The organism is Nocardia otitidiscaviarum NBRC 14405 (assembly GCF_000308635.1).
In the GTDB taxonomy this organism is placed as follows: Bacteria; Actinomycetota; Actinomycetes; order Mycobacteriales; family Mycobacteriaceae; genus Nocardia; species Nocardia otitidiscaviarum.
The window spans coordinates 1-55,762 of sequence record NZ_BAGD01000046.1; the positions used below are offsets into that span (position 1 = coordinate 1).

General features: G+C 69.2%; 52 protein-coding genes, 2 tRNA genes and 1 pseudogene. 30 read left to right on the plus strand and 25 right to left on the minus strand.

The window, feature by feature from the left end:
• From ON31_RS08175 to ON31_RS08185, 3 genes are all read left to right on the plus strand, one after another.
• Positions 1 to 2,377: NAD-glutamate dehydrogenase domain-containing protein (locus ON31_RS08175; protein ID WP_039811115.1), on the plus strand; the 2,377-nt coding region annotated here is incomplete at its 5' end.
• A 32-nt stretch (positions 2,378 to 2,409) separates the two neighbouring features.
• Positions 2,410 to 2,841 carry an acyl-CoA thioesterase gene (locus tag ON31_RS08180; RefSeq protein WP_255222021.1) on the plus strand — a complete coding sequence of 144 codons (432 nt, stop codon included), beginning with the start codon at positions 2,410 to 2,412 and terminating at the stop codon, positions 2,839 to 2,841.
• Between the two features lie 29 nt (positions 2,842 to 2,870).
• Positions 2,871 to 3,545, plus strand: a complete 675-nt coding sequence (locus tag ON31_RS08185) for a DUF8185 domain-containing protein (RefSeq protein ID WP_039811118.1) — start codon at positions 2,871 to 2,873, stop codon at positions 3,543 to 3,545.
• Between the two features lie 130 nt (positions 3,546 to 3,675).
• Here the strand turns inward: ON31_RS08185 and ON31_RS08190 are convergent, their stop codons facing one another.
• A complete protein-coding gene (locus ON31_RS08190; RefSeq protein WP_029927016.1) occupies positions 3,676 to 3,996 on the minus strand; it encodes an AzlD domain-containing protein in 321 nt (106 codons plus the stop codon).
• Positions 3,993 to 4,703 carry an AzlC family ABC transporter permease gene (locus tag ON31_RS08195; protein ID WP_039811121.1) on the minus strand — a complete coding sequence of 237 codons (711 nt, stop codon included), beginning with the start codon at positions 4,701 to 4,703 and terminating at the stop codon, positions 3,993 to 3,995. Before ON31_RS08195 ends, ON31_RS08190 begins: the two co-directional genes overlap by 4 nt.
• Before the next feature lie 76 nt (positions 4,704 to 4,779).
• Between ON31_RS08195 and ON31_RS08200 the strand changes: the two genes are divergently transcribed.
• Positions 4,780 to 5,355: a helix-turn-helix domain-containing protein gene (locus ON31_RS08200; RefSeq protein ID WP_029927018.1), complete on the plus strand. Its 576-nt coding sequence runs from the start codon at positions 4,780 to 4,782 to the stop codon at positions 5,353 to 5,355.
• A 21-nt stretch (positions 5,356 to 5,376) separates the two neighbouring features.
• Here ON31_RS08200 and ON31_RS08205 read toward each other — a convergent pair whose 3' ends face one another.
• Positions 5,377 to 6,072 (minus strand): HNH endonuclease, encoded by a 696-nt coding sequence (locus tag ON31_RS08205; protein ID WP_172544796.1) that lies wholly within the window; start codon positions 6,070 to 6,072, stop codon positions 5,377 to 5,379.
• 186 nt (positions 6,073 to 6,258) lie between these two features.
• Between ON31_RS08205 and ON31_RS08210 the strand changes: the two genes are divergently transcribed.
• From ON31_RS08210 to ON31_RS08230, 5 genes are all read left to right on the plus strand, one after another.
• Complete coding sequence (locus ON31_RS08210; protein ID WP_029927020.1) at positions 6,259 to 6,672, plus strand: globin; 414 nt, start codon at positions 6,259 to 6,261, stop codon at positions 6,670 to 6,672.
• 143 nt (positions 6,673 to 6,815) lie between these two features.
• Positions 6,816 to 8,408 (plus strand): glycoside hydrolase family 13 protein, encoded by a 1,593-nt coding sequence (locus ON31_RS08215; RefSeq protein WP_255222023.1) that lies wholly within the window; start codon positions 6,816 to 6,818, stop codon positions 8,406 to 8,408.
• A gap of 77 nt (positions 8,409 to 8,485) precedes the next feature.
• Positions 8,486 to 8,764, plus strand: a complete 279-nt coding sequence (ctaJ, locus tag ON31_RS08220) for an aa3-type cytochrome oxidase subunit CtaJ (RefSeq protein ID WP_029927022.1) — start codon at positions 8,486 to 8,488, stop codon at positions 8,762 to 8,764.
• Positions 8,751 to 9,218 carry a DUF5130 domain-containing protein gene (locus ON31_RS08225; RefSeq protein ID WP_039811126.1) on the plus strand — a complete coding sequence of 156 codons (468 nt, stop codon included), beginning with the start codon at positions 8,751 to 8,753 and terminating at the stop codon, positions 9,216 to 9,218. The genes ctaJ and ON31_RS08225 overlap by 14 nt, the downstream gene beginning before the upstream one ends.
• Before the next feature lie 165 nt (positions 9,219 to 9,383).
• Positions 9,384 to 9,869 carry a helix-turn-helix domain-containing protein gene (locus tag ON31_RS08230; protein WP_039811129.1) on the plus strand — a complete coding sequence of 162 codons (486 nt, stop codon included), beginning with the start codon at positions 9,384 to 9,386 and terminating at the stop codon, positions 9,867 to 9,869.
• A 27-nt stretch (positions 9,870 to 9,896) separates the two neighbouring features.
• On the opposite strand, the gene ON31_RS08235 is transcribed toward ON31_RS08230, so the two are convergent.
• The gene (locus ON31_RS08235; RefSeq protein WP_039811131.1) at positions 9,897 to 10,484 is read right to left on the minus strand and encodes a ClpP family protease; all 588 of its coding nucleotides are present in this window, start codon (positions 10,482 to 10,484) and stop codon (positions 9,897 to 9,899) included.
• Positions 10,481 to 11,083 (minus strand): ClpP family protease, encoded by a 603-nt coding sequence (locus ON31_RS08240; protein WP_039811134.1) that lies wholly within the window; start codon positions 11,081 to 11,083, stop codon positions 10,481 to 10,483. Before ON31_RS08240 ends, ON31_RS08235 begins: the two co-directional genes overlap by 4 nt.
• A 228-nt stretch (positions 11,084 to 11,311) precedes the next feature.
• On the opposite strand from ON31_RS08240, the gene ON31_RS08245 reads away from it, so the two are divergent.
• A complete protein-coding gene (locus ON31_RS08245; RefSeq protein WP_039811137.1) occupies positions 11,312 to 11,857 on the plus strand; it encodes a carboxymuconolactone decarboxylase family protein in 546 nt (181 codons plus the stop codon).
• 79 nt (positions 11,858 to 11,936) lie between these two features.
• Positions 11,937 to 12,554, plus strand: a complete 618-nt coding sequence (locus ON31_RS08250; RefSeq protein WP_039811140.1) for a pyridoxamine 5'-phosphate oxidase family protein — start codon at positions 11,937 to 11,939, stop codon at positions 12,552 to 12,554.
• Between the two features lie 261 nt (positions 12,555 to 12,815).
• Here the strand turns inward: ON31_RS08250 and pepN are convergent, their stop codons facing one another.
• Positions 12,816 to 15,404: an aminopeptidase N gene (gene pepN, locus ON31_RS08255; RefSeq protein WP_039811143.1), complete on the minus strand. Its 2,589-nt coding sequence runs from the start codon at positions 15,402 to 15,404 to the stop codon at positions 12,816 to 12,818.
• An 87-nt stretch (positions 15,405 to 15,491) separates the two neighbouring features.
• On the opposite strand from pepN, the gene ON31_RS08260 reads away from it, so the two are divergent.
• Positions 15,492 to 16,358: a phosphoribosylaminoimidazolesuccinocarboxamide synthase gene (locus ON31_RS08260; RefSeq protein ID WP_081592297.1), complete on the plus strand. Its 867-nt coding sequence runs from the start codon at positions 15,492 to 15,494 to the stop codon at positions 16,356 to 16,358.
• A gap of 88 nt (positions 16,359 to 16,446) precedes the next feature.
• On the opposite strand, the gene ON31_RS08265 is transcribed toward ON31_RS08260, so the two are convergent.
• A complete protein-coding gene (locus ON31_RS08265) occupies positions 16,447 to 17,130 on the minus strand; it encodes an NAD(P)H oxidoreductase (protein WP_039811148.1) in 684 nt (227 codons plus the stop codon).
• A 120-nt stretch (positions 17,131 to 17,250) separates the two neighbouring features.
• Here ON31_RS08265 and ON31_RS08270 point away from each other — a divergent pair, with 120 nt between their 5' ends.
• Entirely contained in the window at positions 17,251 to 18,180 is a 930-nt protein-coding gene (locus tag ON31_RS08270) for an AraC family transcriptional regulator (protein ID WP_218007296.1), read from the plus strand.
• Positions 18,181 to 18,350: 170 nt separating this feature from the next.
• Here the strand turns inward: ON31_RS08270 and ON31_RS08275 are convergent, their stop codons facing one another.
• Positions 18,351 to 19,571, minus strand: a complete 1,221-nt coding sequence (locus tag ON31_RS08275) for an NAD(P)/FAD-dependent oxidoreductase (RefSeq protein WP_039811151.1) — start codon at positions 19,569 to 19,571, stop codon at positions 18,351 to 18,353.
• A gap of 125 nt (positions 19,572 to 19,696) precedes the next feature.
• On the opposite strand from ON31_RS08275, the gene ON31_RS08280 reads away from it, so the two are divergent.
• Positions 19,697 to 20,365 carry a mycothiol-dependent nitroreductase Rv2466c family protein gene (locus tag ON31_RS08280; protein WP_039811153.1) on the plus strand — a complete coding sequence of 223 codons (669 nt, stop codon included), beginning with the start codon at positions 19,697 to 19,699 and terminating at the stop codon, positions 20,363 to 20,365.
• Between the two features lie 520 nt (positions 20,366 to 20,885).
• Here the strand turns inward: ON31_RS08280 and ON31_RS08285 are convergent.
• Positions 20,886 to 21,770, minus strand: a pseudogene (locus tag ON31_RS08285) (M48 family metallopeptidase); the annotation flags it as partial.
• A 203-nt stretch (positions 21,771 to 21,973) separates the two neighbouring features.
• On the opposite strand from ON31_RS08285, the gene ON31_RS08290 reads away from it, so the two are divergent.
• Positions 21,974 to 22,447, plus strand: coding sequence for a ribose-5-phosphate isomerase (locus ON31_RS08290; protein ID WP_029927041.1), 474 nt, complete (start codon positions 21,974 to 21,976; stop codon positions 22,445 to 22,447).
• Positions 22,448 to 22,546: 99 nt separating this feature from the next.
• On the plus strand, positions 22,547 to 23,359 hold the full coding sequence (locus ON31_RS08295; protein WP_039811155.1) for an Fpg/Nei family DNA glycosylase: 813 nt from the start codon (positions 22,547 to 22,549) through the stop codon (positions 23,357 to 23,359).
• 28 nt (positions 23,360 to 23,387) lie between these two features.
• Here ON31_RS08295 and ON31_RS08300 read toward each other — a convergent pair whose 3' ends face one another.
• Complete coding sequence (locus ON31_RS08300) at positions 23,388 to 24,719, minus strand: amidohydrolase family protein (protein WP_039811158.1); 1,332 nt, start codon at positions 24,717 to 24,719, stop codon at positions 23,388 to 23,390.
• A gap of 62 nt (positions 24,720 to 24,781) precedes the next feature.
• Here ON31_RS08300 and ON31_RS08305 point away from each other — a divergent pair, with 62 nt between their 5' ends.
• The gene (locus tag ON31_RS08305) at positions 24,782 to 25,375 is read left to right on the plus strand and encodes a TetR/AcrR family transcriptional regulator (protein WP_039811161.1); all 594 of its coding nucleotides are present in this window, start codon (positions 24,782 to 24,784) and stop codon (positions 25,373 to 25,375) included.
• Positions 25,376 to 25,410: 35 nt separating this feature from the next.
• Here ON31_RS08305 and ON31_RS08310 read toward each other — a convergent pair whose 3' ends face one another.
• Complete coding sequence (locus ON31_RS08310; RefSeq protein WP_039811164.1) at positions 25,411 to 26,292, minus strand: hypothetical protein; 882 nt, start codon at positions 26,290 to 26,292, stop codon at positions 25,411 to 25,413.
• A 60-nt stretch (positions 26,293 to 26,352) separates the two neighbouring features.
• The gene (locus tag ON31_RS08315) at positions 26,353 to 27,360 is read right to left on the minus strand and encodes a GGDEF domain-containing protein (RefSeq protein WP_051036978.1); all 1,008 of its coding nucleotides are present in this window, start codon (positions 27,358 to 27,360) and stop codon (positions 26,353 to 26,355) included.
• Positions 27,361 to 27,871: 511 nt separating this feature from the next.
• Between ON31_RS08315 and ON31_RS08320 the strand changes: the two genes are divergently transcribed.
• A tRNA-Gly gene (locus ON31_RS08320) sits at positions 27,872 to 27,942 on the plus strand.
• A gap of 57 nt (positions 27,943 to 27,999) precedes the next feature.
• Positions 28,000 to 28,076 (plus strand) — tRNA-Pro (locus ON31_RS08325).
• Positions 28,077 to 28,092: 16 nt separating this feature from the next.
• Here ON31_RS08325 and ON31_RS08330 read toward each other — a convergent pair.
• Together ON31_RS08330 and ON31_RS08335 are read right to left on the minus strand one after the other, a co-directional pair.
• Entirely contained in the window at positions 28,093 to 28,644 is a 552-nt protein-coding gene (locus tag ON31_RS08330) for an anthrone oxygenase family protein (RefSeq protein WP_051036979.1), read from the minus strand.
• A gap of 456 nt (positions 28,645 to 29,100) precedes the next feature.
• Positions 29,101 to 29,880, minus strand: coding sequence for a DUF8020 domain-containing protein (locus ON31_RS08335; protein ID WP_051036982.1), 780 nt, complete (start codon positions 29,878 to 29,880; stop codon positions 29,101 to 29,103).
• A gap of 155 nt (positions 29,881 to 30,035) precedes the next feature.
• On the opposite strand from ON31_RS08335, the gene ON31_RS08340 reads away from it, so the two are divergent.
• Complete coding sequence (locus ON31_RS08340; RefSeq protein ID WP_039811170.1) at positions 30,036 to 30,509, plus strand: NUDIX hydrolase; 474 nt, start codon at positions 30,036 to 30,038, stop codon at positions 30,507 to 30,509.
• On the opposite strand, the gene ON31_RS08345 is transcribed toward ON31_RS08340, so the two are convergent.
• On the minus strand, positions 30,503 to 31,201 hold the full coding sequence (locus ON31_RS08345; protein ID WP_039811173.1) for an NAD(P)-dependent oxidoreductase: 699 nt from the start codon (positions 31,199 to 31,201) through the stop codon (positions 30,503 to 30,505). The genes ON31_RS08340 and ON31_RS08345 overlap by 7 nt on opposite strands.
• Before the next feature lie 139 nt (positions 31,202 to 31,340).
• Here ON31_RS08345 and ON31_RS08350 point away from each other — a divergent pair, with 139 nt between their 5' ends.
• On the plus strand, positions 31,341 to 32,048 hold the full coding sequence (locus ON31_RS08350; RefSeq protein ID WP_039811177.1) for a TetR/AcrR family transcriptional regulator: 708 nt from the start codon (positions 31,341 to 31,343) through the stop codon (positions 32,046 to 32,048).
• Positions 32,049 to 32,063: 15 nt separating this feature from the next.
• On the opposite strand, the gene ON31_RS08355 is transcribed toward ON31_RS08350, so the two are convergent.
• The gene (locus tag ON31_RS08355; protein WP_039811179.1) at positions 32,064 to 34,694 is read right to left on the minus strand and encodes a polynucleotide kinase-phosphatase; all 2,631 of its coding nucleotides are present in this window, start codon (positions 34,692 to 34,694) and stop codon (positions 32,064 to 32,066) included.
• Complete coding sequence (locus ON31_RS08360) at positions 34,691 to 36,463, minus strand: 3' terminal RNA ribose 2'-O-methyltransferase Hen1 (protein WP_051036983.1); 1,773 nt, start codon at positions 36,461 to 36,463, stop codon at positions 34,691 to 34,693. Before ON31_RS08360 ends, ON31_RS08355 begins: the two co-directional genes overlap by 4 nt.
• A gap of 157 nt (positions 36,464 to 36,620) precedes the next feature.
• Here ON31_RS08360 and ON31_RS08365 point away from each other — a divergent pair, with 157 nt between their 5' ends.
• The 5 genes from ON31_RS08365 (at position 36,621) to clpX (ending at position 41,767) form a co-directional block, all read left to right on the plus strand.
• Positions 36,621 to 37,187 (plus strand): FKBP-type peptidyl-prolyl cis-trans isomerase, encoded by a 567-nt coding sequence (locus ON31_RS08365; RefSeq protein WP_039811243.1) that lies wholly within the window; start codon positions 36,621 to 36,623, stop codon positions 37,185 to 37,187.
• Positions 37,188 to 37,318: 131 nt separating this feature from the next.
• Positions 37,319 to 38,713, plus strand: coding sequence for a trigger factor (gene tig / locus ON31_RS08370; RefSeq protein WP_039811245.1), 1,395 nt, complete (start codon positions 37,319 to 37,321; stop codon positions 38,711 to 38,713).
• A gap of 188 nt (positions 38,714 to 38,901) precedes the next feature.
• A complete protein-coding gene (locus tag ON31_RS08375; RefSeq protein WP_029927067.1) occupies positions 38,902 to 39,483 on the plus strand; it encodes an ATP-dependent Clp protease proteolytic subunit in 582 nt (193 codons plus the stop codon).
• A 37-nt stretch (positions 39,484 to 39,520) separates the two neighbouring features.
• The gene (locus tag ON31_RS08380; RefSeq protein ID WP_029927069.1) at positions 39,521 to 40,198 is read left to right on the plus strand and encodes an ATP-dependent Clp protease proteolytic subunit; all 678 of its coding nucleotides are present in this window, start codon (positions 39,521 to 39,523) and stop codon (positions 40,196 to 40,198) included.
• Positions 40,199 to 40,483: 285 nt separating this feature from the next.
• Positions 40,484 to 41,767 carry an ATP-dependent Clp protease ATP-binding subunit ClpX gene (clpX, locus tag ON31_RS08385; protein ID WP_029927070.1) on the plus strand — a complete coding sequence of 428 codons (1,284 nt, stop codon included), beginning with the start codon at positions 40,484 to 40,486 and terminating at the stop codon, positions 41,765 to 41,767.
• 101 nt (positions 41,768 to 41,868) lie between these two features.
• On the opposite strand, the gene ON31_RS08390 is transcribed toward clpX, so the two are convergent.
• From ON31_RS08390 to ON31_RS36210, 6 genes are all read right to left on the minus strand, one after another.
• Positions 41,869 to 42,444, minus strand: a complete 576-nt coding sequence (locus ON31_RS08390) for a carboxymuconolactone decarboxylase family protein (RefSeq protein WP_039811185.1) — start codon at positions 42,442 to 42,444, stop codon at positions 41,869 to 41,871.
• A 327-nt stretch (positions 42,445 to 42,771) separates the two neighbouring features.
• The gene (locus tag ON31_RS08395) at positions 42,772 to 43,341 is read right to left on the minus strand and encodes a hypothetical protein (RefSeq protein WP_051036980.1); all 570 of its coding nucleotides are present in this window, start codon (positions 43,339 to 43,341) and stop codon (positions 42,772 to 42,774) included.
• 109 nt (positions 43,342 to 43,450) lie between these two features.
• Positions 43,451 to 43,819, minus strand: coding sequence for a nuclear transport factor 2 family protein (locus tag ON31_RS08400; protein ID WP_039811187.1), 369 nt, complete (start codon positions 43,817 to 43,819; stop codon positions 43,451 to 43,453).
• Between the two features lie 74 nt (positions 43,820 to 43,893).
• Positions 43,894 to 44,730, minus strand: a complete 837-nt coding sequence (gene fdhD / locus ON31_RS08405; RefSeq protein WP_039811190.1) for a formate dehydrogenase accessory sulfurtransferase FdhD — start codon at positions 44,728 to 44,730, stop codon at positions 43,894 to 43,896.
• A complete protein-coding gene (locus tag ON31_RS08410; protein WP_039811191.1) occupies positions 44,723 to 47,047 on the minus strand; it encodes an FdhF/YdeP family oxidoreductase in 2,325 nt (774 codons plus the stop codon). Before ON31_RS08410 ends, fdhD begins: the two co-directional genes overlap by 8 nt.
• A 363-nt stretch (positions 47,048 to 47,410) precedes the next feature.
• A complete protein-coding gene (locus ON31_RS36210; protein WP_039811195.1) occupies positions 47,411 to 49,183 on the minus strand; it encodes an FHA domain-containing protein in 1,773 nt (590 codons plus the stop codon).
• Between the two features lie 235 nt (positions 49,184 to 49,418).
• Here ON31_RS36210 and ON31_RS08420 point away from each other — a divergent pair, with 235 nt between their 5' ends.
• Both ON31_RS08420 and ON31_RS08425 read left to right on the plus strand, forming a co-directional pair.
• Positions 49,419 to 49,841, plus strand: coding sequence for a hypothetical protein (locus ON31_RS08420; RefSeq protein ID WP_147287076.1), 423 nt, complete (start codon positions 49,419 to 49,421; stop codon positions 49,839 to 49,841).
• A 64-nt stretch (positions 49,842 to 49,905) separates the two neighbouring features.
• The gene (locus ON31_RS08425; protein ID WP_051036981.1) at positions 49,906 to 50,742 is read left to right on the plus strand and encodes a patatin-like phospholipase family protein; all 837 of its coding nucleotides are present in this window, start codon (positions 49,906 to 49,908) and stop codon (positions 50,740 to 50,742) included.
• A 186-nt stretch (positions 50,743 to 50,928) separates the two neighbouring features.
• Here ON31_RS08425 and ON31_RS08430 read toward each other — a convergent pair whose 3' ends face one another.
• Together ON31_RS08430 and ON31_RS08435 are read right to left on the minus strand one after the other, a co-directional pair.
• Positions 50,929 to 52,467, minus strand: a complete 1,539-nt coding sequence (locus ON31_RS08430; protein WP_039811203.1) for a glycerol-3-phosphate dehydrogenase/oxidase — start codon at positions 52,465 to 52,467, stop codon at positions 50,929 to 50,931.
• Between the two features lie 25 nt (positions 52,468 to 52,492).
• Entirely contained in the window at positions 52,493 to 53,077 is a 585-nt protein-coding gene (locus ON31_RS08435; protein ID WP_039811206.1) for a TetR/AcrR family transcriptional regulator, read from the minus strand.
• Between the two features lie 118 nt (positions 53,078 to 53,195).
• Here ON31_RS08435 and ON31_RS08440 point away from each other — a divergent pair, with 118 nt between their 5' ends.
• Both ON31_RS08440 and ON31_RS08445 read left to right on the plus strand, forming a co-directional pair.
• Positions 53,196 to 54,773 carry an FAD-binding oxidoreductase gene (locus tag ON31_RS08440; RefSeq protein ID WP_085996358.1) on the plus strand — a complete coding sequence of 526 codons (1,578 nt, stop codon included), beginning with the start codon at positions 53,196 to 53,198 and terminating at the stop codon, positions 54,771 to 54,773.
• Positions 54,770 to 55,708 carry a diacylglycerol/lipid kinase family protein gene (locus tag ON31_RS08445; RefSeq protein ID WP_039811211.1) on the plus strand — a complete coding sequence of 313 codons (939 nt, stop codon included), beginning with the start codon at positions 54,770 to 54,772 and terminating at the stop codon, positions 55,706 to 55,708. Before ON31_RS08440 ends, ON31_RS08445 begins: the two co-directional genes overlap by 4 nt.
• The last annotated feature ends 54 nt before the right edge of the window (positions 55,709 to 55,762 follow it).

Consider the following 55,762-nt stretch of genomic DNA (forward strand, 5'->3'; position numbering starts at 1 on the left):
GCAGGCGGTGAAGAACGCGGTGATCGTGCCGGTCGGCGCCAAGGGCGGTTTCGTGGTGAAGCAGCCCCCGGCCGCAACCACGGACCCGGTGGTGGACCGGCAGGCGCTGCAGGCCGAGGGCGTGGCCTGCTACCGCACCTTCATCTCCGGTCTGCTCGACGTCACCGACAATGTGGACCGCGCCAGCGGCGAGGTGATTCCGCCCGCGCGGGTGGTGCGCCGCGACGGTGACGACACCTACCTGGTGGTGGCGGCCGACAAGGGCACGGCGACCTTCTCCGATATCGCCAATGACGTTGCCCGGCAGTACGGTTTCTGGCTCGGCGACGCCTTCGCCTCCGGCGGCAGCGCGGGCTACGACCACAAGGCCATGGGCATCACCGCCAAGGGTGCGTGGGAGAGCGTCAAACGGCATTTCGCCGAGATGGATATCGACACCCAGACCCAGGACTTCACCGTGGTCGGCATCGGCGATATGAGCGGTGACGTCTTCGGCAACGGCATGCTGCTGTCCGAGCACATCCGGTTGGTGGCCGCCTTCGATCACCGGCACATCTTCCTGGACCCCGACCCCGACGCGGCCACCTCCTATGCCGAGCGCCAGCGCATGTTCGCACTGCCGCGCTCGTCCTGGGCGGATTACGACCGCTCCCTCATCAGCGCGGGCGGCGGGGTGTGGGACCGCACCGTCAAATCGGTTCCGATCAGCGAACAGGCCCGCCAGGCCCTGGGCTTGGACGAGGGCGTGACGGCCCTGTCGCCGCCGGAACTCATGCGCGCGATCCTGAAGGCCCCGGTGCAACTGCTGTGGAACGGCGGCATCGGCACCTACATCAAGGCCAGCACCGAATCCAATGCCGAGGTCGGCGACAAGTCCAACGACGCGGTGCGGGTGAACGGCAACGAGCTGCGGGTGCGGGTGATCGGCGAGGGCGGCAACCTCGGCGTGACCGCGCACGGGCGCATCGAGTTCTGCCGCAACGGCGGCAAGATGAACACCGACGCGCTCGACAATTCCGCGGGTGTGGACTGCTCCGACCACGAGGTCAATATCAAGGTCCTGCTCGACGGCGTGGTGAGCAGCGGCGAACTCGCCGAATCCGAGCGCAACCCGCTGCTGGCCTCCATGACCGACGAGGTCGCGGCGCTGGTACTACGTGACAACGTCTCGCAGAACTATCTGATGGGCATGTCGCGGGCGGAGGCGTCGCGCATGTTGAACGTGCAGGTGCGCGTCATCCAGGAGCTGGAGGAGCGGCGCGGGCTGGACCGCGAGCTGGAGGCGCTCCCGTCGGACGTCGAGATCAAGCGGCGGCTGGAGGAGGGGACCGGCCTCACTTCGCCCGAGCTGTCGAATCTCATGGCGCACGTGAAGCTTTCGCTCAAGACCGACCTGCTCGGCAGCGATCTGCCCGATACCGCCTACTTCGCCGCGCGGCTGCCCGACTACTTCCCGACACCGTTGCGGGAGCGGTTCGGCCCGGCCATCAAGCGGCATCGGCTGCGTCGGGAGATCACCACCACCATGTTGGTGAACGAGGTGGTCGATCTGGGCGGCATCACGTACGCGTTCCGTTTGAACGAGGAGATCGGGGCGACGGCCTCCGACGCGGTGCGGGCCTTCACCGCCGCCACCCAGATCTTCGATCTGCACGCGGTCTGGGCGCGTATCCGGGCGGCGAGCATTCCGACCTCGGTCAAGGACGCGTTGGAGCTGGAGACCAAGCGCACCCTCGATCGCGCCTCCCGCTGGCTGCTGAACAATCGGCCGCAGCCGATCGCCGTGGGCGCGGAGATCCACCGCTACGCCGCGTCGGTGCGGTCGCTCTCGCCGAAGGTGCCCGGCTGGTTGCGCGGCCATCACATCGACTCGCTCATGGCGCAGTCGCAGGTGCTGATCGGGCGCGGCGCTCCGGCCGACCTGGCCAGTGAGGTGCTGGGGCTGCTCAACCTGTTTCCGCTGCTGGATGTGATCGATATCGCCGACATCACCGACCGGGGCGGTGACGAGGTGGGCGCGCTGTACTACGCGCTCAACGATCACCTCAAGATCGACTGGCTGTTGCAGGCGGTCAGTCACCTGGAACGCGGTGATCGCTGGCATGCGCTGGCCCGGTTGGCGCTGCGCGACGACATGTACGGTTCACTGCGGTCGCTCACCCTGGATGTGCTCTCCGCCGGAGACCCCGAGGAGACAGCCGAGGAGAAGATTGCATACTGGGAGTCGAAAAACCAGTCTCGACTGGGTCGCGCGCGTGCGGCGCTGTCGGAGCTGTTCGAGTCCGGAACCCACGACCTCGCCACGCTGTCGGTTGCGGCGCGGCAGGTGCGCAGCATGGTGAGCGGGGTGGGTGCGCAATCGGAGGTACCGCGTTGACGAGTGTCGGTTCGCTGAACGGAGCGGGGAGGGTGGCGCTCGCGCAGCCGCCCCGCTTCCACACCAAGGTCGAGGTCCGCTGGTCCGATATGGATGTGTTCCAGCACATCAACCATGCCCGCATGGTGACCCTGCTGGAGGAGGCGCGGATCCCCTGGCTGTTCACCGATGACCGGCCGACCGCTCGTCTGGGGCGCGGCTGTGTGCTCGCCGATCTCCGGGTGCAGTACAAAGGTCAACTGCGGCACGAGGATTCGCCGCTGGACGTCTCCATGTGGGTGTCGCAGCTGCGCGCGGTGGACTTCACCGTCGCCTACGAGGTGCGCGCGGCCGGGGTCGCCCCGGACGCGCGTCCGGCGGTGGTCGCGTCCACGCAACTCGCGGCCTTCGACATCGACACCCAGCGACTACGCCGCCTCACCGACGACGAACGCGACTATCTCGCGCAGTGGCTGGCGGAGTGATCGCGGGCCGAATGATTTCGAGCTGAACCGTGGCAGGTCAAGCGACACTTCATATTCCGGATCCGGCCGAGCGGGAGAACCTGGCCACCTTCGTCAACCATGCGGTTCGGCTGGACCCGGCGGTGGTGATCCGGCTGCGCCGCCGGGGCGTGAACTACGTATCCGCCTGGGCCGCCACCGGTTTCGAAACCTTGGCGGTCCGGACGGTGGTCGGGTCGCTGAGCGTCGAAGACATCACCGTGGGTGGTGACACGGTGCTGTCGGGCCTGCATGGGCCCGACTCCGGCAAGCCCATCGACCTCGGCTACTCCATGGACTCCGCCTGGCGGTCGGCGTTGCCGCCCGCCGCCGGGTTCGTACATGTGGACGATGTGCCCGCGCGCATGCTGGTCGAGTTGGCCGAGCGTGGTGCCGAGGTGGCCCAGGAGCATGGCAGCGCCCACGGCCCGCCCGCCTCCCTGCTGGACCAGACCGTGCTCACCGTCTCCGGCGGCGGCGAACAGGTCGAGGTCCCCATGCGGGTGGTCTTCGCCCTCACCGCCATGGACTTCATTCCGCACGGCGGCGAGAAGGCCGACTCCCGCCGCATCTCCGTGGACGAGATCGTCCGGGTCCGCGCCGCCCGCACCTGGCTGCGCCTCGACGCCCGCTACGGTTCCGTCGCCCGCCGCCGCGGCCCCGGCATGCCACTGTTCCCGCAGTAGGCGGGGAGATCGCGCGACTGTTCCCGCGGTGGGCGCAGCCAGCGGCGGCGCGAATCGCCGGAACGGCGGGGCGGCCGGGTGCGCGGCTCAGGCACTCTCGGTCGAGTCGCGGCGGTCGGCCCCGCTGCGCTCAGGAGACGCCGAGCAGGCGCAGTACTGCCGTGGTGACGGCCGCGGACAGGATGACCACCAGCAGCGGCGCGCGTCGCCAGGCGAGCACGATGGCGACGAGAACGCCTGCGGGCAGGGCGATCCCGGCGTGGGCGCTGCCGCTCGAGGGGATGAGCGTGGTGACGGCCAGGGCGGTGAGCAGGACGACCGAGGCGATCTCCAGCAGGCGGATCACGCGCGGGGAGACATTGACCCGGCGGCGCAGGACCGGGCCCGCGAAGCGGAAGGCGTACGTGCCCACGGCCAGCGCCAGGGTGCCGAAGAGGAGCGCCTTGGTCATGACGGCGCGCCCTCGGGGCCGGTCTCCGGCGACGGCTCGTCACCCGCGCGGCGGGCCACCAGCACCACGGCCAGCAGTGCCAGCAGAATGGGCAGGCCCGCACCCAGGAACGGGGTGGTCACCGCGGCCACGCCCGCGCCGATCAGAGCGGCGGTGCGGGTGAGCGTATCGTTGAACGCGGGCAGCACCAGTGAGATCAGGACGGCGGGGAAGACCGCGTCCAGGCCGAAGGCATTGGGGTCGGGTACCACCGATCCGAGGACCGCGCCGACGGCCGCCCCGAGCGGCCACGCGATCAGCACCCCCAGGCCGCACAGCCAGTAGGCGGCGCGGCGGCGGTCGCGATCGGGCTGGGCCAGTGCCAGCGCCACCGACTCGTCGTTCATGACGTGGGTGCCGACCAGGCGACGCCAGCCCGACCCCACCACATCGGGGACGGACAGGCCGTAGGGCAGATGGCGCGCATTGACGAGCAGCCCCGCGAGCACGGCCGCGATGAGGCTGCCGCCCGCGGTGATGATGCCGATGAAGACGAATTCGGCACCGCCGGCCACGACCGCGATGCTGAGCAGCATCGGCAGCCAGGCGGGCAGCCCGGAGGTGACGGCGGTCGCCCCGTAGGACACGCCGATCATGGCGATCGCCAGGCAGATCGCCGCGATACCGGTGAGCACACCCCGATCCAGTGTTCGCCATATCGAACGCATGTTGTCTATAGTGAACGCATCGAGCCGATTCGTCAAAGCGGTGGACGAACATCACCCGGTACGCTGTGAACCCGATATGAGCCAGCACGACAGCCCCACTCCCGCCGCTTCACCGCAGCAGGCGATCGCCGCCGCCCTGCGCCGCGAGCGCACCCGTGCCGGGTTGTCGCTCAGCGAGGTGGCCAAACGGGCGGGTATCGCCAAATCCACACTGTCGCAACTGGAATCGGGCTCCGGCAATCCGAGCATCGAAACCCTGTGGGCGTTGTGTGTCGCCCTCGATGTGCCATTCTCCCAGCTGCTCGATCCGCCCCGCCCGCAGGTCCAGGTGATTCGCGCCGGGGAGGGGCAGGCGCTGGCCTCGGCGCAGGCCGACTACCGCATCGCCCTGCTGTCGGCCGCCCCGCCCAATGCCCGCCGGGACATCTACCGCCTCACCGTGGAGCCGGGGCATCCGCGCGAATCCGATCCGCATACTCGCGGCGTCGTCGAGCATGTGGTGCTGTGCGCGGGCCGCGCCAAGGTCGGGCACGTGGACGCGCCCGTGGAACTGCATCCCGGCGACTACATCTGCTACCCGGGCGACCTGCCGCATATCTTCGAGGCGCTCGAGTCCGGGACCTGGGGTCTGCTCATCAGCGAATTCAGCTGACGGCCGCGACGGCGGGATCGGCTAGGCCACGTCCTCGCCGAGATACTGCAACCACACCGGGTCCAACTCCGAGGAGGCCGAGAGCAGCCGCCAGTGCGGGCCCTTGGGCGCGACCATCGGGTGACGCAGTGTCCAGCCCAGTTCGCTGAGCAGCTTATCGGCCTTGCGGTGGTTGCAGGGGGCGCAGGAGGCGACGCAGTTCTCCCAGGAATGCGCGCCGCCACGGCTGCGCGGGATCACATGGTCGATGGTCTCGGCCTTGCCGCCGCAGTACGCGCAGCGATAGCGGTCGCGGTGCATGAGCGCCGCCCGGGTCATCGGCACCCGGGCGCGATAGGGGACGCGCACATAGTTGCGTAGTCGGATGACGGAGGGGAGGGCGACCGCGGCGCCCGCGGAGTGCACGACCGGACCTTCGGGATTGTCGTGGACCGCATCGGCCTTGTCGCAGATCAGCAGCACGATGGCGCGGCGCGCGGAGAGGGCGGTGAGCGGCTCGTAGGTCGCGTTCAGCAGTAGGACGCGACGTTTGGCCCAGCTCGGGACCTGCGGAGGGGAATCGGCGGAGCGATGCGCGTGATCGTGACGCGCACCCGGATACGAATGATCGGACAGAACATGCAGCGAGGGAGCCCCCGACCCACGATTGTGGACGTCGGCGGGCTGGAGTTGTCGGTGTGTGCGCGCCTCGTGCCGCGCGCCGTGCCGCTGCTTCATGTGTGCAACCCCGAATTCGTATTCGCTGGAGTATGTGGTAACTCGGCAGACTGCCCCCAAGTTGACCATGCCCGGACGTGGAATGCACGGTGATTTCGCACATTGTCGGGCACATTCAGGTGAACAGGCCGTGATAATCCGGTTCCCCACCTCCCCGGAATCCCCGGCGCGCGCTCGACAGGCAGAATGGACGGCGTGAGTTCGGGTGAGCAGACTGCGACGTCCTTCTACCAGGCGGTCGGTGGGGCCGAGACGTTCCACCGGCTCGTCGCCGCGTTCTACCGGGAGGTGGCCGCGGACGAGGTGCTGCGTCCGCTGTATCCGGAGGAGGATCTGGGGCCGGCCGAGCGGCGGCTGCGCATGTTCCTCGAGCAGTACTGGGGCGGGCCGCGGACCTACTCCGACGAGCGTGGGCACCCCCGGCTGCGCATGCGGCACATGCCGTTCAAGGTGGGCCCGCTGGAGCGGGACGCCTGGCTGCGGGCCATGCGAATCGCGGTGGCCGAGATCGAGCCGGAGGTGCTCGATGATCAGCACCGCAAACAGCTGCTCGACTACTTCGAGATGGCCGCGAATTCGCTCATGAACTCGCCGTTCTGAATTACTCGGCGCTTAAGCCCTTGGAGCCCTGAGCCTTTCCGGTGGGTTGCGCTGTCAACTGATCATTTGCTGAATCTCGTCAAGTGTGGGCGACACGCCAGCGCGAGTCGGTCTGCTTTGGCACACTACGGGCTGTGACAGACATTTCGGCGGTGTCGGGTCCCGGAGACGCCTCGGTCGACCCGTGGTGGCGCTCGGCGGTGTTCTACCAGGTGTATCCGCGTTCCTTCGCGGATTCCAACGGTGACGGCGTGGGCGATCTGGGTGGATTGCGGGAGAAGCTCGGGTATCTGGAGCTCCTCGGCGTCGATGCGCTGTGGATCTGCCCGGTCATGCGCTCGCCCATGGCCGACGGGGGGTATGACGTCTCCGATCCGCGCGATATCGACCCGCTCTTCGGCGGACTGGACGCGCTGGACGCGGTGATCCACGAGGCGCACTTCCGGCAGATCCGCGTCACCATGGACCTGGTGCCCAATCACACCAGTAACCGGCATCCGTGGTTCCAGGCCGCGGTGGCGGCGGGGCCGGGCAGTCCCGAGCGCGCCCGATACCTCTTTCGTGACGGCCGCGGCCCGGACGGCGCTGTGCCGCCGAATAATTGGCCGAGCGTCTTCGGCGGTCCGGCCTGGACGCGGATCACCGAACCCAATGGTCGGCCGGGCCAGTGGTACCTGCACATCTTCGCGCCCGAACAGCCGGATCTGAACTGGGAGAACGAGGAGGTCGCCGCCGACTTCGAGCGGACCATGCGGTTCTGGCTGGACCGCGGCGTGGACGGGTTCCGCATCGATGTCGCCCACGGCATGGCCAAACCGGAGGGTTTGCCCGATATGGCGCATGTCGACACCCGCATGCTGGTGCACGACGACAGTGATCCGCGCTTCAACAATCCGGGCGTACACGAGATCCACCGTCGCCTGCGCAAGGTGATGGACGAGTACCCGGACGCGGTGGCCATCGGTGAGGTCTGGGTGGACGACAACACCCGTTTCGGGGAATACGTACGCCCGGACGAGCTACATCTGGCCTTCAACTTCCGCTTGGCGGAGGCACCCTTCGACGTGGCGAAGATCCATGCGGCCGTGGACAATTCGCTGGCCGCCGTGGCGGCGGTCGGTGCCACGCCCACCTGGACGCTGTCCAATCACGATATCGAGCGCGAGGTGACCCGCTACGGCGGCGGCGGGCTCGGACAGGCGCGGGCGCGGGCCATGATGATGCTCGAATTGGCGCTGCCGGGTTCGGTGTTCGTCTACAACGGGTCCGAGCTGGGACTGCCGAATGTGGACGATCTGCCGGATGAGGCGTTGCAGGATCCGGCGTGGGAGCGGTCCGGGCGCACCGTGCGGGGACGCGACGGGTGCCGGGTACCGCTGCCGTGGGAGGGCGCGCCGCCGAACTTCGGCTTCAGTACCGGGCGGCCCTGGCTGCCCATGCCCGCGAGTTGGACCGGGCTGACGGTGGAGAACCAGTTGGAGCGGCTCGACTCCATGCTGTCGCTGTACCGGATGGCCATCGAATTGCGGGCCGGTCGGCCGGAGTTCGCCGGTATGGGAATCGAGTGGTACGGCGCGCCGCCCGGATGTCTGGCCTTCCGGCGGGACGGGGGGCTGGTGTGCGTGCTCAACGGCACGGACGCCCCGATCACGCTGCCCGCCGGTGAGGTGTTGTTGGCGAGCGCGCCGATTTCCGCCAGGAAACTTCCAGCAAATTCGACCGCGTGGCTGGTGTAAGCCGTTCTACGACGACACGTAGGTGAACACGCTCACCGCTCGTCGGCAGCCTCGGAAGCATCGTCTACCGTTGAGCCGTGAGCATTCTCCAGACAGTGCTGATCTTTGTCGGCATCCCGTTGGCGATCTATCTGGTGATCGCTGGTTTGTCGTTTCTCGGCAAGCCGCTCCCCGGTAAGAAGCCGGAGCATTTCGAGCTCGGTGACACCTGGACCCAGGGCCCGGTGCTGTGGAGCGCGACCGACGAGGTGACCGGAGCGGGTCACCACGATACTGCCGAGTCGCATGGCAATCATGCTGCAATCGAATCCGCCGACGCGGACCTGATCGGAGGCCGGGCAAGTGGCAAGTTCTAATTGGCCCGCGGTGAACGAGGCCGATCTCCCGCACGGCTACGCCATCACCAGCAGCGGACGGGTATCCGGCGTGCACGAGGCCGGCGACGTCTTCAACGAGGTGCCGTTCAGCGACCACGAGCGGCTGCTCATGGACAATGCCCTCACCGACGCCACCCGTGCCACCAAGGTGCGGTTCAACGTCTACATCGGTGATCTCGGCCCCGATGCCGCCGCCGGCGTGGACGCGCTGTTCCCGACCACCCCGGAAGCCGCGCGTTCGGTGCTCATCGCCGTCGACCCCAATGCCAAGTCCGTCGAGGTGCGGTCCGGCCGCGAGGTGGCGGAGCGGGCCAACGACCGCGTCTGCCAGCTCGGCGCCACCGCCGCCCTGAGCTCCTGCCGTCAGGGCGACCTCATCGACGGCCTGGTCTCCGCCATCCGGGTGATGGCCGCCGCCATCGGCCGCGTCTAGTTTCCACCGGCGCCGCGGTGTGTCCGGGGGCGGGCGCGATCGGGCTTCGAGTGGTGATCCGTCGCCCGCATCGACGGTGTGTCGGCCGCTCCCAGCTCGGGAGGTTTGTTCGCCCTCAGCAGAGAGGCGGGGCACGCGGCGAGGGTTCGGCCGTAGGCTCCGAATATGACCGAGCAGCCGAGCACCGAGTTCCCGCGGACCGAGCTTCCGCGACTGCACGCGATTCCGGGAGGGCGGGATGATCGGCCGCGTCGTGCGTACGGCGAGGGGGCGTCGAGCCCGGGACCATCACCGGAACCGCGGGCGGTGCGCGAGCCGCTGTGGCGGGAGGTGCTCGGTCGGCGGCTGCGGGCGCTGCGGCAGGAGCAGGGCACGACGCTGGCCGAGACGGCCGGGCGCGCCGGGGTGTCGCCGCAGTACCTCTCCGAGGTGGAGCGCGGCCGCAAGGAGCCGTCGAGCGAGATGATCGCCGCCATGGCTGGTGCGCTCGGCACCTCGCTGTCCGGACTCATCGAACAGGTCGCCGACGACCTGCAGCGCCTGCGCCGCGCGGTGGCCGTGCGCTCGGCCACCCGGATCCGCCCCGCCGACTTCCCCCGCTCCGCCACCCCGCACGCCAGCACCCCGAACCTCGTCCTCCTCGCCGCCTGACCGGTCGTTCGGTGGGGTGCACCCGCACTACCCGCCGCCGAGCACCTGGTCGACCAGGCCGTACTCCACCGCCGCGGCGGGTGTGAAGACGCGGTCGCGGTCGGTGTCGTGGCGCAGGGTCTCGGGGGAGCGCCCGGTGTGCTCGGACAGGACGGATTCCACCTCGGCGCGCATGCGCACCAGTTCGTCGGCCTGGATGATGAGGTCGGGGATGGTGCCCCGGCCCTGGGCGGCGGGCTGGTGCAGGACCACCCGGGCGTGCGGGAGGATGGAGCGGCGGCCGGATGCGCCGCTGGCGAGCAGCACCGCGCCGACCGCGATGGCCTGGCCCACGCAGGTGGTCACCACGGGTGAGCTGATGTGCTGCATGGTGTCGTAGATGGCGAGCATGGCGGTGAGATCGCCGCCCTCGCAGTTGATGTAGAGGTTGATGTCCTGGCCGGGGCTCTCCGCCTCCAGGTGCAGCAGCTGCGCGATGAGCGCGTTGGCCACCCCGGAGTCGATGGGCGTACCCAGGTAGACGATCCGCTCGGTGAGCAGATGCGAGTACACGTCCATGATCCGCTCACCGCGCGGATGCTGCGCGATGACATTCGGAATCGTGTAGGAGGTCACGAGATCCCCACCTTCTGTCGTTGCGGAAGCACCTGGCCGAATGATTCGACGATGCCGTCGATGAATCCGTAGTCGCGGGCCTGCGCGGCGGTGAACCACCGGTCGTGCAGCGAGTCCTCGTAGATCTGGTCGTAGGGCTGCCCGGTGTCCTCGGCGATGAGGCCGAGCACCGTCTGCACGGTGTGCCGCAGATCGTCGGCCTGCACCTCCACCTCCACCGCGCTGCCGCCGATACCGGCGGAGCCCTGGTGCATGAGGATGCGGGCGTGCGGCAGCGCGAAGCGCCGCCCCCGGGTGCCGGAGGAGAGCAGGAATTGCCCCGCGCTGCATGCCAATCCGAGCGCCAGCGTGGAGACCTCGCACGGCACCAGCCGCATGACGTCGCGGATGGCGAGCATGGACGGAACCGATCCGCCCGGCGAGTGGATCCACAGCGCGATCCCGGTGTCGGGGTCCTCGGTGGCCAGTTGCAGCATCTGCGTCATCAGCAGGGTGCCGTTGTCGTCGTCGAGGGCGCCGTCGAGTACCAGGATGCGCTTGGCGAAGAGGCGTTCTCGGGTGTGCCAGTTGAAGATCGGTGTGTGCTCGTCGTGTGCCATGGGTCCACCGTGCCCCAGGGGCGACCGCGCTGTCCGGTCCTGCTGCCGTGGGCAGATCTGCTCACAGCAGCGAGGCCCTGAGCTGGGCGAACGGAAATTCGAAAGATTTTTCGCGAAGTGGGAATGATCGAAACACCTCTAACCTTCTATATGGCAATGGCCGGTTAGAAAGCCCGGTCAGGCCCCAGCGAACAGCGCGGAAAGCGCTCTACACGAAGAGGTTTCGTCATGTCCCGTCTGCCCCTGATCCAGCCCGAGTCCGCCACCGGCAAGGCCGCCGACCTGCTCGCGGGCGTACAGCAGGCCCTGGGCGTCACCCCGAACATGACCAAGGCCATGGTCAACAGCCCCGCCGTGTTGGAGGCATACCTCGGCTTCTCCGGTGCGCTGGGCGGCGGCGCGCTGGCCGCACCCACCCGGGAGCGAATCGCGCTGCTGGTCGCCGAGGAGAACGGTTGTGACTACTGCCTTTCCGCGCACTCCTATATCGGCGCGAATATCGCCAAGCTGACCGCCGAGGAGATCGAGGCCAATCGGCACGGTCGCTCCTCCGACGCGAAGGCCGAGGCGGTGCTGACCTTCGCCGCCGCGGTGGTGCGCTCGCGCGGCGGCGTGGAGGAGGCCGATGTGAAGGCCGCCCGGGCCGCCGGGCTCACCGATGGTGAGATCGTCGAGACCATCGCGAATGTCGCGCTCAACGTGTTCACCAACTACCTCAACAAGGCCGTCGAGACCGATATCGACTGGCCGGTGGTGCGCCACCACGAGCACTGAGGCCATCGACCGGCCCGGACCCGCGCGGGGTCCGGGCCGGTCGGCGTCGCACCCACTCCCGAACACGAAAGTCGATGAGATGACCGGGCATTACGGCCAGATAGCGTTCACCGAGCGCGTTCGCGAGCAGCAGCGCATACACGGCAGCCTGCGCAGTTACGAGCGCATGGCGGCGGTGCCGCCGGTGCCCGACGCGATCGGACCCGACGAGGCCTGGTTCATCGGCGAACGCAGCAGCTTCTACCTGGCGACGGTGAGCGAGACCGGCTGGCCGTACATCCAACATCGCGGCGGCCCACCGGGTTTCCTGAAGGTGGTCGACGCGCACACCCTCGGTTTCGCGGACTTCCGCGGCAACAAGCAGTACATCAGCCGCGGCAATCTCGACCACGACGACCGGGTCTCGCTGTTCCTGATGGATTACGCCGCGCAGACCCGCCTGAAGATCTTCGGCCGCGCGGATGTGGTGGAGGCGGAGGATGATCCGCAGCTCATCGCCTCCCTCACCGTGGACGGCTACCCGGCCCGCGTGGAACGAGCCGTGCTCATCGACGTGGAAGCCTTCGACTGGAACTGCCGCCAGCACATCCCCCAGCTGTACCCGCGCGACGCCGTCGCGGCGGCGCTGGGGGAGCTGCGCACCCGGATCGAGGAACTGGAACGGGAGAACGAGCGGCTGCGGCAGAGCGGGAATTGACCTGCTCGCGAGCCGCAATCGTCTACCGCCCATTGTTGTTCGCCAGCGCCGATCCGGAAGTCGCGGTGGCGCGCAGCGTTTCGGGGCACGCGCTCGCGGTGCCGGTCGGCATCACCGCCGCCTTCGGGGTGCGGATCGTGGGCGTACTGCTGGCGCTGTTGCGGATCGTGCAGTCGGCAGGCTGGCTACCCCTCGCCCAGCTGACCGCTCGGCAGCTGGGCGAGGGCGCGGTGCGATGTCACCTCCGCGAGGCGGCTGCGCTCACCGCGCGTCGAAAGCCCGGGCGCGCAGCGAGCGTTCGATACCGGCCTTGCCCTCCAGCACCAGGCGGCGCAGGGCGGGCGGGTGGTCACCGGCAAGGAACTTGTCGGCCGCCGCGACCGCCTCGTCCGTGATGGCCCAGTGCGGGTACAGGCCGACGACCACGGTCTGCGCCACCTCGCTGGAGCGGCGCTCCCAGACCGAGGCGACCTCGGCGAAGTAGCGCTCCACGTACGGGGCGAGCAGCTGGGCCTGGCCGACCGGGGAGAAGCCGCCGACGATGGCGCGGGCGGTGATGTTCGGGACGGTGTCGTCGCCCATCACGGTCTCCCAGGCCGATGCCTTGACCGCGGCCTGCGGGCGGGCGGTGGCCGCGGCGGCGGCCTGGCGGCGGCCCGCGGCGGTGGGGTCGCGCTCCAATTCCGCGTCGATGACCGGGGATTCGAGGCCCTCGGCGTCGATCTCACCCGCCGCCGCCAGCGCCTGCACGAGCCGCCAGCGCAGATCGGCGTCCACCGCCAGACCGGGCAGGCCGACGGTGGCCGGGTCGCCGTCGAGCAGCTCGCGCAGCACCTCGGTGTGGTGCGCCGACAGCAGCGCCCCGGTGAGGGCGTTGACGAAGGCCAGCTGGTGATCCGATCCCGGCTGTGCCTCGCGCGCCAGCTCCAGCAGCCGGTCGGCGAACAGCTGCCAGCCGTGTGCCTCGGCCCAGGCGGGATCGGCATAGCTGCCCAGCGCGGTGTGCGCCTGCATGAGCAGCCGCTGCACCACCCCGATCTCCGATTCCGCGCCGATGCCGCGCTGTACCAGCGCCACGAAGTCGCGGGCCTTCAGCTCCGCCTGCCGGGTCATCTCCCAGGCCGCCGACCAGCACAGCGTGCGCGGCAGCGGTTCGGCGATATCGGCGATCCGATCCACCACGGTGGCCAGGGATTCCGGATCCAGCCGCAGCGAGCAGTAGGTGAGGTCGTCGTCGTTGACCAGCACCAGCCGACCGCGCTCCACGCCGACCAGCTCCGGCACCTCGGTGCGCGCCGCCGGATCGATATCGAGTTCGACGCGCTTGGTGCGCACCAGCTTTCCGTCGCGGTCGTCGTAGACGCCGATGGCGATGCGGTGCACGCGCCGCTCACCCGCCCCCGGCTCCGCACCCTCCTGCACCACGGTGAAGGAGCTGAACTTGCCGTCCTCGACCTGGAATTCGGGTCGCAGGATGTTCAGGCCGGTGGTCTTGAGCCACTGCGCGCCCCAGTCGGACAGATCCCGTCCGGACGACTTCTCCAGCGCACCCACCAGATCGTCGAAAGTGGCGTTGCCGTAGGCGTGTTCGGCGAAGTAGTCCCGCAGGCCCGCCAAGAAAGGCTCCCGCCCGACATAGGCCACCAGCTGCTTGAGCACGGACGCGCCCTTGGCGTAGGTGATGCCGTCGAAGTTGACCTCCACCGCTGCCAGGTCCGGGATATCGGCGGCGATCGGGTGCGTGGAGGGCAGCTGGTCCTGCCGGTACGCCCAGGACTTCTCCACATTCGCGAAGGTGGTCCAGGCATTGGTGTACTCGGTGGCGTCGGACTGGCACAGCACCGAGGCGAAGGTGGCGAAGGACTCGTTGAGCCACAGGTCGTCCCACCACTTCATGGTGACCAGATCGCCGAACCACATGTGCGCCATCTCGTGCAGCACGGTCTCGCAGCGCCGCTCGTAGGAGGCACGGGTCACCTTGGAGCGGAACACGTAATCCTCGAGGAAAGTGACCGCGCCCGCGTTCTCCATGGCACCGGCATTGAACTCCGGCACGAACAGCTGGTCGTACTTGCCGAAGGCGTAGGGCACCCCGAAGTTGGCGTGATAGAAGCCGAAACCCTGCTTGGTCTCGGTGAAAAGCCGTTCGGCGTCCATGAATTCGGCCAGCGAGGCGCGGCAGTAGATGCCCAGCGGGATGCTGCCGTGCGCGTCGGTGTAGGTGTCGGTCCACTTGGCGTACGGCCCGGCGATGAGCGCCACCAGGTAGGTGCTCATCCGCGGCGTCGTCGCGAAGGTGTGCCGCAGCACCGTGCCGGTCCGCTGGGTGTCCACCACCGCGCCGTTGGAGATGACCTCCCAGTCCTGCGGCGCGGTGACGGTGATGTCGTAGGTGGCCTTGAGGTCGGGCTGGTCGAAGCACGCGAACATGCGCTTGGCGTCGGCGGTCTCGAACTGCGAGTACAGGTACACCTTGTCGTCGGTCGGGTCGACGAAGCGGTGCAGGCCCTCGCCGGTGTGCGAGTACACGCAGTCGGCCTCCACCACCAGCTCGTTGCGCTCGGCGAGGTCGGTCAGGATGATGCCCTGCTCCTCGTCGTAGGCGCTCACATCCAGGGGCGTGCCGTTGAGCACGGCGGAGCGGACCCCGGCGGCCACGATGTCGATGAAGGTCCGCCCGCCCGGGGTGGCGGTGAATGTCACCGTCGACCGCGAGCCGAATGTCTCGCCGACGGCGGCGTCGGTACTCGTCGGCTGCCCGGTCAGGTCGAGTTCGACGCGGTAGTTCTGCACCCGGATGGTCGCGGCGCGTTCGATCGCCTGTTCCCGGGTGAGATTCGGTGCGGACAAGGGGACTCCTTCGTCGTTCGCCAGGACTGTGCCGATGCCCAGAATGCCACCTCGGTAGGGTGTCGGTCGGCCCACGTGGACATTCGGATGTCCCGGCGACCCCAGCACGAGGAGGAGTCAGTGAAGCACATCCACGCCGGTAAGGTGCGCGACCTGTACGAGGACGGCGATGAGCTGATCCTGGTCGCCTCCGACCGGGTGTCGGTGTACGACGTGGTGCTGCCCACTCCGATTCCGGAGAAGGGCGCGCTGCTGACCCAGCTGTCGAACTGGTGGTTCCGGTTCTTCGCCGATGTGCCCAACCACCTGATCTCCACCACCGATGTGCCCGCCGAGTTCGCGGGCCGCGCGGTGCGGGCCAAGAAGCTGAGCATGGTGAAGGTGGAGTGCATTGCCCGGGGGTATCTGACCGGCTCCGGGCTGGCCGAATACCGGCGCACCGGATCGGTGTCGGGGGTGGCGCTGCCGCCCGGGCTGGTGGAGGGCGACAAGCTGCCCGAGCCCATCTTCACCCCGACCACCAAGGCGGACGAGGGCCACGACGAGTTCATCACCTTCGACGATGTGGTGAACCAGGAGGGCAGACAGGTCGCGGAGCGGCTGCGCGACCTGACCCTGGCCGTGTACGCGCGCGGCGCCGAGCACGCGGCCTCCCGGGGTGTGATCATCGCCGATACCAAGCTCGAATGGGGCTGGGACGGTGACGTTCTCACCCTCGGTGACGAGGTGCTCACCTCCGACTCGTCGCGCTTCTGGCCCGCCGACGAGTACGCCCCCGGCCGTCCCCAGCCCTCCTTCGACAAGCAGTTCGTCCGCGACTGGTCCACCTCCACCGGCTGGAACAAGGAGTACCCGGGCCCGGAGATCCCCGCCGATATCGTCGCGGCCACCCGTGCCAAGTATCAGCAGGCGTACGAGCTCATCACCGGCGAGACCTGGACGGGCGTCAGCTGACCCGCATCCCGCCGCCAGCGGGAACCGATGGCGGCGGGTGGCCCGCAATCCTCGCGATAGCGCCGTGCCGGGGCCGCCCGTGCCCCGATCAGGCGGGCACCCGGTCGGCGGCGAGGAATTCCTCGACGTAGTTCGCCGCGCGGCGCTCCAGGGCGTCGTACTGCGCGCGCCGCGCCTCGCCCACGGCGACGTCGCTGATGAGAAGGTTGCCCTCGGCGTCCAGGGTCTGGCGGCGCTCCTCGGCGTCGGGGAGCAGGCCGACCTTGGAGAAGGAGAAGCCGCAGTAGTAGGCGATACCCGCGCTGAGCTGGGTGTCGAGGGCGGCTTCCATATCCGCCACCATGGGATCCTCGGCGGAGATGCCGCCGAGACCCAGCCACAGCATGCGCTTGCCCGCCAGTCGGGGCTTGCTGCGGCCATAGGCGAAGCCGTAGTTCCAGACGCGGTCGATCCAGCCCTTGAGAATGGCGGGCACGCTCTGCCAGTACACGGGGAACACCGCGACCACGATGTCGGCGTCCAGAATCCGCTGCATATGCCGCTGCGTCTCGGCCGAGTAGGGCTTCTCGCGATTGCCCCAGTCGGGCTGGTCCTCGGTGTTCATGCGCGGGTCGAAGCCCTCGGCGTGCAGGTCGAGCAGGTCGACGCGGTAGCCGTCCGCCTCCAGCTGTGCGGTGGTGCGGCGGGCGATGTGCGCGGTGAGCGAATCGGAGCGGTGGTGCGCGATGACGACCAGGGCGGTGCGAGTGGTGTCACTACCGTTGTGCTGCACGGGATCTCTCCTGACTGATGGCTGAATCTCTCTTGCGGTACCACCAGTCAACCGGTGATCGAATGGACGATCCATGGGAGAAACGCTTCGAAGGATAGGAGTTCGTCTACTCTGGTGGGTATGGATCCGGTGAGTTCACTCCTGAACGGCATTCGCGCGGAGGGGTCGGTGGTCAGTCACGCGGTGCTGGAAGCGCCGTGGACCATTCGTTTCGCCGACCGCGCCCCGCTCACCATGGTCACCGTTTTGCGCGGCGGCGGCACCCTGGTGCTGGCCGATGGTGGCGAGACGCGAGTGAGCAAGGGCGACACCGTCATCGTGCGCGGTCCCGAGGTGTTCCACCTCGTCGACGATGTCGCGTCGCTGCGAATGCCGCACGTGGAGTACGAGATCGCCTGCTTCGACGCGGATGCCGATTGCGCTGCCGTGGATCTGAGCGGAATCCACTGGGGCGCTGAATCACCCGAGGCGACCGCCCTCATCGTCGGCGCGTACCGGGCGCCCGGCCGCCGCCACGAACGCTTGCTCCGGGCGCTGCCCCCGGTGCTCGTGGTGCGCGAGGACGCCGAGACCTGCGACTGGATGGAATCGATCGTCAAGGAGTGCGCCGCCCGCCCGGCCGGTTCCCGCGCGATCATGGACCGGCTGCTCGACTGGGCGCTGGTCTGCACCCTGTGCACCTGGTTCGACCGCGCGGGATCGCACGCGCCCACCCTCTATCGCGGCCTCGCGGATCCGGTGATCGCCCCCGCGCTGCACGCTATCCACGGCAGTCCGGCCGCGCCGTGGACGGTCGCCTCGCTGGCCGAGCGTGCCGGAGTCTCCCGTGCCCTGTTCGCCAAACGCTTCGCCGAACTCATGGGCCGCCCGCCGCTGACCTACCTCACCGAGTACCGCATGGACGAGGCCGAGGATCTCCTCACCGGCACCGACTTCACCGTTGCCCAGGTCGCCACGGCCGTCGGCTACGCCGACCCTTTCGGCTTCAGCGCCGCCTTCAAACGCTACCGGGGTATGAGCCCCACCGCCTTCCGCTCCGCCGCCGCGTGATCCACCCGGTGCGCGGATGCTCCGGCACGCCCTCGTTGGGCCATTGCAGGGCGGCCGCGACCAGTGCCTCCTGCACGGCGTCCTCGGCGGAGTCGAAATCCCCTTAGCGGTGCACCAGGATGCCGAGGACCTGCGGTGCGAACTTCGTTACGGCCGTGATGTGACGGTGGTCACAGTGGTGATGCCGGGTCGGCGAGACGGTCCGGATCGACCGATTCGCCGCTCAGGATCAACTGCTTGATGCGATCGGTCACGTCCCAGACGTTGACATTCATTCCGGCCAGCACGCGATCGGCGCTGTCGAGCCAGCAGGCGACGAACTCGCGCCTGCCCACGTCGCCACGCACAACCACCCGCGCTTCCTGCCGTGGCGCCACATACCCGGTGTACTCCATACCGAGGTCGTACTGATCGGTGAAGAAGTAGGGCAGTCGGTCGTAGACGGCCGACTTGCCGATCATGGTCTTGGCCGCGACCTCGGGCTGGTTGAGGGCATTCGCCCAGTGCTCCACCCGGATCCGCCGCCCGAGCACCGGATGCTGCTGATCGGCGATATCGCCGACGGCCACGATATCCGGGTCGCCCGTGGCCAGGCTCTCGTCCACCAGCACTCCGCTCTCGGTGGGGAGTCCGGCGTCGGCGGCGAGTTCGATATTCGGGCGCGCGCCCACCGCGACGAGGACGGCGTCGGCGTCGATGCGGGTGTCGTCGGCCAGCTGCACCCCGGTGGCCTTGCCGTCGGCGGTGAGGATCTCCGCGACCCGTACCTCGGTGCGCAGGTCGACGCCGTGCGCGCGATGCAGGTCGGCGAAGACCTCACCCATCTCGGGGCCGAGCACCCCCTTCAGCGTGGTCGACTCCGCTTCCAACAGCGTGACCTCGACCCCGGCATTGCGGGCGGCCGCGGCGACCTCGAGGCCGATCCAGCCGCCGCCGATCACGGCCAGCCTGCCCGCCGAGCCGAACAGTGACAGCAGCGTGTCGGAATCCTCGATGTGGCGCAGCGTGTGCACGCCCTCGGCGTCCATGCCCGGCACCGGCAGCTTGCGCGGGCGGGAACCGGTGGCCAGCGCCAGCTTGTCGTAGGGGAGTGTCGTACCGTCCGGCAGCGCAACGGTTTTGGTGGTGCGGTCGATGGCGGTGACGGTGGTGCCGAGCATGACCTCGATATGGTGGTCGCGGTACCACGACGCCGGGTCCACCGTGAAGTCGGGCAGCGACTTCTTACCCAGCAGATGCTCTTTGGACAGCGGCGGTCGCTCGTAGGGCAGATGCTCCTCCGCACTGATGAGGGTCACCGTGCCGTCGAAATCATTGGCGCGCAGGGCTTCCGCGAGCTTGGCCGCCGCCAGCCCCCCGCCTGCGATGACGAACCTGGATGCTGTGGTCAATGCCGACACCTCCCTGCGACGCGAATGCTGCGGGTGTTTACGACGGGACTTCCTCCGACCCTAACGCGCATCCGCGTGCGCCCGGAGGAAATATCGGCACAATCGCGCATTGTTGCCACTGGGGTATGGCCGTGCCCGCCCCCCGAAAGGACTTCCCCGTGAGCAAGAAGGACACCGTCGACTTCTGGTTCGACCCGCTGTGCCCGTGGTGCTGGATCACCTCCCGATGGATCCTCGAGGTCGAGCAGGTCCGCGATATCGAGGCACGCTTCCACGTCATGAGTCTGGCGGTGCTCAACGAGGACCGGGAGGATCTGCCCGAGCAGTACCGGGAACTCATGGCCAGCGCCTGGGGCCCGGTCCGCGTCGCCATCGCCGCCGCCCGGGATCACGGCGACAAGATCCTCGCCCCACTCTACACCGCCATGGGCACCCGCATTCACGACCGGCGCGCCGAATACGAGCGGGAATCCACCGCGGCCACCCTCGAGGCCGTGATCGCCGACGCGCTCACCGAGGTGGGGCTGCCCGCCGAACTGGCCGCAGCCGCCACCTCCACCGACTACGACGAGGCCCTGCGCGCCAGCCACCACGCGGGCATGGACAAGGTCGGCAAGGATGTCGGCACCCCCACCATCCACGTCAACGATGTCGCCTTCTTCGGCCCGGTGCTCTCCCGCATCCCGCGCGGCGAGGAGGCGGGCAAGGTCTGGGACGGCGTCGTGGCCCTCGCCTCCTATCCGCACTTCTTCGAACTGAAGCGCACCCGCACCGAGGACCCGGTCTTCGACTGACGGGCACACCGCTGAGCACAGCGCACCGCTCGGCCGTGAACACATCCGCTGCTACCCCCGGCCGCACCGTGTCGGACACGCACACGGAGAGCGGGTTGTGAACCCTGGTGGCGATGCTTCGTACCGGGGTGTGTGAGCGGTCCGATGTTCGGAGGAGCCGGGCCGAGCGGCCGACAGGTCGGCGTGGCGTTGTGCCCTAGGGATTCTCGGTCGGTCGCTGGAATCCGGCGCTCGGTCCGGCAGGTCGGTCGCTCACCGTGGGTGGGAGCGGATAGCCACCGGTGGTCGGGGCCTGCGGGTACGCGCCGGTGCTGGACCGCTCGTAGCCGCCGGTGGTGTGGGCCTGCTGGCTGCCACCGGCCATGGGGCCCTGCGGGTGGCCGGTCGCGGGGAGTGGCGGATAGCCCGTGGCGATCGGCGACGGCCCGTAGCCGCCGGTTGGGAAGCCGCTGTGCGGCGGGGTCGGGTGGCCGCCGGTCGGTGTGGCCCCGAACATCGGGCCGTGGTGGGTCGGTGGGGTGGGGCGGAGGAAGAGCCTGCCGTGGCGGCTGCGGTCACGCAGGGCCCACATGCGCCAGGTCAGCACGGGGTGGCTGGACATGGCGTTGACGATCCACACCATGAAGCCCTTTTCCTGGGCGGCGCGGTTGGCCATTTCGTCGAAGCCGACCAGTGCGTTGAGGTATTTGCCCGCGGCGAGGGTCTGCATGGCCCCGGGGGCGCCGGTGTGCCGGTTGCAGTAGCCGTGATTGTCGGCGGTGTACTCCTGCGAGCGGATGAGCGAGTTGCCGAGGATCGGCAGGAACGGCACCAGGAACATGCCGAGCTGCCGCCAATAGGACACATGCCCCGCGGCGATATGCCCCACCTCGTGGCCGATGATGAAGGCCAGCCCCTCGGGATCGCGGGCCTTGCCGCCGATTTCGAACAGGTCGCTGTAGACCACGACGAACCGCCGGAATCCGTGCCCGGAGGCGAAGGCGTTGATCGCGCCATTGCCGAGCAGCACGTAGGCGTCCGGCACCTGGGTCATCCCGAACCGGGCGGCCGCCTCCTGCACCATCCGGTATCCCTCGGGGAACTGGGTGGGCGACATCTTCACGGCGTTGAGCCGCATGGTCGCGTAGTTCATGCCACGGCCGAGCCACAGCAGCACCGGCGCGGTCAGCAGGATCAGCACGTATTCGTTGATCGCCCCGACCAGCAGGAACAGAATCGAGAAGAGGTACGCGAAGCTGGTCAGCACCACCACGATCACCAGCAGCGGTATCTCCCAGCTGTGCCGGGCGGGCATGCCGAACGGCGAGAGGCCGCGCGTCCCGTCGTGCGGCGGAACCTGCGGCGGCGAGTACCCGGTCTGCGGGGCCCAACCGGGCGGACCGACCTTGGGATTCCACCCGGCCATCCCGGTGACCGGATTCCACGCGGCCGGGTGCGGGGTGGTCGGCGGTGTCGCGCCCCCGGCATCCGGCGGCGCTGGCATCGACTGCGGTCGATCATCGGACGTCATGGGCTGAACTTTAGGCAGTCCTGCCGTCGGCCGGTCGGTCCAGCGGGCGGGTCATCCCCGGGCGCGTCGGCTCCGGGCGGCCTGACACAATCGCAGCCATGCGCGTATACCTGGGTGCCGATCATGCCGGCTTCGAACTGAAGAACCACGTCAAGGAACACCTGCGGGCGGCCGGTCACGAGGTCGTCGACTGCGGTGCGCTCGAGTACGACGCTCTCGACGACTACCCGGCCTTCTGCATCGAGGCCGCCCGCCGCACGGTCGCGGATCCGGGCAGCCTGGGCCTGGTGTTCGGCGGCAGCGGCAATGGCGAGCAGATCGCCGCCAACAAGGTGCCGGGCGCTCGCTGTGCCCTGGCCTGGAGCGTGGAGACCGCGCAGCTGGCCCGTCAGCACAACAACGCCCAGCTGATCGGCATCGGCGGCCGCATGCACAGCACCGAGGAGGCGCTCGCCATCGTGGACGCCTTCCTCGCCACCCCGTGGTCGGAGGAGGAGCGCCACCAGCGCCGCATCGACATCCTGGCGGAGTACGAGAAGACCGGCGTCGCGCCCGAGGTGCCCGCGTACTGAGCCCGGCCGACCGCGCGCCCCTTCGCTCGGAGGGGCGCGTAACCGGCCGCCCGGCGCCGACTCCGACGTCGGATATCCAGGAGAGGACCCGAATCACCCGTGCCTGAAGGGCATACGCTGCATCGGTTGGCGAGATCGCACCACAAGCGTTTCGCCGGGGGAGTGGTGCGCGTGTCGAGCCCACAGGGCCGGTTCGCCGAGGGTGCGGCGCTGGTGGACGGCCAGGTGTTGACCAAGGCCGATGCCTGGGGCAAACACCTGCTGCACCACTACGATTCGGGTCTGGTCGTCCACGTGCACCTGGGCCTCTACGGCAAGTTCACCGAATCTCCGCTGCCCCTCGGCGATCCGGTCGGCGAGGTCCGCATGCGCCTGGTCGGTGCGGGCCGCAGCGGCGAGCCCTACGGCACCGACCTGCGCGGCCCCGCCGCCTGCGAGGTCCTGCTCGAACCCGAGGTGGACGCGCTCACCGCCCGCCTCGGCCCCGACCCGCTGCGCCGCGATGCCGACCCCGACCGCGCCTGGCACCGCATCCGCCGCTCCCAGCGCCCCATCGGCGCACTGCTCATGGACCAGAAGGTGATCGCCGGAGTAGGCAATGTCTACCGCGCCGAAGTCCTCTTCCGCCATGGCATCTCACCCCACCGCCCCGGCGTGAAGCTGACCGCCGAGGACTGGGATGACCTGTGGTCGGACCTGTGCGACCTGCTGAAGGTCGGGGTTCGCCGCGGCAAGATCGTCGTGGTCCGCCGCGAACACGATCACGGCGCTCCGGCCTACGCCCCCGACAAACCTCGCACCTACGTCTACCGTCGCCAGGGCGAACCCTGCCGCCTATGCGGAACCACCGTCCTGCATTCGGTCATGGAGGGCCGAAACCTGTTCTGGTGTCCGGGATGCCAGCCCAGCTGACGTTCGCTGGTGATCTTGTCCCGAGGCGCTAGTCGTTCGCGACCACCGATCGGCCGTCGCGCAGTACCGTGTCGACGGCGCGCAGTGCGCTGATGTCGCTGAGCGGGTCGCCGCGCACGATGAGCAGGTCGGCGGCGCGGCCCGGTTCGATGACGCCGATGGTGTCGGCGCGCAGGGCGGCGGCCGGGGTAACGGTGGCCGCGGTGATGGCCTCGTGCGGGGTGAGGCCCGCTGCCACCAGGAGTTCGATCTCGCGCAGGAGGCCGTCTCCGGCGTGGACGCCCGGCATGCCCGCGTCGCTGCCCGCGATGACGCGGCCGCCCGCGTCGCGGAACTCGCGCAGGCGTTCGTAGATGGCCCTCCTGGTGTCCTCGTCGAAGCCCGGGTCGGTGACCGCGAGTGTCGGTGCCAGCGTAATGCCCTGTTGGACAAGGGTTTCGGGGAAGCCGTCCGGCCAGCCGTCGCGGACGCCGCGCGGTTCCAGGTGGTCGAGGCCGTCGATGCCGGCGGCTACCAGGTCGGCGAGGTCTTCGCGAGTTCCCCAGTGCGCGAAGACCTTCGTGTGGTGTCGGTGCGCCTCGTCGATGATGGCGGCCAGGATGTCGGGTCGGATCGGTTCCAGGACTTTGCGTTCCGGGTTGCCGCGTTCCTGGATCACCTTGATCAGGTCGACCGGATCGTCCCCGGTGACGAGGGTGCGCACCAGCTCGCGCGCCTCCTCGGGGCTGCTCGGCACCCGGACCGCATCCGAATTCCGCTCCAGGCCGAAGGTCGCGATGGGATGGCCGCCCGGCGTGGTGAACATCGGCCCCGCGATGAGCAGCCGCGGGCCCTCCAGTTCGCCCTCGGCGATCTCGCGACGGAAGTCGTGCACCCAGGCGTTCTCGTCACCCATGCTGCGCACGGTGGTGACCCCGTGGCGCAGGAAGTCCTTCCGCTTGCCCGGGTAGTAGCGGACCCAGTCGGCCACGACACCAGGCATATCCCAGAAACCGATCTCCTCCCCACGCTCCCGCTCGGGTGAACTCAGATGCACATGGGAGTCGATCAACCCGGGCAGGACGGTACGGCCGGACACATCCCGGCGCTCGGCGTCGGAGGGTATCTCCACATCCGGTCCGGCCGCGACGATGACACCGTTCTCGATGAGGACGGTCGCATTCGCCACCGGGTTCAGTTCGGGTCCCAGCAGGACCGTGCCGCCGGTCAGCGCGAGCCGCCCGCTCTGCGCCGGCCCGGCCTTGTACAGCGTGAGCCGGTAGAACGCGTACCCCGCCACCACCGCCACCAGGAGCGCGACGACCAGGAAGATCAGCGGATAGAGCACCCAGCGTCGGAGTCCGCGTCGCAACGCCACCATGGCAATCCAGCCTCCTCGCGATATCTTTAACTGCTCAGTTAGTTAATGATAGATTGCCTGATATGGCCCGAACTGTCGACCCGAATCGTGTAGCCGAACGGCGGGCGCGCATCACCCAGGCCGCGGCGGAACTGTTCGCGGCGCAGGGGTACGAGCGCACCACCGCCGCGCAGATCGCGCGCGCGGCCGGGCTCACCTCGGGGTCCGTCTTCTACTACTTCCGGGACAAGGCGGCGGTCTTCCGGTCGATCTTCGAGCAGTCGCTGCCCGAGCACGCCGAGCTGTACGGTCGGCATCTCGACCGCGCCGACTGCTTCGCGGCGATCCTCGATGTGGTCGACGGTCTGGCGGCGGAGGCGCTGGATCCGGTGGCGCCGGGGCTGATGGTGGAGTTGCTGCGCCGGTTGGATCAGGACGAGGAACTCGCCGGGGTGGTCGCCGAGGACACCCGGCGCAGTGCCGAGGTGCTGACGACGCTGCTGGAGCGGGGGATGGTTGCGGGACAGCTCGATCCGGGGTTCGACGCGGCCGCTACCGCCCGCTGGATACTGTCGGTCGTCGACGCGGCATTCCTGAATATCGATCCGGAGCATCCCGAGGATCCGCGGCCGTTCGTCCGCGCCACCGTCGCGCGGCTGCTGCGGCCGATCGAGTAGGCGGATCGGTAGTGGCGGCCGCGCCGAGCCGTCGGTCAGAAGCCGCCGTCGAATCCCCCGGAATCGAATCCCCCGGAATCGAATCCCCCGGAATCGAATCCGCTGGAATCGAAACCGCCATCGGACCCGCCGGAACCGAAACCGCCGTCATAGCCGCCCGAGTCATAGCCGCCCGAGTCATAGCCGCCCGAGTCGTAGCCGCCGTCGTAACCGCCCGGTTCGTCGTAATACCCCGCGTCGCCCTGACTTCCGGTCTCCAAGCCCGTCGGGAACCCGTCGCCATAGCCCTGCTCGAAGGCGGTCGCGTCGTAGCCCACCCCCGACATACCGCTGAAGAGCGCGTCGAACAGCAGCACCGAACCGACACCCCACGCGCCCGCGACAAGCGCTGTCTTCCACCAGGGTTCGGAATACCAGCCCGCGGGCACGGGTCGCCCGGCGACGCGTCCGCCCGGGTAGTAGTTCGGGGTGCGCGGCGACGGTGTCGGGGAAGCCTCGATGCGGCGGCCGTCGAGATCGACCACGCGGTCCTCGCTGACCTTGCCCGCCGTGCGCTGGCCGTCCAGCTCCGGAATCGCCGGTCCCGGATCGAGTCCCATGGCGGTGCGGGCGGCGCGCACGTAGTACAGCCCCTCCAATGCGGTCTCCTTGGCGAGTCGCGCCTGGGCGGGCGTCCGCGCCTGCTCGATCTGCGCACCCGCGGCGTTGAAACGCTCCCCGGCATCGGCCAGGGCTTGTTTCGCAGCCGCGTCGGTGCCGGTGAGGTTGTAGACCTGGCCGCCGAGGCGGTCGATGACGCGGCGGGCGTCGGCCTTCGCATCGGCCAGCCGGGTGGTGGTCCGGGACCGTTGCGCGACGACCATCACCACACCCAGGACGATGACCATCGCGATCAGCAGAATCAGCACCGTAGCCACGTGTTCCAGCGTACGCGGCGGGAGTTGCCTGCTATTTGCTACTCGTTTGTGGAGGCTCGCTCACCCGGCCACGGCGGCGTAGCCCGCGCGGTTTCCCCCCGGCTCGGGCTCCTCCGCGTCCAACTCCGACACCGCGAACTGCCGCTTACCGGCGGTCTTGGCCGAGTACATGGCGCGGTCGGCGCTGCGTAGCAGATCGGAGAAGTCGCAGTCGCGATCCGGCGGGCAGAACGCGGTGCCCACGCTCGCCGAGACCGGCACCGACCCGGTGATCGAGGCCACGGGTTGGCACAGTGCGGCCAGCACCCGCATGGCCAGCTCGCCGAGCGTATTGCGCCGCGACGGCACGGCCAGCACGAACTCGTCGCCGCCGTACCGGCAGATCACCGCCTCCGGCGGACAGGTCGCGCGCAGCCGCTCCGCGATGGCCACCAGCACCTCGTCGCCCACCGCATGGCCGTAGTTGTCGTTGATCTGCTTGAAGTCGTCCAGGTCGATGAGCAGCAGCCCCACCCCTCGTGCCGGGTCCGCCGCCATCAACCGCACCCGCTCCTGCAACAGTGACCGGTTCGCCAGATCGGTCAGGGCGTCGTGGGTGGCCTCGTGCCGCAATCGGTGCTGGAGCGCGGCGATCTCCTGCACCCGCACCGACACCGCCTCGGTGAGGTTGCGCTCCTGCTGCGCGAGGGCGCGCTGTTGCAGCTCCTCGGCATAACTGTCGATGGCCTGGCTGGCGACGAACATCCAGCGGGTGGCGAGCAGCGATCCGGATTCGCCGGGGGCCAGCCCGAGCAGGGCGCGGCTGGCGGGTGCGAGCATGCGCGTGCTCTCCAGCGGCGGCGCGGCCAGGCGGCGGCCGATGGTGCGTGCGGCCAGTACCGGAAACGGCTCGGACGCGGCCAGTTCCATGAGGTCGTCGATGACGTCGGCGAAGACCGCCTCCAACTCCTCCGGCGGCATGGCCGGAACGGCACCGGTTCCATTGCCCCCCGCGTATACCGTCCGTACCCATTCCCTGGTGGTTGCCGCGATCATCGTGGCGGTCCGTGCGTCGAGTCGGATGGGCATGCGCTCACTCCGCGCCGACGCGGTCGGGATCCAGGCCGAGGCTGTCGCTCCGGGCCCTCCGGCCGGTCACACCCTTCGGTTCGTGCTCACTCGGTTCGTGCTCACTGCTACGCGGTCGGTCACACCACACTCGGCGCATGCTCACCGCCCCCTTTCCAGATACCCCCGTCCGGACAAAAAGGATCCTAGCAAGCCACTCGGCATCGAAAACCCAAGTTCTGGAACGGGTTCGCGATACCTCGCGAATGGCGAACGGTTGGGTGATCGGTGAACGACACCGCCGTGTTACATCCGATTTTCGCGTGTCTTCCGCGACGCGCCGAGGGGCGGCGCGAACTCTCCGGAGAGCTCACAACGAACCGCGCGTCCCGTTGGTGCCGATCACGAGCGCCCGCCCCGCCACGCCCGCCGGACAGGCCGATGACATGCCTGATTGGCATTTCCGGAGTGAGGTTCGGTACAGTCTCTTCCGCACACGACAAACGGTGCTCGCACCGAGTCGTCGCGCCGTGCGGGTGTAGTTCAATGGTAGAACCTCAGCCTTCCAAGCTGATGGTGCGGGTTCGATTCCCGTCACCCGCTCTGACCGGGGTTTCTCCCGTTCGGTGGGGTAGGCCCGGCGGATCCGCCGGGCGATAACGGGGTGTAGCGCAGCTTGGTAGCGCATCCGCTTTGGGAGCGGAGGGTCGCAGGTTCAAATCCTGTCACCCCGACCACACATCACAGTCCAGTTCACGGGGATGGATCCCGCTGGTCGCCGGATCGCAGCGCGATCAGTAGTCCGACCGCGGCCGCGATCGACGCCAGGGTCCGTGCGTGATTCCACCAGATCCATTGTGTGAGCAGTTCATCCCACCGTGCCGCCGTGTCCGTCCCCGACGGGTCGAGCGCGTCCATCGCCGCACTGATGGGGACGTTGGCCGCACCGGTGACGACGACCGCGGCGAACAGGAAAGCGCCCGCTGCGGCGAGAATCCATGGTGATCTCGATCGGTTCCAGCTCATCACCGCTCGAACCATGAGCACGGCGCACAGCCCGGCGGTGGCGTACATCAACACCATCAATGGTGGCCGGACCGCGGTCTGGTTGAACGCCTGCATGGCCTCGATCCCCACCGCGGGAGGCAGTTCGCGCAGACCGGGCATGACGACGAAGGAGAAGTCGAAGAACACCCCACCGCTGATCGCCGTACCCGCCGCTGCCGCGGAGAGCAGCCAGCGGTCCACGCCTCCCGGTCGATCGGCCCGCCGACCCGGCGTGGGCGCGCCCCGCCCGGTCACCATGGCCGTGTCCCGGTGTCGGCTGCGAACCCACGAGCATCTGTCGAATCCGTCATAGGACAAGCACATCAGCCGACAGCGGTTTGCTCCATCGTCGAGACGCGCGGAGACATACGACAGCGTCTCGGATCGCGGAACGGGGTGGCGAGTGGCGGCCCCCTCATGTGCCGCCACCCACTGTCCCCGTAACCGACTCTCGCATTGAGAAATCGTTAGGCCCAGTCATTCAATGCATCGTTCATCTGGAATTCGCCACTCGGTTGCTCGATGGCGTTCGGGGGTTGGGGTGCAACGGAGTTCGCGGTGGTGTCGGGACGCTGCCCGGCGGGTTGCGGCACGGCGAAGCCCACCCGCCGACGGGGGCGGGTGGGCTCGGTGGATCGGTGTTCGCGAAAGGTATTCCGCGACAGCGCGAACGGCCTCGCGGGGCTTGCGGGTGCGGCTGCCGGGGTGTCCGGCCTACTTCGCCGGTTCGGCCTGGGCCGGGGCGGCGGTTTGGGGCTTGGGCTTGTCGGCCCACCTGGTGGTGCCGTCGGGGGCCTGGACGGTGGTGAGGTATTCGATACCGGTGGCGATGAGGGCGGGGCCGCCCGCGACGATGGTTCCGATGATGCCGCCCACGCTGGCGCCGGTGGCGAGTCCGCCGATGCAGCCCGCCACCAGTGTTGCGACACAGCCGATTGTCGCGCCGATGGCGGTGCCGACGAAGCCGCCGATGGCGGTCGCCAGGCCGAAGTGGGTGGCGAGGTTGTTGAGGGCGCGCTGGTTCTCCACCTCGGAGGCAACGGGTTTCACTGCCAGGGGTTGCGAGATGTCCAGTCCGGCAGGCTTTTCCGGGGTGAGTCGCAGCACCGTGTCGTCCTCGTCCAAGGCGGGCCGCACGGGGACCGAGACCTCGCCGAAGCGGAAGTCGAGCGGCAGCGCGACCGCCACGGCGCCGGTGGCGTCCTTGACGTCGACGATGTCGACCGTGCGGGCGGGATCGGCGGCGGAACCGTCGGCGCGGACCAGGGTGCCGTCGCGCTCCGTCAGGCGTTCCACACCGCCGTCCTCGAGCCTGGTTCCCTTGGACAGTTCGAAGGTGCCACCTCGGAGAACGGTGACGACCGTCTTGTCGACCAGTGTGGTCGAGTACGCGAGATTCGGCGTCTCGGGCTGCTGGGCGTGTGCCGGCGCCGCTCCGAGGGTGAGTGCGCCGATCACCAGGGTGGCTGCCGCGGTGGTGCTGCGGAACTCCATGCGGTATTCCAATCATCAGGTGTCTGCGAGCGAACGCATGGCAGCCTAGTGGAACCTGTCGCAGGTCAGGCCGTTTCATACCGACCCGCCCAATTTGTCGTGAAGCTCCCGTCCCGCCCTTCGGGATTGTCCCCGGCTCCTGGCACACTGCCCGCATGACCAGGTACAGCGCAGGCGTCCTGTTGTTCCGCCGCACCCCCGAGTTCGAGGTGCTGATCGCCCATATGGGCGGTCCGTTCTGGTCCCGCAAGGACACCGCCGCCTGGTCCATCCCCAAGGGTGAGTACGACCCGGAGACCGAGGACGCCGCCGCGGCCGCCCGCCGCGAGTTCACCGAGGAACTCGGGCTGCCCGTGCCCGACGGCGAATGGATCGCCCTCGGGGAGGTGGCCTACGGCAGCGGCCGCGCCCGCAAAGAGGTGAGCGCCTGGGCGATCGAGGCCGACCTCGACCCCACCCTGATCACCCCGGGCACCTTCGAGATGGAGTGGCCGCCCCGCTCCGGTCGCCTCGCCTCGTTCCCGGAAGTGGATCGCGCCGCATGGTTTTCGCCCGAGGCGGCCCGCGACCGCCTGATCGCCGCCCAGCGCGCCTTCCTCGATCGGCTCACCGAACTGGCGGTTCAGTAGCCGATGGTGAAGCGGCGCTGGACGAACTGCGGGAGTTCGGCCTCGTCGAGCAGTGCCACCGCCGCGTCCTCCATGGAGATGCGGCTGGTGCCGTCGGCGGCGACCACGGCCTGATCGGTGCCGAGGCGGAAGCGGCCGGTGCGTTCGCCGGGTTCGATCAGCTCGGCGGGGCTGAAGTAGGTCCAGCGGCGATTCGAGGTGCGCAGCACATCGAGTGCTTCCCGGTGGCCGCGTACGGCCGCGGCGTAGGCGGCGGGTAGGCCGAGGCCGGTGAGTATGTCGCCGAGGCGTTCGTCGTCCGCGGGCACCGTGCCCGGTGCGGACTCCAGGCTGCCCGCGCCGCCGACCACCAGCAGCCGAGTGCGGGGGTGGGTCTCGAGCGCTCGCAACAGTGACCGCGCGACGGTCGCGTACGCCGTGGGATCGGCGATCGACCGCGCCACTGTGTCATCGAAATCCCTTGCCGCATTGCCGGGTTGGTAGCAGCTGATCAGGACGTCGAGGCCGGGGAGCCGGGCGGCGACCGCATCGGTGTCGAAGACGTCGAGGCTTGCCCAGGTGAGACGCGGGTCGGTGGAGCGCTGCTGCGTGGCGTCGCGGGAGAACGCCGTGACGTGGTGCCCGCGCATGAGCGCCTCTGTGGCCACGCGTCGGCCGATATTGCCGGTCGCGCCGATGACTCCGATGAACATGGACTTCTCCTGGAGCTGGGGTCGGGGCGGGGAAGGAAGGTGTATCTATGCCCCGTGAGAAAACTATACGGTGTGAAGTATTTGCGCAACGTGAGTTTCTCGCACGCTTTTCGTAGAGTGGCGGGATGCGAGTGGTGAGATGACAGCGACCAGGCGGGAGCGGCGGCGCACCGAGACGACGGCGGAGATCAAGGAGGTCGCGCTGCGGCTCATGGCCGCGGGCGGGCCCGGCGCGATCACGCTGCGCGCCATCGCACGCGAGATGGGGATGACGGCCAATGCCGTGTACAGCTATTTCGCCACCCGCGATGATCTGGTCACGGCGCTCATCCGGGATGTGTACGGCCAACTGGCGGATGCGGTCATCGCGGCGCGGGACGCGCGGCCGGGCGATGACGTGGCCGGACGAATCATGGCGTGGGCGCGCGCTTTCCGGGACTGGTCGGTAGCCAATCCCGAGGGATTCCGGCTCGTCTACGGCGACCCGGTGCCGGGCTACCAGCCGCCGGAAGGCGGGGCCGCGCCCGAGGCCGAGCACCGGGTCTGTGCCGGGCTGACCGAGCTGGCGGCAGGCGCGTGGCCGACCGCCGCACCGCTGTACGCCGATTACCGGTTCGAGTGGTCGGATTTCGATCCGAGGCTGGCCGAGGAGACCCGGGCCGAGTTCCCCGATCTCCCACCGGCAGTCATCGCGGTGGCGCTGCGGATCTGGGGACACCTGCACGGGCTGGTGTCGCTCGAGATTCGGGGGAACCTGGGAGCGCAGACCACCAACCCCGAAAAGCTGTACCGCAATGAGGTTTTCGCGCTGCTGCGGTCGTTCGGGCTGACGCCGCCGGGCGACTGAGCGCCCGGCGGTCGGTCACAGCCGGGGGTCGATCGGCTCGGTTTCCAGGGCGAGGACCGCGAAGACCGCCTCGTGGACGCGCCACAGGGGTTCCCCGGTGACGAAGCGGTCCAGGGACTCCAGGCCGAGGGCGTATTCGCGCAGGGCCAGGGAGCGTTTGCCGCCGAGGGCGCGCTGGCGCAGGCGCTGCAGGTTCTCCGGGCGGAGGTATTCCGGTCCGTAGATGATGCGGAGGTATTCCGGGCCGCGGCATTTCACGCCGGGCTGAACCGGGCGGTTGCTCCGGGTGCCGGTACCGGTCACGAAGGAAGCCAGGGGCTTGACCACCATGCCCTCGCCACCGGCGGCGGTGAGCTCGGTCCACCAGGCGGTCGCGGCGGCTTCGCTGACGTGCGGGGCCGCCGCGGCCGGGTCGGCAGCTGTTGCGGTCGCCTCCGTCGCCGTGGCCGCGGTGGTGAGGTCCACGATCATCCGGCGGGTGGGTGTGAACAGTTCCGGGTCGGCAGTGATGAGGCAGTCGATGCGCTCCAGGTGCCAGGTGTGGTCGCGCAGTGCGTGATTCGCACCCTCGGCGGCCAGCAGCTGGAATGGGGCCAGGCGGACTCCGGCGAGGCCGTCGGTGGCCCAGCAGTAGCGGCCGTAGGCGGCGGTGAACGCCTCCGCGTCGGTGCGCCGGTCGACGGTGCGGGCGGCCAGGTCGCCCACCTCGAGACCGCGCGCCACCGCCGCGGCGAGTACCGATTCGGCGGCTCCCAGCGATGCCCGCGCCGCCGTGCCCACCGCCGCGTACTGGGAGCGCAGCAGGCCCAGTGCCTTGGCCGACCAGGGCAGCAGTTCGGTATCGAACAGCAGCCAGTCGGTCGCCAATTCCTCGAACAGGCCGGACTTCTCGGCCGCCGCGCGAACGCGGGCCAGCAGCGCCTCGGTGTCCTCCGGCGCGTCGAAGAACGGGCGGCCGGTGCGGGTGTACACCGCGCCGGTACTGCCGTCGTCGATACCGAAGCGGTCGCGGGCGGTGTCGGCCGAGCGCGCCACCATGACCACGGCGCGCGAACCCATGTGCTTCTCTTCGCACACCACGGTGGCCACGCCCTCGGAGCGGTAGTAGTCGAACGCCTCCGCCGGATGCTCGAGATGACCGTCGACGGCCGAGGTGGCGCAGGGGGACATGGTCGGCGGCAGATACACCAGCCAGCGCGGATCGATGGCGAAGCGGCTCATCACCTCGAGCGCCGCGGCGGCGGCATCCTCCTGGACGCCGACGCGGTCCAGGTAGCGCGTCTGCACCACCCGGCGGCCGAGCACATCGTCGAGATCCAGGACGCCCGGATCGCGGCGCACCGCCTCGGTCGCCCCACCCGGATCCTGGAGCGGGCGGGCCGGCTCGAACCACACCTGTTCCGCCGCGACGGAGACGGTCTCCTTCTCCGGATAGCGCAGGGCGCTGAGCTGGCCGCCGAACACCACGCCGGTATCCAGGCACAGGGTGTTGTTCACCCACTGCAAACGGGTGACGGGGGTGTGCCCGTACAGCACCATGGCCCGGCCGCGATAGTCGTCCGCCCACGGGTAGCGCACCGGCAGCCCGTATTCGTCGGTCTCACCGGTGGTTTCGCCGTACATGGCGAACGAGCGCACCCGGCCGGAGGCCCGGCCCTGGTACTCCTCCTTCAAACCCGCGTGCGCGACAACGAGTTTGCCGTCGTCGAGCACGTAGTGGCTCACCAGTGCCCGGCACCACTCGTGCGCGGCCTTGCGGAAGGCTTCGTCCTCGGCCGCCAGCTGATCCATGGATTCGGCCAGGCCGTGCGCGATCTTGACCTTGCGCCCGTCCAGGGCGCGCACCAGCTTGAATTCGTGATTGCCGGTGACGCACAGCGCGTTTCCGGCGGCCACCATGCCCATGACCAGGCGCAGCACGCCCGGGGTGTCCGGGCCGCGGTCCACCAGGTCGCCGACGAACACCGCGGTGCGGCCGTCGGGGTGGTGCGCGTCCACCGGGCGGCCGTCCTCGTCGCGGGCGACCCGGTAGCCGAGCGTGCCGAGCAGGGTCTCGAGTTCGGAGCGGCAGCCGTGCACGTCGCCGATCACGTCGAACGGGCCGGTGAGGTCACGCCGGTCGTTCCACAGCCGCTCGTTCACGATGGTCGCGGCGTCGATCTCGGCGACGCCGCGCAGGATGTGCACCTTGCGGAAGCCCTCGCGCTCCAGGTGGCGCAGGCTGCGGCGCAGATCGCGCTGCTGGCGCACCACCACGTGCTTGCCCAGGTGGGCGCGGTCGGGGCGCCGGGTATTGCGTTCCAGGCACACCGCGTCCGGGACATCGAGCACGATGGCCACGGGCAGGACGTCGTGGGCGCGGGCCAGTTCGATCAGTTCCCTGCGGGCCTGCGGCTGCACATTGGTCGCGTCCACCACGGTGCGCAGGCCGCGACGCAGCCGCACCCCGGCGATGTGGTGCAGCAGGGCGAAGGCGTCGGGCGTGGCGGACTGATCGTTCTCGTCGTCGCTGACGATGCCGCGGCAGGCATCCGAGGACACGATGGCCGTGGAGCGGAAGTGCTTGCGCGCGAAGGTGGATTTACCGGAGCCGGTACTGCCGACGAGGACGACGAGCGCGAGTTCCGGAATGGACAGCGCGGTCATGACACGACTCCTTTCGTATCGTCGGTGGCGGGTCGGGTGAACACCGCCATCTGGGTGGGTGGGCCGAGGGCGTCGTCCTCGGGGCCGATGGGAACGAAACGCACCGCATAGCCGTAGGTTTCGGCGACGCCGCGCGCCCAGGCGGCGAATTCGCTGCGGCTCCACTCGAAGCGGTGGTCGGCGTGCCGGAACTTGCCCGCGGGCAGGCCCTCGTAGAGCGAGTTGTACTCGCCGTTGGGGGTGGTGACGAGTACGGCTGCCGGTGCGGCGGAACCGAATACGGCATGTTCGAGCGCGCGCAGCCGGGAGGCGTCGACATGCTCGATCACCTCCATGAGCACCGCCGCGTCATACCCGCGCAGCGACGCGTCGGTGTAGGTCAGCGCGCCCTGGCGCAGACTCACCCGCCGTGCCTGCCACTCCGGCAGCCGCGCCATCCGCCGCTTGGCGATATGCAGCGACCGCACGGCCACATCCACGCCCACGATCTCGGTGAACGCCCGATCCGCCACCAGTTCCCGCAGCAGCGCGCCCTCACCGCAGCCCAGGTCGAGCACCCGCTGCGCCCCGACCTCGTGCAGTGCGCGCATGACGGCGGCGCGCCGGGTGACGGCCAGCGACGGTGGCCGGGGTGCGGCTTCGGCCGCTGTCGACACGGCTGCCGTGCTCGCCGTGCGGGCTTCCGGCGTGGCCGGGTGCGGCACGGTGGCGTCCGGTGTGACCGACGGCGCGGTGCCGACCGCGAGCTCCGGGTGTGGTGCCGGGGTCGTGCCGGTCGCCGCTGTGCGGTGTGGTGTGGATGCGGTGGTGACCGGTGCCGATGTCGTGACGACGGGCTCGATGTTCTGGACCGGGGAATTCCCGCCGGTGGAGTTCGCGGCGTCGGTGCTGTGCGCGGCATCCGTGGTTTTCCCGGCGTCGTCTCCTTCCACCACGCGTGCTTCGGCGGCGAGGCTCTCGGAATCGGTTGTGTCGTCCAGGTTCTCCTCGATCGCGCCGAGATCCTCCGGTTCCAGGTCATCCACCTCGGCCAGGCGCGCCAGGGCGGCGCGGACCAGGGTGTGGCGGCGGGAGAGGTAGCGGCGGGTGATCCATTCGCGGTCCGGGTGGTCGGCGAGCCAGCCGGCGCCGAAGCGCAGCAGCTTGTCGATCTCGGTGGTGTCGAGCCAGTAGTGTTTGCTGCCGTCCAGGACGGGGAGCAGGACGTAGAGGTGGGCGAGGGCGTCCGCCAGGCGCAGTGCGCCGGTGAGTTCCAGTCGCAGGTAATGGGATTCGCCCCACTCGGGGAAGGCCGGGTCCAGGGGCAGTGGCGTCGCCACCACGGTCCAGCCGAGGGGCGCGAAGACGCGCTCGGCCGCTTCCGGGCCGCCCTTGCAGGGGACCGCGGGCAGGTCGATGCGCAGGGGCAGCACCAGGTCCGGCAGTTCGGGGCGCTGGGCGCAGCGGCCGTGCAGGGCCGAGCCGAACACCTTGGCGATCGCCACCGACAGCAGGGACGAGGCCGCGTACGGCCGGTCGTTCACATACTGGGCGAGGCTGAATTCCGGTGTGCCGCGTTGTTTTCCGCGTACCAGCCGAACCGGATCCACCTCCAGCAGCAGTGCCGCGGTGCAGCGCTGGGCGGTCGCCTCGGGGTAGAGCACGTGCGCCATGCCGTACGACTGCTCGAACGCCTGCACCTTGGCGGGGTTCTTGTGCAGCAGATAGCCCAGGTCGTCCGCCGTCCAGGCGGCGTCCTCCGGTCGCGTACAGGTAATGGTCAACAGCACCCGGCGATCGTCTCCCACCCGCATGTCACCCGCAATCGAATTCACCCCGTACCGGTGTCGGGTGCGGCGAGTTCGGTGGCCGCTCAGCTCGTTCGTGTAGTTTCGGCGCGGACATCGCCGCCCACAGGGTGGCCGGATAGGCAGCGAGGAGATGCGGATGCGCGTGGTGGGCAGGATCGGGTCGATCGGCGTGGCGGCCTGCGCCGTGCTGGCGTTGGCGGGCTGTGGTGAGGACACGAGCAAGTCCGCCGACTCGACGACCACCGAGTCCACCAGCGTCGCGGCGCTGCCGCAGACCACCGCGTCCAAGGGCCGCGAATGCACCGCCGAGGACATCGGCGTCACCGGCGGGTTCGGCGAGGCTCCCGAGATCACCATTCCGGACGACTGCGATCCGCCGACACAGCTCGTCGTGAAGGATCTGGTGGTCGGCGACGGCCCGGCCGCCAAGGCGGGCGATCAGCTGACCATGAACTACACGCTCGTCACCTGGTCGGACAAGAAGAAGCTGGACAGCTCCTTCGACCGCGGTGAGACCTTCCCGCTGACCCTGGGTCAGGGCATGGTCATCGAGGGCTGGGACACCGGCCTGGAGGGCGTCACCGAGGGCAGCCGCCGCCTGCTCATCGTCCCGCCGGAGCTGGGCTACGGCTCCAGCAGCCGCGGCGGCATGAAGCCGAACGAGACCCTGGTCTTCGTGACCGATGCCGTGAAAGTGGGCTAGCGAACGCCGTCGCGGCCCCTACGCAGCCGATTGCACCGCTCGAACCCCCGTCGACTACCCTGGTCGGGATGCCTACGGGGGGACCGAGCCGTCAATACGAACGAACGAACCAACGAACAAGGAGCATGTCCGTGAAGAGCACCGTCGAGCAGCTGAGCCCGACCCGGGTCCGGATCAATGTCGAGGTGCCCTTCGAGGAGCTGAAGCCGGACTTCGACAAGGCGTACAAGGCGCTGGCGTCGCAGGTCCGCATCCCCGGTTTCCGTCCGGGTAAGGCCCCGGCCAAGCTCCTCGAGGCCCGTCTCGGCCGCGGCGCGGTGCTGGAGCAGGTCGTCAACGACGTGCTGCCCAAGCGCTACAGCGAGGCCGTCATGACCTCCGAGGTGAAGGTCATCGGCCAGCCCGAGATCGAGATCACCAAGATCGAGGACGGCCAGGAGCTGGCGTTCACCGCCGAGGTCGACGTGCGTCCCGAGATCACCCTGCCCGACTTCGCGAGCCTGTCGGTCACCGTCGACCCGATCGAGGTCTCCGACGAGGACGTGGAGAAGCAGCTGGACTCGCTGCGCCAGCGCTTCGGCACCCTGACCTCGGTCGAGCGCGCCATCGAGAACGGCGACTTCGTCTCCATCGACCTGTCCGCCACCGTGGACGGCCAGGAGGTCGAGGAGGCCTCGACCACCGGCCTGTCGCACGAGGTCGGTTCCGGGCAGCTGATCGAGGGCCTGGACGAGACCCTGATCGGCCTGAAGGCGGAGGAGTCCAAGGACTTCACCTCCAAGCTGGTCGCCGGTGAGCACGCGGGCAAGGACGCCGTCATCACCGTCAAGGTGAACTCGGTCAAGGAGCGCGAGCTGCCCGAGGCCGACGACGAGTTCGCCCAGATGGCAAGCGAATTCGACACCATCGACGAGCTGAAGGCCGATCTGGTCAAGCGCGTCGAGCAGTCCAAGAAGGTGCAGCAGGCGGGCGAGATCCGCGACAAGGTGCTCGACGCCCTGCTGGCGGCCACCGATGTGCCGCTGCCGGAGAAGGTCGTGCAGGCCGAGATCGACGCGGTGCTGCACGACGCCGTCCACGGCTTCGACCACGACGAGGCCAAGCTGGCCGAGGCGCTGGAGGCGCAGGGCTCCTCCCGCGAGGAGTTCGACAAGGACACCAAGGAGGCGGCCGAGAAGTCGGTCAAGACCCAGCTGGTGCTCGATGTCGTCGCCGAGCAGGAGAACACCCAGGTCGGCCAGGACGAGCTGACGGAGCGGATCATCTTCCAGGCGCAGCGCTACGGCATGTCGCCCGACCAGTTCATCCAGCAGGTGCAGCAGGCGGGCCAGCTCGGCGCGATCTTCGCCGATGTGCGCCGGGGCAAGGCCCTGGCCGGTGTGGTCACCGCCGCGACCGTCACCGACACCGCGGGCAACACCGTGGACACCGCCGAGATGTTCGGCGCTCCGGCCGAAGAGGCCGAGGAAGTCTCCGCCCAGGAACTCGCCGAGGTGGCCGACGCCGCCGAGGCCGAGGCCAAGTAGACGAGGCCGGATAAATACGGCACTACGGCGCGTGTAGGTTTTGCGCTGTGAGCGAAGCAGGGCGGTACCGGGAGTTCGGTGCCGCCCTGCTTCGTTAGGGTTTGTGTCAGCGAATCAGTAGGGCTTGGTGGGACCAGGCCGGTGAGAGAGGGCAGGTATCCGTGACAATCAATCAGGCAGGGGTGCAGATGACGTCGCCGACTGCGGGTCTCAACCTCAGTGATTCGGTGTACGAGCGGTTGCTGCGCGAGCGCATCATCTTCCTGGGCAGCCAGGTCGACGACGACATCGCCAACAAGCTCTGCGCCCAGATCCTCCTGCTGTCGGCGGAAGACCCGACCCGGGACATCTCGCTGTACATCAACTCGCCGGGTGGTTCGGTGACCGCGGGTATGGCGATCTACGACACCATGCAGTTCGCGGAGTGCGACATCCGTACGGTCGCCATGGGTCTGGCCGCCTCCATGGGCCAGTTCCTGCTGGCCGCGGGCACCAAGGGCAAGCGCTACGCACTGCCGCACTCGCGGATCATGATGCACCAGCCGTCGGCCGGTATCGGCGGCTCCGCGGCCGATATCGCCATTCAGGCCGAGCAGTTCGCCTACACCAAGCGCGAATTGAACGAGTTGCAGGCGCAGCACACCGGCAAGTCGGTGGAGCAGGTCACCGCCGACGCCGACCGCGACCGCTGGTTCACGCCGAACGAGGCGCTCGACTACGGCTTCATCGATCACGTGATCACCCACTCGCGTCAGGCGAACGGCAACTAGTCCGCAGCCCACCCACTCAGACCTCTTGGAGACATCTATGTCGAACATGTTCGATCCGCGGGCCGCGGGCATCACTTTCGCCGCCGCGGGCTCCAGCCTGCCGCAGGCCCGCTACATCCTGCCGTCCTACACCGAGCAGACCAGCTTCGGCGTCAAGGAGACCAACCCGTACACCAAGCTGTTCGAGGAGCGCATCATCTTCCTCGGCGCGCCCATCGACGACACGTCGGCCAACGACATCATGGCGCAGCTGCTGGTGCTGGAGTCGCTGGATCCCGACCGTGACATCACCATGTACATCAACTCGCCCGGTGGCTCGCCGGTGTCGCTGATGGCCATCTACGACACCATGCAGTACGTGCGTGCCGATGTGGCCACCGTGTGCCTGGGCCAGGCGGCCTCGGCGGCGGCGGTGCTGCTGGCCGCGGGCGCGCCCGGCAAGCGTGCCGCGCTGCCCAACGCGCGCGTGCTCATCCACCAGCCCTACACCCAGGGCGGTTTCCAGGGTCAGGTCTCCGACCTGGAGATCCAGGCCGCGGAGATCGAGCGCACGCGCTCGCTGCTGGACACCATCCTCGCCCGCCACACGGGCAAGGAGGCCGAGATCATCCGCCGCGACACCGACCGCGACAAGATCCTCACCGCCGACGAGGCGAAGGACTACGGAATCGTCGACACGGTGTTCGAATACCGCAAGCTCAGCGCGCAGCGGTAGACGTTTCTCCGGTGGCGGAGCGGGTGCGGCTCCGCCACCCGGCAGGGGTGAGTCCACGCACATGTCCGGTGAGAAACGTGCTCAAGTTATCGACCTCGGTCGCGAATAGCGGGTACGGTCACTCTAGGGACCTTTGCTCGTGGTTGTCGGCTCTGCCGAACCGCTCACATCTGAAGGCGGTAAGCGAATTGCCGCTCCGGGGTGAGGGCATACGCTGGATAGGTGGCAGGCTCCGGCAGCCGAGACAGACGGTTGCACGCGGACAAGGAAGTAGGGACCCAGGAGATGGCGCGCATCGGTGATGGCGGCGATCTGCTCAAGTGCTCGTTCTGTGGGAAGAGCCAGAAGCAGGTCAAGAAGCTCATTGCGGGACCGGGGGTGTACATCTGCGACGAGTGCATCGATCTGTGCAATGAGATCATCGAGGAGGAACTCGCCGAATCGAGCGAGGTCAAACTCGACGAGCTCCCGAAGCCCACGGAGATCCGGGACTTCCTCGAGCAGTACGTGATCGGGCAGGATGCCGCCAAGCGCAATCTCGCCGTGGCCGTGTACAACCACTACAAGCGGATCCAGGCGGGCGACAAGGGCCGCGACCCCCGGGGTGAACCGGTCGAGTTGGCCAAGTCGAACATTCTCATGCTGGGCCCGACCGGTTGCGGCAAGACCTATCTGGCGCAGACGCTGGCCAAGATGCTGAACGTGCCGTTCGCCATCGCCGACGCCACCGCGCTCACCGAGGCCGGATACGTCGGCGAGGATGTCGAGAACATTCTGCTGAAGCTCATCCAGGCCGCCGACTACGACGTGAAGCGCGCCGAGACGGGCATCATCTACATCGACGAGGTCGACAAGATCGCCCGCAAGTCGGAGAACCCCTCCATCACCCGCGATGTGTCGGGTGAGGGTGTGCAGCAGGCGCTGCTGAAGATTCTCGAGGGCACGCAGGCGTCGGTGCCGCCGCAGGGCGGCCGCAAGCATCCGCATCAGGAATTCATCCAGATCGACACCACCAATGTGCTGTTCATCGTGGCGGGTGCGTTCGCGGGGCTGGAGAAGATCGTTCAGGATCGAATCGGCAAGCGTGGTATCGGTTTCGGCGCCGAGGTGCGCTCCAAGGCCGAGGTCGATACCACCGATCACTTCGCCGAGGTGATGCCGGAGGATCTGATCAAGTTCGGTCTCATCCCGGAATTCATCGGCCGGCTGCCCGTGGTCGCGTCGGTCACCAACCTGGACAAGGAATCGCTGGTCCGGATTCTGGCCGAGCCGAAGAACGCACTCGTCAAGCAGTACGTGCGGCTGTTCGAAATGGACGGCGTGGACCTGGAATTCACCCAGGATGCCCTGGAAGCCGTTGCCGACCAGGCGATTCTGCGCGGTACCGGCGCGCGTGGCCTGCGCGCCATCATGGAGGAGGTCCTCCTGCCGACCATGTACGACATCCCCAGCCGCGATGACGTGGCCAAGGTCGTCGTCACCGCCGACACCGTCAACGACAATGTGCTGCCGACCATCGTGCCGCGCAAGCGCCAGCAGGGTCCGGAGCGCCGCGAGAAGTCGGCCTAGGACGCCTCGGGTTCCTCCCGGATCCCAGAAAACCGCCAAAACCACCGGTGGCCCCGCGATCGTCGCGGGGCCACCGTGCCGTGTACGGCCGGGGCCGAAGGTCAGTCCCGTGCCCACGGGACGCGGCAGGCGTCCCGGCTGAACCCCTGGTCGGTGATGCCCAGTGCGTGATACGTGCGGGAGCGGGAGTTCTCCAGCGCGATCTGGTAGGTCAACTCCATGACACCCGCGGTCCCGAAGCGTCGCTTCAGGTCCGTGACCTGCTCGTCGGTGACGGTGGGCGGGGTGGCGGTCATGGCGTCGGCGTAGGCGATGGCGGCGCGCTCGTCCGCGCTGTAGTGCGGGGAGGTCGCGAACTCGTCGATGTGCTGGAGCTTGTCGATATCCAGGTCGGAATGCTTCATGAGCATGGTGCCGAAGTCCACGCACCAGGAGCAGCCGACGGTGGACGCCACCCGGAAGACCGCGATCTCGCGGACGGCGGCGGGCAGTTGCGTGGACGCCTTCTCCACCATCGTCTCGTGCACGCCCGCGGCCCGCATCAGCTTCGGATGGTTCGCCAGTACCGCGAACGGTTCCGGCACCTCGCCGAAGCGGCGCTTGCTGTACCGGTAGGCGATACGCGTGAGCAGACCGGCCTGCTGCGGCGTGACGGTGGGAATTCGGGTGCTACCCATGACGGCCTCCTTCGATCCGTGGGATGGTGCTGTCCCTTGGACGAGGTGGACCCGCCGAACGTGACGGGTCGCCGCGGGTGACTCGGCTCACGGTGTCACGAGGTTGGTGGCAGAAGCTCCATCATGGGTCTCCTGTCGGTCGGAATCGGTGACGATCGGGGGAGCGATCGCGCCCGTTTCGAGAATCGCCGTTGACTCTCCTGGTTCGCCTTTGAACCTTCATTCCTGCTTCGGAAATCGGCGCTCGCGCTACACCTGTTACGACGGTGCGGCCGGAGAGAATTCATCGCACCCGACGCGAGTTTCCGACGAGGTGCGCGGGGCCGGTCAGCGCGGCGGGCGGGTGCCCTGGCCGCGGGTGTGCCGGGTGCTGCGCCGCTGTGGAAAACGCAGGGTGAAGGGGGCGGGCTCGGGCACCGGATGGCGTTCGCGCGGGGCCACGAACACGCAGGCCACGCCGAGCGCGGGAATCAGGATCAGGGAGACGGCGCTGAGTACCGCGCTGACGCCGCTCAGTTCATCGGGCCAGTGGGTGAGGTGATACAGCAGATGCGGCAGACCGAATACCGCCCAGGCCACGCCCGCCACCCGCGCGACCATGCTGTCCATCAGATACAGGGCGGCCAGCGCCACCACGGCCAGCGCGAGGAAGAACGCGCCCACATCGGCGGCCAGATGATGGTTGTACGGCCCGTCCACGCTCACCCAGCGCATTCCGAAACCCGGGAAGCTGTCGTACCAGGAACGCGGGGCCAGCACCGCCCACAGGCCGGTCAGCAGCCCGATGAAGGCGAGGATGCCAAGCACGATGCGCAGGGCCAGCCACCGACGGCGGTTCACATCCAGGCGCATGCGCACCCGGAGACCGTCCCCGGTGCCGCGCAACGAGATTCGCATCGTGCCCTCCCGCCCCAGGTCGAATCGGTGGCGATGCTGATCACGGTAATTCGGTGGGCGGGAGGGGGCAAGGGATGTCAGGTCTCGGATCTATTCCACGACCATGTCGCTATTCCATGACCATGTCGTCGGGACCCCAGTAGGCGCGCATGGCGACGATCTTGCCCGCGTCGTCGAATTCCATGGTGTCGATGGCCGACAGCGTCATCCGCTTGTCGCCGTAGACGGCGGTGAGGGTGAAGGAGGCCGCGGCGCAGTTGCCGGCGACCCGGACGGCGTGCAGTTCGGTACTGCGCTGGTCGGCGCTGTCGAGTGCGGCGTAGAGCTCGCGGATGGCGTCGTGGCCCACCCGGGTCGGGGTGCCGATCGGGTCCTCGACGGTGGCCTCGGGTGCGTAGAGGGCGATGATGTCGTCGGTGGGTCCGGTGGCGACCAGCTTCAGATACTGTTCGACCACGTCGCGGGGCTGCGCTGCCATGAGAACTCCCAGGAAAGTGGAACGTGTTCTAGGTTCGTACTGTAGGTCGCAGCGTAGCAGTGCGGCGGCGGTGGTCACACCGTGCGGCTCGATGAGTGAACATCGTCGATGCGCTCGATTCCGGTGTAGACGTTCATCGAGTCACCGCGCAGGAATCCGACCAGGGTCAGCCCGGCGTCCTCGGCCATGTCCACCGCCAGGGAACTGGGGGCCGAGACCGCGCACAGCAGCGGGATGCCCGCCATGGCGGCCTTCTGCACCAGCTCGAAGGAGGCGCGCCCGCTCACCATGAGTACCAGATCGTGTGCGGGCAGCCGATTCTCGCGCAGCGCCCAGCCGATCACCTTGTCCACGGCATTGTGGCGGCCGACATCCTCGCGCACGGCCAGTGCGGTGCCGTCGGCGGTGAACAGACCGGCCGCGTGCAGGCCGCCGGTGGCATCGAAAACCGTCTGCCGGGAACGCAGTTCGCCGGGCAGGGTGGTGAGGACGGTGGTCTTCACCGAGAGGCCCGCGGCGGGAATCGGGAACGGCAGCCGGGTGCGCACCTCGTCGAGCGCCGTCTTGCCGCAGAGCCCGCACGAACTGTTGGTGAGGAAGTTGCGCGGCCGCGCCGGAACCGGGTGGCGCAGGCGGATATCGAGCACATTGTAGGTATTGCGGCCGTCGGCGTCGGTGCCCGCGCAGTAGCGGGCGGTGACGATATCGGCGGCGGCGGTGATCAGGCCCTCGCTGAACAGGAAACCGTGCACCAGATCGATGTCCGCGCCCGGGGTGCGCATGGTGACCGTGAGCGACCGGCCGTCGACGCGGATCTCCAGCGGTTCCTCCACGGCCACGGAGTCCGGACGCCGCACCACCCCGGTGGGGGAGATGCGCATGGTCTTGCGGCGGGCGGTGACTCTACTCATGCGGGTGCCGATGGCGTTCGAGCCGAATCGTGATCGCCTTGGAGACCGGGGTATTGGACCGCCGGGCGACATGGTCGAGCGGGACGAGCGGATTGGTTTCGGGATAGTAGGCCGCCGCGTTGCCGCGCGGCGTGGAGTAGGCGACCAGGCGGAAACCGGATACGCGCCGTTCCTGCGGCGCGGCATCGGGTGTCGCGGGGTTGGTCCATTCGGAGACGAGGTCCACGAGTTCATCCTCGACGAAACCGAGAGCGGCGATGTCCTCGGCATTGAGCAGGACGACCTTGCGGCCGTTGTGGATACCACGATAGCGGTCGTCGAGGCCGTAGATGGTGGTGTTGTACTGATCGTGGCTGCGCAGCGTCTGCAGGATGAGGCGGCCCTCGGGGACGGGCAGCCAGTGCAAGGCGTTGGTCGCGAAATTGGCCTTACCCGTCGCGGTCCGGAACTCGCGAGCGTCACGAGGCGGATGTGGAAGCTGGAAGCCATTGCGGCCCCGAACTTTTCGATTGTACTCGGCGCAGCCGGGCACCACCCGGGCGATGGCGTCGCGAATGCGGTCGTAGTCGCGCCGGAACTGCTCCCACGGCACCGGATGCTCGGGGCCGAACAACTCCCGCGCGAGTTCGCACACGATGGCGACCTCGCTGCGCAGGTGCTCGCTCACCGGCGTCAACCGGCCGGTGGACAGGTGCACCATGGACATGGAGTCCTCCACCGAAACCTGTTGGCGCTTACCGTCCTGCAGATCGTCGTCCGTGCGGCCCAGGGTGGGCAGGATCAGCGCGGTCCGGCCGTGCACCACATGGCTGCGGTTGAGTTTCGTGGAAACCTGCACGGTGAGCTCACAATTGCGCAGCGCCGCCTCGGTGACGTCGGTATCGGGGGTGGCGGAGGCGAAATTGCCGCCCATGCCGAAGAAGACCTTCGCCCTGCCGTCGCGCATGGCGCGAATGGCCGCCACCGTATCCCAGCCGTGCCGGCGCGGGCTGGTGATGCCGAATTCGGCGTCCAGCGCCGCCAGGAAGGTCTCCGGCATCTGCTCCCAGATGCCCATGGTGCGATCGCCCTGCACATTGGAGTGACCGCGCACCGGGCAGACGCCCGCGCCCGGCTTGCCGATCATGCCGCGCAACAGCAGCAGATTGGTGGCCTCCTCGATGGTGGCGACACCGTGCACCTGCTGGGTGAGGCCCATGGCCCAGCACACGATGGTGGCCTTCGACTCGGCCAGCAGGCGGGCCGTGCGTTCCAGCTGCTCGCGGGTGAGACCGGTGGCCTGCTCCACCACGCCCAGATCGACGGCGCGCATATGCTTCTCGTATTCCGCGAAACCCGCCGTATGGGCGTTGACGAAGGTGCGGTCGACCACGGTGCCCGGCGCGCGATCCTCGGCCTCGAACAGCAGCTTGCCCAGGCCCTGGAACAACGCCATATCGCCGCCGAGCCGGATCTGCAGGAAATCGTCGGCGATCTCGACGCCGGTGGTGAAACCCTTGACCGTCTGTGGGTCACGGAAGCCGATGAGACCGGTCTCCGGCAGCGGATTCACCGCGATGATCCGCGCGCCGTGGGCCTTGGCCTCCGCGAGCGAGGACAGCATGCGCGGATGGTTGGTGCCGGGATTCTGCCCGGCGATCAGGATCAGGTCGGCGTGGGCGAAATCGTCGATGGTGACCGAACCCTTGCCGATGCCGATGGACGAGGTGAGCGCCGCGCCCGAGGACTCGTGGCACATATTCGAGCAGTCCGGCAGATTGTTCGTGCCGAGGCTGCGAGCCAGCAGCTGGTACAGGAACGCCGTCTCGTTGGAGGTGCGGCCGGAGGTGTAGAAGACCGCCTCGTCCGGGGTGGACAGACCACGCAGGGTGTCGGCGATGAGACGGTAGGCGTCGTCCCAGGAGATGGGGGAGTAGTGCTCGTCGCCGGGGCGCAGCACCATGGGCTCGGTGATGCGGCCCTGCTGGCCCAGCCAGTAGCCGGACTTCTCGGCGAGATCGCGCAGGGAGTGCTCGGCGAAGAACTCCGGGGTGACGGTGCGCAGTGTCGCCTCCTCGGCCACCGCCTTCGCGCCGTTCTCACAGAATTCGGCCACCCGGCGCGTACCCGTGGGGTCCGGCCACGCACAGCTCGGACAGTCGAATCCGTGGCGCTGGTTCAGGCGGGACAGGGTGCGGGCGGTGCGGACCACCCCCATCTCCTCGACCGCGCGCTCCAGGGCCACGGTCACCGCCCGCACACCCGCCGCCTGCGTCTTCGGCGGGCTGACGGTCAGTTCGGCCTCATCGATGTCCTGTTTCGGCGCGGCGCGATGCATGCGGCCATTGTCCTCTTCCGCGCGGGGACCGCCGGAATCGGGGGCATCGGCGTGCCGGGGGTGACGGGCCAGACCCGAGGACTCCCGATCGGGTACGACGGGTCACGGCGCGACCGATCTCGACGGCGGGCGGTGGTGGCTGTCGGCGCGGTCTGGGTGCTGCTCGGGTCCGAACAGACACGGACCACCGTGATCGGCGGTGCCGTACTCGGCGCCGCTACCGGAATCGCGGCGGCCGTGGCGTGCCGCCGACCCGGCCGCCGTCGCCGCTATCCGCGCATCACTCGGCCTCGAGACCTGTTGCGGGAGCCGCGATCCGGGCGAGGAGCGTGGATGGCGGTCAGCTGCCGATCGAGGTTCGCGTCAGCGTCGTTGCGGGCGAAGGGGTTCGGTGCTGTAGGTGAGGATGCGGTCGGCGATGCGCAGGCTCCAGCCCGGCTGCAATTCCATCGGCTGCGCACCCAGCCGAATCCAGTCCTCCGCGCGCGGGGGCGCGATGTAGGTACCGCCCGGGGTGGCGGCGTCCTGTACGAAAACCCCCGCGCCCTCGATGAACACCCGCGCGTGCACCCGCGAGATGTGCCGGTCGCCGGTGAGGGCGATGGGGGAGGCCGCCGCCCGGCGCACCGCCTCGTCGACCATGGGATCGCGGCCGATCACATACGGGCGATCCAGCGGATAGGACGCACCGCCCGACATGGTGAGCGCGCCGAGCGGTTCGGCCAGCACTGTCGTTTCCGGCGCGGGCTGTCGCGGCGGCTCAACCGCCTGGGCCGACCACGCCTTGGGCACGACCCAGGGTTTCGCCGCCGGTACCGGGTGTGCGGGTTCGGCCGGTGCCGAATGCGCCTGCCGCTGAGCGGCTTCCAGCGCGGGATGCGGGTCGTGTCGTGCGGCGTCGTGCGGTCCGGGCGTGGGATGTGGGCTCTGCCGTGCGGCGTCGGGCGCTCCGGGCGCGGGATGTGGTTCGTGTCGTGCGGGCTCGGGTGTCGTTGGCTCGGGCCGTGACTGCGGCCGCGTGGGCTTTCCCTGCTTCGGGGCGAGCCGCGCCTGCTGGGCCGAATCGGCCGCCGGTTCGGCGGAATCCGGGCCGTCGGCGTCCTCCATGGCGGCCGCCCGGGCGTCGAACGGTGCGGTACGCGGAGGCTCGGCTGACGGGGAAGCCTCCGTCCCACGCTTCGGTCGGTCGGATGCGGAGCGCTCGGAACGTGCGGGTTTCGACGTGGCCTCGGACTCGCCGCGTGCGGCACCGGCCTGCGGTGTCGCGGGTTGCGCGGCGGCCGATCGCTTGCCCAACATGACTGTGGGCGGCGGACTCTCGGCGGGCGGACGGTCCGGATCGGGCCGGTCACCGGAGAGTTGGGTGGCGGCGTGCGCGGCGGGAGGAATGTCGCTGCCCGGTCGGATCTTCGGTCCGGAGGAGCGTGCGGAATCCGCTCTGGACACCGGCGACGACGGTGCGGGGGATCCGGTGGCCAGCGGTGTGGTGGCGGCCGGATTGGGGATCGTGCGTTCGGGATAGCCGGTGCGCGACACCCCTCGCTCGGGCGGCTGGCGCACCGCTCGGTCCGCTGACGGGGCAGCCTCCTCGCTGCCGCTGCCGCTGCCGCTGCCGCTGCCGCTGCCGCTGCCGCTGCCGCTGCCGCTGCCGCTGCCGCTGCGGTGACGGGCGGGGGCGTGCAGGATGAAGCCGCCGCCGGGGGCGATGCCGGAGCGGAGGTCGGTGTGGGGGATCTCGGTGGTGGTGTCGTCGGTGCCGACCGTGATGCGGCGGACGGGGTCGCGGATGATTTCGTCGGTCCAGGTCATGGCGCGGTCGCCGGAGAGTTCGCGAGCGCCCTCCGGGCCGTCCACCACCGCCCGGACCTGGCCGCGCAGCAGGATCAGCAAGCCGTCGGAGGTCGGCGCGACCACTCCGAACGACGGCGACTGCGCCGATCCACCCGCGAAGATCGCCGCGGCCAGGCGCTGGGCGATGGCGACACCCGGATCGGCGGCCCCGGCCGCTGCCTCGGCCGCCCCGAGAATCCGCTCGGTGGACGGTGTCGCACCGGTGAGGAACAGCACCACGCTTCCGAATCGCGCGATCAGCCCGTCTCCCCGCGACAGCGCCACCGTGGACGGAATACGACCCATTGCGCGCCTCCTCTCCCCTGGCGCATCGGATACCGCTGCCCAGAATAGGACGTTCCCCCGGTCGAGGGGACGTCTCGATCCGTCCCATGGACGCCGTCCACCCGCCGCAGCGAACTTCCAGTGGCCTTTCCGGACGAATTGAGCGTGTTTCGATGCGCCGTGACGTGGCACACGCGACGATCGACGCAGATCGTCGGCGCACCCGGCGTCGACTCGGTACGACGAGGACTGCTCCATGCGCATGACCACGGGAAACCGAGAATCCACCCGCCCGCTCATCGCGGTGGGGGCGGGCTGTGCGGCCCTGGCCGCCACCCTGCTCACCACGCCCACCGCGGCCGCCACCGCCACTCGCATCGGTGTCGAACCGAGTATCAGCTTCGGTTCGGCGACCAGCTACGGGGCCGGATGCACCTATCCGGTGAACGTGTACGTGGACGATCCGGTGACGCCGGTCGTCATCTACGACAACGGGGTGGCGTTCGCCGTGGTCCGGCCGTCCGGAGCGATCGCCACCGGACACTGGACCCCGGCCGCGCCGGGAGAACACCGGTTGCAGGCCATCCAACCCAATGCCGGGGGCGACGTGGTGCCCTACGTCGACCTCACGGTGGGCGTCGGGCTCAACTCCGGATCCGGCTGCATCGTCACCCACTAGTGGGGGAATAGGCTCCGCACGTCGACAGCTGTGTCTTGGCATACGGCAGGCGAGAGGAGTCCACATGGCAGGCGGACGCGCACTGGTGCTCGGGGGCGGCGGCGTCGCCGGAATCGCATGGCAGAACGGAGTGCTCGTCGGGCTCGCCGATGCGGGCGTGGTGGTGACCGACGCCGACCTGCTGGTCGGAACGTCGGCTGGCGCCAATGTGGCGGCGCAGATCAGCAGCGGGCTGTCACGAGAAGAGTTGTACCGCAGGCAGATCGACGCGCGAGTACAGAGCCGGGAGGTGCTGCCGCCCGGGAATCCGCTCACCGAACTCACCGCCGCGCGGGCCGCCATCGCGGCCGAAATCGACGATCCGGCGGAAATACGCAGGAGGGTGGGGGCTTTCGCGCGCGCCTCACGAACCGTTCCGGCGCAGGTGCGGCGGGCCGTTGTGGAAAGCCGCCTGCCCGTGCTCGAATGGCCGCAGCGGCGACTGCTGGTGATCGCGGTCGATGCGGTGAGCGGGGAGCCACAAGCGTTCGATCGGAATTCCGGGGTGTCGCTGGTGGACGCGGTGACGGCGAGTTCGGCGGTGCCGGGGGTGTGGCCGGTGGTTGAGATCGGGGGTGCGCTGTACACCGATGGCGGGGTTCGCAGCACCACCAACGCCGATTACGCGCGAGGATGCGCACGGGTGCTGATACTCGCGCCGCTACCCGTCTGGCCCCTGGACGATGAGGTGGCGGAATTGGTCACTGGTGGGGCGCGGGTGGAGGTCATCGCGCCGGACGATGCTTCGGTAGTGGCGTTCGGGGAGAACCCGTTGGATCCGGACTGCCGGGTTGCGGCGGCGAAAGCCGGGCGGGCGCAGGGGGAAGCGGAGGCCGAGCGGATCGGTCGATTGTGGAAGTGAGGGTTCGGGCGAAAACCGGTCCCACGCCCGAAGAAGCGGGCGGCGGGGCGAACCCGACCGCTCGGCGGGGCGCCGAGCGGGGATGTCGAGTACGGCTGTCCATGGTCGGCCGAGCGCGGGATGTCGAGCGTGGCGCCCGCGCGGTCGGCCGAGTACGAGTGTCCGAGGGCGGCGTTTCCGTTCCGGTCAGGCGAAGGCGGCTTTCGCGGCGGGTTCGGCGGCGGAGCGGGCCTCGGGGACGAGGCCGATTCGGGTGCGGCGGTCGAGCAGGTCGGCCGGGGTGAGGGCGGCCTCGTGGGTGGTGGCGAAGGCGAATTCGGCGGCGGTGACGTCCAGGCCGGGGGCCACCGGGGCGGCCAGGTCGGGGTTGGCCTCGGTCAGGGCGAGGACGGCGGGGGCCTCGGAGCCGTAGCGTTCGATGAGGTCGGGAGTGGCGGGGATGCGGTCGCGGGCCGCGCCGGAGACGGCTCCGACCAGGGGCAGACGCCGGGTGCGGCACGGGCGGGCGGTGAGTCCGCGGTGGGTGAGGACGGCGTCCACGGTGTCCTCGGCCATCTTCCGGTAGGTGGTCAGTTTGCCGCCCACGACGGTGATGACGCCGGAGGGGGAGGGCAGCACCGCGTGCTCGCGGGAGATGTCGGCGGTGGCATCGTCGGCGGTGCGCAGCAGGGGCCGCAGGCCCGCGAAGGTGCCGCGAATATCGCCGCGGGTCAACGGTTCCCGCAGCACGGTGTTGACCGTGTCGAGCAGGAAGTCGATCTCGGCGTCGGTGGCGTGCGGCACGTCGGGGACGGGGCCGGGCGCTTCCTCGTCGGTGAGGCCCAGATAGACCCGGCCGTGGGCGGCGGGGAAGGCGAAGACGAAACGGCTGATGCTGCCCGGAATCGGAATGGTGAGCGAGGCGTCGAGCCCGCCGAAGGACGCCGCGTCGAAAACCAGATGCGTACCGCGCGAAGGCCGCAGCTCGATACTCGAATCGACCTGATCGGCCCACACTCCGGTGGCATTGACCACCGCCCGCGCCCGCACGGACAGGGTTTCGCCGGTGAGCCGGTCGTGCAGCGTCGCCGCATCGCCGGTGACCCGCGTCGCCTCCACCCGGGTGAGCACCGACGCCCCGTGCAGCGCCGCCGTGCGCGCGATCGCCACCACCAACCGAGCATCGTCCACCAGCTGCCCGTCCCAGGCCAGCAGCCCGCCGCGCAAACCGTCCCGGCGCACCGTCGGAGCCAGGCGCAGCGCCTCCGCCGCCGCCACCCGGCGCGAGCGCGGCAGTACGGCCGCCGACGTTCCGGCCGTGCGGCGCAAGACATCTCCGGCGAGGAAGCCGGCCCGGATCAGGCCCTGCCGCGCCGCACCGATGCTCGGCAGCAGCGGCACCACCTGCGGTAGCGCCCGGGTCAGATGCGGAGCCGTGCGGGTGAGCAGGATGTGGCGCTCCACCGCACTCTCGTGCGCGATGCCGACCCCGCCGCTGGCCAGATACCGCAGCCCGCCGTGCACCAGTTTGGAACTCCACCGGCTGGTGCCGAAGGCCAGGTCGTGTTTCTCCACCAGGACCGTGCGCAGTCCGCGCGCGGCGGCGTCCAACGCCACGCCCGCACCGGTGATGCCGCCGCCGACCACCAGCACGTCGATCTCGCCGCCGTCACCCAGCGCCCGCAGCTCGCGCTCGCGCCGCTCGGCATTGAGCGCGGAGCTGGGCTGTGCCGAATTTCCGGTCATGACTTGGCCTTTCGAAGAGGGCGCACTAGCGCCCGGCGTGCGGGGTGAGATAGCTGTCGATGGCGTAGGCGAGTTCGGCGTCGAGATGGTCGGCGTCGAGGAACTGGGCGACCGTGCCCGCCGACTGCACCGCCGACTGGCTCATGAGCAGCAGCATGGTGGCCATCCGCTCGGGATCGCCGTCGCGAATGGAACCGTCGGCCTGCCCGGCCAGAATGCTGTCGGCGAACATCTCGATGAGCCGCCGCTGATTTCGGCCCAGTCGCTCGAACACGTAGGTGAGCATCACGTCGGTGTCGGCGCGAAAGATCTTGCTGAACAACGGGTTCTCCCGCACCGCCGCACCGCCGCCGACGATGGCCATGCACAGGCGCTCCCGCGAGTTGCCCTCGTCGGGTACGGCGCGGGCGACGATCTCGCGGAGCTCCCGCACCAGCAGGTCGGCCACCAGCGATCCGGTATCGGGCCAGCGGCGGTAGACGGTGGGGCGGCTCACGCCCGCCCGCCGCGCCACCTCGGTGAGGGTGGTGCGGCGTACTCCGAATTCGGCTACGCAGGCCCGCGCCGCGTCGAGGATCGCCCGATCGACGGCGGAGGACGGTTCGGTCATCGTGTCATCCCAGGTCCGTTACTGCTTGACAATCTATGTCAGACTGTAACGCATGGCCGACATGAAAGCACCCGCCGTATCCACCGGAAACCCGGGCGAGCCGGACGCTCGTCCGAGTATGGTGTGGGACGCCTGGGGCGCCCCGTCCGGACAGAAACCACTGCCGGAACAGATCCGGGGACTCCTGGCCCAGGTGTTCGGGGTGTCGGGTGAGCCGGTGGCCCGTCGCGATGAGGGCGACGTGCCACTGCGCGCCTCGGCGATCACGCCGGACCAGCGAGCCGGGCTGGTCGCGGTGGTCGGTGCGGACCACGTGTCGGTCGGCCACCGCGACCGACTCCGCCACGCGGGCGGCAAGAGCACCCCCGATCTGCTGCGCCGTCGCGCCGAGGGCCCGCAGGACGCGCCCGACGCGGTCGTCTTCCCGGCCGACCACGACGAAGTGCTCGCCGTCCTGGCCTACTGCGCCGACAACGGCATCGCGGTCGTGCCCTTCGGCGGCGGTACCAGCGTCGTCGGCGGCCTGGACCCGGTGCGCGGAGCCTTCCCGGTGGTGATCGCGCTCGATCTGCGCCGCCTCGACACCCTCACCGACGTGGACCCGGTCAGCGGCACCGCCACCCTGGGCGCCGGGCTCACCGGTCCGCGCGCCGAGGAACTGCTCGCCGCGCACGGACTCTCGCTCGGTCACTTCCCGCAGAGCTTCGAATTCGCCAGTATCGGCGGCTTCGCCGCCACCCGCTCCTCCGGACAGGCGTCGGCGGGCTACGGCCGTTTCGACGACATGATCCAGCGGCTGCGCATCGCCACCCCCGGCGGCAGCCTCGACCTGGGTCGCGCCCCCGCCTCGGCGGCCGGACCCGATCTGCGCGAACTCTTCGCGGGCTCCGAGGGCGCCCTGGGCATCATCACCGCCGTCACCCTGCGCGTCCATCCCGTACCGGAGACCACGGCGTACCAGGCATGGTCCTTCCCGGACTTCGGCACCGGCGCGAACGCGCTGCGCGGCGTGATCCAGACCGGCGCGGCCCCGACGGTGCTGCGCCTGTCCGACGAGGCCGAGACCGGACTCAACCTCGCCCGCGCCGGAGATATCGGTGGCGCGGCCGTGGGCGGTTGCCTGGCCGTCACCACCTTCGAGGGTAGCGCCGCGCACGTGGCCGCCCGGCGGGCCGAGGCCGAGGCGCTGTTCACCGCCGCCGGGGGCACCGCGCTCGGTGAGCGGCCCGCCGCCGAATGGGAGCACGGCCGCTTCTCGGCCCCCTACCTGCGCGACGCCCTGCTCGATGTCGGCATCCTCTGCGAAACCCTGGAGACCGCCACCAGCTGGTCCAACCTCGCCGAACTCAAGGCGAAGGTCACCGCCGCGCTGACCGATTCGCTCACCGCGCAGGGCACCCCGGCGCTGGTCATGTGCCATATCTCGCACACCTACCCGACCGGGGCCTCGCTGTACTTCACCGTCATCGCCAAACAGGCCGAGGATCCGCTCGGCCAGTGGGCAGCGGCCAAGCGGGCCGCCGGGGACGCCATCGTGGCCGCCGCGGGCACCATCACCCACCATCACGCCGTCGGCGCGGATCACCGCCCCTGGATGACCGACGAGATCGGCGATCTCGGCGTGCGGGTGCTGCGCGCGGTCAAACAGGCCGTTGACCCGTCCGGAATCCTCAACCCTGGGAAGCTGATTCCGTGAAAGAGATCCACTCGGTCGCCCTCGTGACCAATCCGATGTCCGGGCACGGCCGCGGTCTGGAGGTCGGGGCCGCCGCCGTCGCCCGCTTCACCACCCACGGGGTGCGGGTGCGGGAACTGTGCGGTGACTCCGCCGCGGACACCACCCGGCTGGTCCGTGCCGCCCTCGACGATCCGGAACACCGTCCCGACGTGGTGGTGAGCGCCGGCGGCGACGGCCTGACCTGCGTTGTGTTGCAAGCGCTCGCGGGCACCGGGGTACCGCTGGGGCTGGTGCCCGGTGGCACCGGCAACGATCTGGCCCGGCAGCTCGAGATCCCCGACGACACCGATGCCGCCGTGGACGTGGTGTTGGCCGGAAAGACCCGCCGGGTCGATCTGGGAACGGTCGAAACCGCCACCACCGGAGGCGAATCCGAACCGTTCTGGTTCGCCACGGTCACCGGCACCGGGCTCGACGCCCGGGTCACCCTGCGCGCCAACGACCTGCGCTGGCCCAACGGTCCGGCCCGCTACACGGTGGCCGCCCTGATCGAGCTGTTCCACGGGTTGGCCGTGCCGTACCGCATCGAGCTCGACGGCTCCCCGGACCATCCGGACGGGACCGCGGTCATCGACACCGACGCCATCATGGTCGCGGTGGGCAATACCAAAACCTATGGCGGCGGCATGCTCATCTGCCCCGACGCCGTGCTCGACGACGGTCTGCTCGATCTCACCGTGGTGGGATCCATGTCGCGGCTCCAGATGCTGAAGATGCTTCCGGCCCTGTCCTCGGGTAAGCGCATCGACCATCCGGCGGTCACCCAGTACCGCGCCGCCACCATTACCCTGACCGCTCCGGGTGCACCCGCTACGGCCGATGGAGAACCGGCCGGCATGCTTCCGGCGATCTTCCGCGCCCGGCCCGGCGCGCAGGCGGTGCTGGTGCCGTAACGGGTAGCCGGTAGCAGTGGCTGGAGCCATCGCAGGTGGCCGACTCCGGAGCCG

Bases quoted from the DNA above. Each gene is read 5' to 3' on its own strand.
- ON31_RS08190 (WP_029927016.1), bottom strand. From the start codon at position 3,996: ATGACCAAGGCGCTCCTCTTCGGCACCCTGGCGCTGGCCGTGGGCACG.
- ON31_RS08195 (WP_039811121.1), bottom strand. From the start codon at position 4,703: ATGCGTTCGATATGGCGAACACTGGATCGGGGTGTGCTCACCGGTATC.
- ON31_RS08200 (WP_029927018.1), top strand. From the start codon at position 4,780: ATGAGCCAGCACGACAGCCCCACTCCCGCCGCTTCACCGCAGCAGGCG.
- ON31_RS08205 (WP_172544796.1), bottom strand. From the start codon at position 6,072: ATGAAGCAGCGGCACGGCGCGCGGCACGAGGCGCGCACACACCGACAA.
- ON31_RS08210 (WP_029927020.1), top strand. From the start codon at position 6,259: ATGGACGGCGTGAGTTCGGGTGAGCAGACTGCGACGTCCTTCTACCAG.
- ON31_RS08230 (WP_039811129.1), top strand. From the start codon at position 9,384: ATGACCGAGCAGCCGAGCACCGAGTTCCCGCGGACCGAGCTTCCGCGA.
- ON31_RS08240 (WP_039811134.1), bottom strand. From the start codon at position 11,083: ATGGCACACGACGAGCACACACCGATCTTCAACTGGCACACCCGAGAA.
- ON31_RS08245 (WP_039811137.1), top strand. From the start codon at position 11,312: ATGTCCCGTCTGCCCCTGATCCAGCCCGAGTCCGCCACCGGCAAGGCC.
- ON31_RS08250 (WP_039811140.1), top strand. From the start codon at position 11,937: ATGACCGGGCATTACGGCCAGATAGCGTTCACCGAGCGCGTTCGCGAG.
- ON31_RS08260 (WP_081592297.1), top strand. From the start codon at position 15,492: ATGTCCCGGCGACCCCAGCACGAGGAGGAGTCAGTGAAGCACATCCAC.
- ON31_RS08270 (WP_218007296.1), top strand. From the start codon at position 17,251: ATGGATCCGGTGAGTTCACTCCTGAACGGCATTCGCGCGGAGGGGTCG.
- ON31_RS08280 (WP_039811153.1), top strand. From the start codon at position 19,697: ATGGCCGTGCCCGCCCCCCGAAAGGACTTCCCCGTGAGCAAGAAGGAC.
- ON31_RS08290 (WP_029927041.1), top strand. From the start codon at position 21,974: ATGCGCGTATACCTGGGTGCCGATCATGCCGGCTTCGAACTGAAGAAC.
- ON31_RS08300 (WP_039811158.1), bottom strand. From the start codon at position 24,719: ATGGTGGCGTTGCGACGCGGACTCCGACGCTGGGTGCTCTATCCGCTG.
- ON31_RS08305 (WP_039811161.1), top strand. From the start codon at position 24,782: ATGGCCCGAACTGTCGACCCGAATCGTGTAGCCGAACGGCGGGCGCGC.
- ON31_RS08315 (WP_051036978.1), bottom strand. From the start codon at position 27,360: ATGCCCATCCGACTCGACGCACGGACCGCCACGATGATCGCGGCAACC.
- ON31_RS08330 (WP_051036979.1), bottom strand. From the start codon at position 28,644: ATGGTGACCGGGCGGGGCGCGCCCACGCCGGGTCGGCGGGCCGATCGA.
- ON31_RS08335 (WP_051036982.1), bottom strand. From the start codon at position 29,880: ATGGAGTTCCGCAGCACCACCGCGGCAGCCACCCTGGTGATCGGCGCA.
- ON31_RS08340 (WP_039811170.1), top strand. From the start codon at position 30,036: ATGACCAGGTACAGCGCAGGCGTCCTGTTGTTCCGCCGCACCCCCGAG.
- ON31_RS08345 (WP_039811173.1), bottom strand. From the start codon at position 31,201: ATGTTCATCGGAGTCATCGGCGCGACCGGCAATATCGGCCGACGCGTG.
- ON31_RS08350 (WP_039811177.1), top strand. From the start codon at position 31,341: ATGACAGCGACCAGGCGGGAGCGGCGGCGCACCGAGACGACGGCGGAG.
- ON31_RS08355 (WP_039811179.1), bottom strand. From the start codon at position 34,694: ATGACCGCGCTGTCCATTCCGGAACTCGCGCTCGTCGTCCTCGTCGGC.
- ON31_RS08365 (WP_039811243.1), top strand. From the start codon at position 36,621: ATGCGCGTGGTGGGCAGGATCGGGTCGATCGGCGTGGCGGCCTGCGCC.
- ON31_RS08375 (WP_029927067.1), top strand. From the start codon at position 38,902: ATGACGTCGCCGACTGCGGGTCTCAACCTCAGTGATTCGGTGTACGAG.
- ON31_RS08380 (WP_029927069.1), top strand. From the start codon at position 39,521: ATGTCGAACATGTTCGATCCGCGGGCCGCGGGCATCACTTTCGCCGCC.
- clpX (WP_029927070.1), top strand. From the start codon at position 40,484: ATGGCGCGCATCGGTGATGGCGGCGATCTGCTCAAGTGCTCGTTCTGT.
- ON31_RS08390 (WP_039811185.1), bottom strand. From the start codon at position 42,444: ATGGGTAGCACCCGAATTCCCACCGTCACGCCGCAGCAGGCCGGTCTG.
- ON31_RS08395 (WP_051036980.1), bottom strand. From the start codon at position 43,341: ATGCGAATCTCGTTGCGCGGCACCGGGGACGGTCTCCGGGTGCGCATG.
- ON31_RS08400 (WP_039811187.1), bottom strand. From the start codon at position 43,819: ATGGCAGCGCAGCCCCGCGACGTGGTCGAACAGTATCTGAAGCTGGTC.
- fdhD (WP_039811190.1), bottom strand. From the start codon at position 44,730: ATGAGTAGAGTCACCGCCCGCCGCAAGACCATGCGCATCTCCCCCACC.
- ON31_RS08410 (WP_039811191.1), bottom strand. From the start codon at position 47,047: ATGCATCGCGCCGCGCCGAAACAGGACATCGATGAGGCCGAACTGACC.
- ON31_RS36210 (WP_039811195.1), bottom strand. From the start codon at position 49,183: ATGGGTCGTATTCCGTCCACGGTGGCGCTGTCGCGGGGAGACGGGCTG.
- ON31_RS08420 (WP_147287076.1), top strand. From the start codon at position 49,419: ATGCGCATGACCACGGGAAACCGAGAATCCACCCGCCCGCTCATCGCG.
- ON31_RS08425 (WP_051036981.1), top strand. From the start codon at position 49,906: ATGGCAGGCGGACGCGCACTGGTGCTCGGGGGCGGCGGCGTCGCCGGA.
- ON31_RS08430 (WP_039811203.1), bottom strand. From the start codon at position 52,467: ATGACCGGAAATTCGGCACAGCCCAGCTCCGCGCTCAATGCCGAGCGG.
- ON31_RS08435 (WP_039811206.1), bottom strand. From the start codon at position 53,077: ATGACCGAACCGTCCTCCGCCGTCGATCGGGCGATCCTCGACGCGGCG.
- ON31_RS08440 (WP_085996358.1), top strand. From the start codon at position 53,196: ATGGTGTGGGACGCCTGGGGCGCCCCGTCCGGACAGAAACCACTGCCG.